This window comes from Paraburkholderia ginsengiterrae (genome assembly GCF_001645125.1).
Lineage (GTDB): Bacteria > Pseudomonadota > Gammaproteobacteria > Burkholderiales > Burkholderiaceae > Paraburkholderia > Paraburkholderia ginsengiterrae.
In genome coordinates this window covers 1-57,099 of sequence record NZ_LXKA01000011.1, presented here as the reverse complement: position 1 = coordinate 57,099, position 57,099 = coordinate 1, and the positions used below count along the sequence as shown (strand labels likewise).

General features: G+C 62.5%; 53 protein-coding genes (1 of these 53 only partly in view). 16 read left to right on the top strand and 37 right to left on the bottom strand.

The features are described from left to right. From A6V37_RS00355 to A6V37_RS00330, 6 genes are all read right to left on the bottom strand, one after another. Positions 1-646, bottom strand: the 5' portion of a protein-coding gene (locus tag A6V37_RS00355; protein ID WP_064271293.1) for an aldo/keto reductase. 395 nt of this gene lie to the left of the window's left edge; 646 of the gene's 1,041 nt are visible here — the first part of the coding sequence; it begins with the start codon at positions 644-646; its stop codon lies beyond the left edge, outside the window. 76 nt (positions 647-722) lie between these two features. Beyond that, complete coding sequence (locus tag A6V37_RS00350; protein WP_064271102.1) at positions 723-2,036, bottom strand: UxaA family hydrolase; 1,314 nt, start codon at positions 2,034-2,036, stop codon at positions 723-725. A gap of 42 nt (positions 2,037-2,078) precedes the next feature. Then, complete coding sequence (locus A6V37_RS00345) at positions 2,079-2,405, bottom strand: UxaA family hydrolase (RefSeq protein WP_064271103.1); 327 nt, start codon at positions 2,403-2,405, stop codon at positions 2,079-2,081. Between the two features lie 25 nt (positions 2,406-2,430). Then, entirely contained in the window at positions 2,431-3,486 is a 1,056-nt protein-coding gene (locus A6V37_RS00340) for an ABC transporter permease (RefSeq protein WP_064271104.1), read from the bottom strand. Continuing rightward, positions 3,476-4,996 carry a sugar ABC transporter ATP-binding protein gene (locus tag A6V37_RS00335; RefSeq protein WP_423213162.1) on the bottom strand — a complete coding sequence of 507 codons (1,521 nt, stop codon included), beginning with the start codon at positions 4,994-4,996 and terminating at the stop codon, positions 3,476-3,478. Before A6V37_RS00335 ends, A6V37_RS00340 begins: the two co-directional genes overlap by 11 nt. An 8-nt stretch (positions 4,997-5,004) precedes the next feature. Beyond that, positions 5,005-5,961: a sugar ABC transporter substrate-binding protein gene (locus A6V37_RS00330; protein WP_100249446.1), complete on the bottom strand. Its 957-nt coding sequence runs from the start codon at positions 5,959-5,961 to the stop codon at positions 5,005-5,007. A gap of 358 nt (positions 5,962-6,319) precedes the next feature. Between A6V37_RS00330 and A6V37_RS00325 the strand changes: the two genes are divergently transcribed. Both A6V37_RS00325 and A6V37_RS00320 read left to right on the top strand, forming a co-directional pair. Further along, entirely contained in the window at positions 6,320-7,108 is a 789-nt protein-coding gene (locus tag A6V37_RS00325) for an IclR family transcriptional regulator (protein ID WP_064271107.1), read from the top strand. Between the two features lie 125 nt (positions 7,109-7,233). Then, positions 7,234-7,779 carry a hypothetical protein gene (locus A6V37_RS00320; RefSeq protein ID WP_064271294.1) on the top strand — a complete coding sequence of 182 codons (546 nt, stop codon included), beginning with the start codon at positions 7,234-7,236 and terminating at the stop codon, positions 7,777-7,779. A gap of 6 nt (positions 7,780-7,785) precedes the next feature. Here A6V37_RS00320 and A6V37_RS00315 read toward each other — a convergent pair whose 3' ends face one another. Both A6V37_RS00315 and A6V37_RS00310 read right to left on the bottom strand, forming a co-directional pair. Next, a complete protein-coding gene (locus A6V37_RS00315; protein ID WP_064285645.1) occupies positions 7,786-10,191 on the bottom strand; it encodes a bifunctional acetate--CoA ligase family protein/GNAT family N-acetyltransferase in 2,406 nt (801 codons plus the stop codon). Then, on the bottom strand, positions 10,188-10,403 hold the full coding sequence (locus A6V37_RS00310) for a hypothetical protein (protein ID WP_064271109.1): 216 nt from the start codon (positions 10,401-10,403) through the stop codon (positions 10,188-10,190). The genes A6V37_RS00315 and A6V37_RS00310 overlap by 4 nt, the downstream gene beginning before the upstream one ends. 54 nt (positions 10,404-10,457) lie before the next feature. On the opposite strand from A6V37_RS00310, the gene A6V37_RS00305 reads away from it, so the two are divergent. After that, positions 10,458-11,348, top strand: coding sequence for a LysR family transcriptional regulator (locus tag A6V37_RS00305; RefSeq protein ID WP_064271110.1), 891 nt, complete (start codon positions 10,458-10,460; stop codon positions 11,346-11,348). 92 nt (positions 11,349-11,440) lie between these two features. Here the strand turns inward: A6V37_RS00305 and A6V37_RS00300 are convergent, their stop codons facing one another. The 9 genes from A6V37_RS00300 to A6V37_RS00260 form a co-directional block, all read right to left on the bottom strand. Then, complete coding sequence (locus A6V37_RS00300) at positions 11,441-13,042, bottom strand: peptide chain release factor 3 (RefSeq protein WP_064285643.1); 1,602 nt, start codon at positions 13,040-13,042, stop codon at positions 11,441-11,443. Between the two features lie 343 nt (positions 13,043-13,385). Beyond that, the gene (locus tag A6V37_RS00295; RefSeq protein ID WP_064285641.1) at positions 13,386-14,825 is read right to left on the bottom strand and encodes an NAD-dependent succinate-semialdehyde dehydrogenase; all 1,440 of its coding nucleotides are present in this window, start codon (positions 14,823-14,825) and stop codon (positions 13,386-13,388) included. After that, on the bottom strand, positions 14,822-15,859 hold the full coding sequence (locus tag A6V37_RS00290; protein ID WP_064271113.1) for an aldo/keto reductase: 1,038 nt from the start codon (positions 15,857-15,859) through the stop codon (positions 14,822-14,824). The genes A6V37_RS00295 and A6V37_RS00290 overlap by 4 nt, the downstream gene beginning before the upstream one ends. Positions 15,860-15,942: 83 nt before the next feature. Then, positions 15,943-16,467: a formaldehyde-activating enzyme gene (gene fae, locus A6V37_RS00285; RefSeq protein WP_064285639.1), complete on the bottom strand. Its 525-nt coding sequence runs from the start codon at positions 16,465-16,467 to the stop codon at positions 15,943-15,945. Between the two features lie 602 nt (positions 16,468-17,069). Next, positions 17,070-17,360 (bottom strand): H-NS histone family protein, encoded by a 291-nt coding sequence (locus tag A6V37_RS00280; RefSeq protein WP_064271295.1) that lies wholly within the window; start codon positions 17,358-17,360, stop codon positions 17,070-17,072. Positions 17,361-17,488: 128 nt separating this feature from the next. Further along, positions 17,489-18,688, bottom strand: coding sequence for a serine hydrolase domain-containing protein (locus A6V37_RS00275; protein WP_064271115.1), 1,200 nt, complete (start codon positions 18,686-18,688; stop codon positions 17,489-17,491). A gap of 94 nt (positions 18,689-18,782) precedes the next feature. Continuing rightward, a complete protein-coding gene (locus A6V37_RS00270) occupies positions 18,783-18,986 on the bottom strand; it encodes a hypothetical protein (protein WP_064271116.1) in 204 nt (67 codons plus the stop codon). Between the two features lie 506 nt (positions 18,987-19,492). Next, on the bottom strand, positions 19,493-19,753 hold the full coding sequence (locus tag A6V37_RS00265; protein ID WP_064271117.1) for a hypothetical protein: 261 nt from the start codon (positions 19,751-19,753) through the stop codon (positions 19,493-19,495). An 86-nt stretch (positions 19,754-19,839) separates the two neighbouring features. Then, complete coding sequence (locus A6V37_RS00260; protein ID WP_064271118.1) at positions 19,840-21,318, bottom strand: sigma-54 interaction domain-containing protein; 1,479 nt, start codon at positions 21,316-21,318, stop codon at positions 19,840-19,842. 312 nt (positions 21,319-21,630) lie between these two features. On the opposite strand from A6V37_RS00260, the gene A6V37_RS00255 reads away from it, so the two are divergent. Next, positions 21,631-23,031 carry a GntP family permease gene (locus A6V37_RS00255; protein WP_064285637.1) on the top strand — a complete coding sequence of 467 codons (1,401 nt, stop codon included), beginning with the start codon at positions 21,631-21,633 and terminating at the stop codon, positions 23,029-23,031. Positions 23,032-23,222: 191 nt separating this feature from the next. On the opposite strand, the gene A6V37_RS41970 is transcribed toward A6V37_RS00255, so the two are convergent. Then, positions 23,223-23,657: a DUF2442 domain-containing protein gene (locus tag A6V37_RS41970; protein ID WP_242665927.1), complete on the bottom strand. Its 435-nt coding sequence runs from the start codon at positions 23,655-23,657 to the stop codon at positions 23,223-23,225. A gap of 142 nt (positions 23,658-23,799) precedes the next feature. On the opposite strand from A6V37_RS41970, the gene A6V37_RS00245 reads away from it, so the two are divergent. From A6V37_RS00245 to A6V37_RS00230, 4 genes are all read left to right on the top strand, one after another. After that, on the top strand, positions 23,800-24,249 hold the full coding sequence (locus A6V37_RS00245; protein WP_064271121.1) for an RDD family protein: 450 nt from the start codon (positions 23,800-23,802) through the stop codon (positions 24,247-24,249). 192 nt (positions 24,250-24,441) lie between these two features. Beyond that, a complete protein-coding gene (locus A6V37_RS00240; protein ID WP_064271122.1) occupies positions 24,442-25,323 on the top strand; it encodes an SDR family oxidoreductase in 882 nt (293 codons plus the stop codon). Positions 25,324-25,460: 137 nt separating this feature from the next. Continuing rightward, on the top strand, positions 25,461-26,159 hold the full coding sequence (locus tag A6V37_RS00235) for an SDR family NAD(P)-dependent oxidoreductase (protein WP_207547674.1): 699 nt from the start codon (positions 25,461-25,463) through the stop codon (positions 26,157-26,159). Between the two features lie 360 nt (positions 26,160-26,519). Beyond that, positions 26,520-26,843, top strand: a complete 324-nt coding sequence (locus A6V37_RS00230; RefSeq protein ID WP_064271123.1) for an H-NS family nucleoid-associated regulatory protein — start codon at positions 26,520-26,522, stop codon at positions 26,841-26,843. 53 nt (positions 26,844-26,896) lie between these two features. Here A6V37_RS00230 and A6V37_RS00225 read toward each other — a convergent pair whose 3' ends face one another. From A6V37_RS00225 to A6V37_RS00175, 11 genes are all read right to left on the bottom strand, one after another. Beyond that, positions 26,897-27,355 (bottom strand): DUF2846 domain-containing protein, encoded by a 459-nt coding sequence (locus A6V37_RS00225; RefSeq protein ID WP_064271124.1) that lies wholly within the window; start codon positions 27,353-27,355, stop codon positions 26,897-26,899. Further along, the gene (locus tag A6V37_RS00220; protein WP_064271125.1) at positions 27,348-27,746 is read right to left on the bottom strand and encodes a hypothetical protein; all 399 of its coding nucleotides are present in this window, start codon (positions 27,744-27,746) and stop codon (positions 27,348-27,350) included. Before A6V37_RS00220 ends, A6V37_RS00225 begins: the two co-directional genes overlap by 8 nt. Before the next feature lie 604 nt (positions 27,747-28,350). After that, positions 28,351-28,623 carry a hypothetical protein gene (locus A6V37_RS00215; RefSeq protein ID WP_064271126.1) on the bottom strand — a complete coding sequence of 91 codons (273 nt, stop codon included), beginning with the start codon at positions 28,621-28,623 and terminating at the stop codon, positions 28,351-28,353. Between the two features lie 136 nt (positions 28,624-28,759). After that, positions 28,760-30,055, bottom strand: a complete 1,296-nt coding sequence (locus A6V37_RS00210; RefSeq protein WP_064271127.1) for a copper oxidase — start codon at positions 30,053-30,055, stop codon at positions 28,760-28,762. Position 30,056: 1 nt separating this feature from the next. Further along, the gene (locus tag A6V37_RS00205) at positions 30,057-31,490 is read right to left on the bottom strand and encodes a TolC family protein (protein ID WP_064271128.1); all 1,434 of its coding nucleotides are present in this window, start codon (positions 31,488-31,490) and stop codon (positions 30,057-30,059) included. Then, on the bottom strand, positions 31,487-31,789 hold the full coding sequence (locus A6V37_RS00200) for a hypothetical protein (protein ID WP_064271129.1): 303 nt from the start codon (positions 31,787-31,789) through the stop codon (positions 31,487-31,489). Before A6V37_RS00200 ends, A6V37_RS00205 begins: the two co-directional genes overlap by 4 nt. A gap of 562 nt (positions 31,790-32,351) precedes the next feature. Then, positions 32,352-32,534, bottom strand: a complete 183-nt coding sequence (locus A6V37_RS00190; protein ID WP_064271131.1) for a DUF1289 domain-containing protein — start codon at positions 32,532-32,534, stop codon at positions 32,352-32,354. Between the two features lie 2 nt (positions 32,535-32,536). Then, positions 32,537-33,817, bottom strand: a complete 1,281-nt coding sequence (gene dmeF, locus A6V37_RS00185; protein ID WP_064271132.1) for a CDF family Co(II)/Ni(II) efflux transporter DmeF — start codon at positions 33,815-33,817, stop codon at positions 32,537-32,539. An 8-nt stretch (positions 33,818-33,825) separates the two neighbouring features. Continuing rightward, a complete protein-coding gene (locus A6V37_RS00180; RefSeq protein ID WP_064271133.1) occupies positions 33,826-34,101 on the bottom strand; it encodes a metal/formaldehyde-sensitive transcriptional repressor in 276 nt (91 codons plus the stop codon). A 140-nt stretch (positions 34,102-34,241) separates the two neighbouring features. Continuing rightward, on the bottom strand, positions 34,242-34,457 hold the full coding sequence (locus A6V37_RS41960; RefSeq protein WP_075643385.1) for a GDCCVxC domain-containing (seleno)protein: 216 nt from the start codon (positions 34,455-34,457) through the stop codon (positions 34,242-34,244). Positions 34,458-34,487: 30 nt separating this feature from the next. Beyond that, positions 34,488-37,991, bottom strand: coding sequence for a response regulator (locus A6V37_RS00175; protein WP_064271134.1), 3,504 nt, complete (start codon positions 37,989-37,991; stop codon positions 34,488-34,490). A gap of 289 nt (positions 37,992-38,280) precedes the next feature. On the opposite strand from A6V37_RS00175, the gene A6V37_RS00170 reads away from it, so the two are divergent. The 6 genes from A6V37_RS00170 (at position 38,281) to A6V37_RS00145 (ending at position 45,630) form a co-directional block, all read left to right on the top strand. Next, on the top strand, positions 38,281-39,981 hold the full coding sequence (locus A6V37_RS00170) for a methyl-accepting chemotaxis protein (RefSeq protein WP_064271135.1): 1,701 nt from the start codon (positions 38,281-38,283) through the stop codon (positions 39,979-39,981). 439 nt (positions 39,982-40,420) lie between these two features. Then, positions 40,421-40,672 (top strand): hypothetical protein, encoded by a 252-nt coding sequence (locus A6V37_RS00165; protein WP_007178686.1) that lies wholly within the window; start codon positions 40,421-40,423, stop codon positions 40,670-40,672. 326 nt (positions 40,673-40,998) lie between these two features. Then, the gene (locus A6V37_RS00160) at positions 40,999-41,991 is read left to right on the top strand and encodes a DedA family protein/thiosulfate sulfurtransferase GlpE (protein ID WP_064271136.1); all 993 of its coding nucleotides are present in this window, start codon (positions 40,999-41,001) and stop codon (positions 41,989-41,991) included. 89 nt (positions 41,992-42,080) lie between these two features. Beyond that, the gene (locus A6V37_RS00155; protein ID WP_064285635.1) at positions 42,081-43,811 is read left to right on the top strand and encodes an FAD-dependent oxidoreductase; all 1,731 of its coding nucleotides are present in this window, start codon (positions 42,081-42,083) and stop codon (positions 43,809-43,811) included. A gap of 166 nt (positions 43,812-43,977) precedes the next feature. Continuing rightward, positions 43,978-44,256, top strand: a complete 279-nt coding sequence (locus A6V37_RS00150; RefSeq protein ID WP_064271138.1) for a hypothetical protein — start codon at positions 43,978-43,980, stop codon at positions 44,254-44,256. Between the two features lie 123 nt (positions 44,257-44,379). Then, positions 44,380-45,630, top strand: a complete 1,251-nt coding sequence (locus tag A6V37_RS00145) for a winged helix-turn-helix domain-containing protein (protein WP_064285634.1) — start codon at positions 44,380-44,382, stop codon at positions 45,628-45,630. An 8-nt stretch (positions 45,631-45,638) separates the two neighbouring features. Here the strand turns inward: A6V37_RS00145 and A6V37_RS00140 are convergent, their stop codons facing one another. The 3 genes from A6V37_RS00140 to A6V37_RS00130 form a co-directional block, all read right to left on the bottom strand. Continuing rightward, on the bottom strand, positions 45,639-46,238 hold the full coding sequence (locus A6V37_RS00140) for a LysE family translocator (RefSeq protein WP_064271140.1): 600 nt from the start codon (positions 46,236-46,238) through the stop codon (positions 45,639-45,641). Between the two features lie 112 nt (positions 46,239-46,350). Beyond that, positions 46,351-46,608, bottom strand: a complete 258-nt coding sequence (locus tag A6V37_RS00135; RefSeq protein ID WP_064271297.1) for a hypothetical protein — start codon at positions 46,606-46,608, stop codon at positions 46,351-46,353. Between the two features lie 261 nt (positions 46,609-46,869). After that, complete coding sequence (locus A6V37_RS00130) at positions 46,870-47,769, bottom strand: DMT family transporter (protein ID WP_064271141.1); 900 nt, start codon at positions 47,767-47,769, stop codon at positions 46,870-46,872. 139 nt (positions 47,770-47,908) lie between these two features. Between A6V37_RS00130 and A6V37_RS00125 the strand changes: the two genes are divergently transcribed. Next, complete coding sequence (locus tag A6V37_RS00125; RefSeq protein WP_242665928.1) at positions 47,909-48,844, top strand: helix-turn-helix domain-containing protein; 936 nt, start codon at positions 47,909-47,911, stop codon at positions 48,842-48,844. Between the two features lie 25 nt (positions 48,845-48,869). Here A6V37_RS00125 and A6V37_RS00120 read toward each other — a convergent pair whose 3' ends face one another. From A6V37_RS00120 to A6V37_RS00105, 4 genes are all read right to left on the bottom strand, one after another. Beyond that, on the bottom strand, positions 48,870-51,890 hold the full coding sequence (locus A6V37_RS00120) for an FAD-binding and (Fe-S)-binding domain-containing protein (protein ID WP_064285632.1): 3,021 nt from the start codon (positions 51,888-51,890) through the stop codon (positions 48,870-48,872). A 33-nt stretch (positions 51,891-51,923) separates the two neighbouring features. Then, entirely contained in the window at positions 51,924-52,673 is a 750-nt protein-coding gene (locus A6V37_RS00115; RefSeq protein WP_064271143.1) for a 2-keto-4-pentenoate hydratase, read from the bottom strand. A gap of 39 nt (positions 52,674-52,712) precedes the next feature. Further along, positions 52,713-53,999: an MFS transporter gene (locus A6V37_RS00110; RefSeq protein ID WP_064271144.1), complete on the bottom strand. Its 1,287-nt coding sequence runs from the start codon at positions 53,997-53,999 to the stop codon at positions 52,713-52,715. 167 nt (positions 54,000-54,166) lie between these two features. Next, positions 54,167-55,387, bottom strand: coding sequence for a pyridoxal-phosphate-dependent aminotransferase family protein (locus A6V37_RS00105; RefSeq protein ID WP_064271145.1), 1,221 nt, complete (start codon positions 55,385-55,387; stop codon positions 54,167-54,169). Between the two features lie 161 nt (positions 55,388-55,548). Here A6V37_RS00105 and A6V37_RS00100 point away from each other — a divergent pair, with 161 nt between their 5' ends. Continuing rightward, positions 55,549-56,274: a GntR family transcriptional regulator gene (locus A6V37_RS00100; protein WP_064271146.1), complete on the top strand. Its 726-nt coding sequence runs from the start codon at positions 55,549-55,551 to the stop codon at positions 56,272-56,274. A gap of 615 nt (positions 56,275-56,889) precedes the next feature. Here A6V37_RS00100 and A6V37_RS41170 read toward each other — a convergent pair. Beyond that, positions 56,890-57,099, bottom strand: a 210-nt coding sequence (locus A6V37_RS41170; protein ID WP_167361425.1) for a hypothetical protein, incomplete at its 5' end; no start/stop codon positions are given.

Sequence of the window (57,099 nt, the reverse complement as noted above, 5' to 3'; positions counted from 1 at the left end):
TATAACGTCCCGCGAGCAACGCGCAATCCAAATCGAACTCGGCCATTGCGTCGAGTATGACCGCGCCTTCGTTGACGCCGAGTCCGACGGCCTTGATCGCTCCCGATGAGCGCAGCGTGTCCAGCGCGCGAAAGCCGCCGCCTTCGGTCAATTGCCGCCAGTAATGGAGATGCTGGTCGCCGTGCGTGACACGGCCAATATCGTGCACCAGCAGAATGTCGATATCGACGATGCCCAGGCGCTGCTGACTGTCTTCGAATGAACGCAGAATGCCGTCGTGCGTGTAGTCGTAGATCGCCTGGAACGGCAGTGGGTTTTGCCAACCCTCCCTGTCGTCGAAAGGTGTGGTGCGCGGCACGAACCGGCGCCCTACCTTGGTGGACAAGACATAGTCGCTGCGCGGATAGCGGCGCAGGGCATTACCCAGACGATGCTCGGCCTTCGTATTGCCGTAATGCGGCGCGGTGTCGAAGTAGCGCACCCCGGCGTCCCACGCAGCGTCGATGGTGGCGTGCGCTTCTTCATCGGACAGATCGCGGTAGAGGCCGCCCAAAGGCGCCGTGCCGAGTCCCAGTCCGCTCACCTGCAAAGTGCTGCCGCCGATGCGGCGGCGCTGCCCGATCTTTGATCCGATCGTTGCCGTCATTGAACGCGTCCCATGCAATTTGTTGCTGTCGAATAGTGTTTTAGCACGCATGGGCGAGATTTGCCCAGCGTGCCGCTCAATGCGGCGCGATCGCGACAACCCGCTGCGGCGGCGTAGCGCTCGACGGCAAGCATGCTGGCCCAACCGGTTCGAAGGTCTTGTAGGTCAGGATGAACTCCTGGTGACCGAGAGTTTCCGATTTCGACGCCGCGCCGCACGACACCGCCACCGTTTGCTCGAACACTTCAAGACCCACTTCATCGAGCGTGCCACGGCCTTCGAGAATGCGGCCTGCGTCGACATCCATGTCGCCGGACAGATTGCGATAGGTGGCGGGATTTGCGCACACCTTGATCACCGGCGAGATCGCCGAGCCGACCACCGAACCGCGTCCCGTGGTGAATAGAATCACGTGCGCGCCGCACGCAATCAGTTCGCCGATTTCCGCGTTGTCGCTGATGTTGGGAAAGCCGAAGCGCGGCTCGCCGTCCGGCACCACGTCGAGCAGATAGAGACCGCCGGTTGGCGGTATGTCGCCTGGTTTGATGATGCCGACAATCGGCGATGCTCCGCTCTTGGCGTAGGCACCGAGCGATTTTTCTTCCTGCGTGGTAAGGCCGCCGTCCGCGTTGCCGACCGCAAAACTGCCGTGTCCGAGAATCGAGTAATAACGCGCCGCCTTGGCGACACAGGCGACGATTTCCTCGCCCAGATCCGGACGCGCCGCGCGGGTCTTCATATGGAACTCACAGCCCACCAGTTCGCCGGTTTCCTCGAAAATGCACGTCGCGCCTGCATCGATCAGGTGATCGAACGCGCGGCCCACCGCCGGGTTCGCCGTGATGCCGCTGGTGCCGTCCGAGCCGCCGCAAATCGTACCGATCACCAGTTCGCTCAGCGCCATCGGCACTTTTTGCTGCGCGGCGAGTTGCTTACGCACCCCGCGAATCCAGTCGACGCCGTATTGAATCGTGCTGCGCGTGCCGCCCTTTTCCTGGATCGTGAGGACTTCGACGGGACGGCCGCTCGCGCGCACCACGTCCGCCAGATAGTGCTTGTTCATGCTCTCGCAACCCAGCGACACGAACAGCACCGCGCCCACATTCGGATGCGTGGTGAGCCGTTCAAGCATCTTTTCGGCATAACTGTTCGGATAGCAGCCGGGAAAGCCGATCAGGTGCACGGGCGGCTCGCGTTCGGCGGAAGGATCGTCGAACGCATCGAGCGGATCGCGAAACTGCGTGACGATCTCGCGCGCCACGTGATGCGCGCACTCGACCAGATACGCCACCGCCACCACATTGCGGATGCCCTTGCGGCCGTCGCGCCGCAAATACCCTTGCAACATGGGCGGCCGCACAGCGGCAGATGCTACGGAAATGTCAGTCATGATCGTTCCAGCGCGGCGCAAGGCCACGTCGTAGTGCTCGCGTTAGTGATGGACAAACTCGTGACCCGCGTCATGCGTATACGTCGGCAGATAATCGCTTGCGAGGTTGTGCGTATGCAGATGCGCGCCGCGCGCCGCCGCTTCCGTCACATGACCGATCACCGCGCCGTAGCGCAACACCTTGTCGTCTTTCGCAAGTTCATGGCGCGCCACCTTGTGACCGAGTTCGATGGTTTTGGTCAGCGTCACGCGCTCGCCTTCGATCTCGATCAGCGTGCCCGCCTCAAGACGCGCCGCCGCGATCAGGCAATTGTCGGCGGGGCTGAGCAGGATCAGACGTGGGTCGGTTTGATTTGAGCGGCTGGTCAAGCGAGGTCTCCTGAGTTCGTACGCATCAGTTCTGGCCTTCGCCGCTAGCGAGGCGCGCCACCATCAACGAGCCCAGAATGATCGCGCCGTAGATCGCCTGAATCCAGAACGACGGCACCTGAGCAAGCGTCAGCAGGTTCTGCACGACGCCCAGCAGCAGCACGCCGGTGAGCGCGCCGAACATGGTGCCTTTGCCGCCGTCGAGCGAAATGCCGCCAATCACCGCCGCCGCGAACACGGTAAAGATCATGCCGTTGCCCTGATTGGCGTTGATCGCGCCGACATAGCCGGTCACGATCAAGCCGCCCAACGAGGCGAGCACACTGCCGAGCACGAATACGCCCCACGTAATGCGTTCCACGCGAATGCCCGCTGCGCGCGCCGCTTCAGGATTGCCGCCGATCGCGTACAGTGCGCGGCCCAATCGGTGATAGCGCAACATGAAGGCCGCGACCGCGAACGCCGCCGCCGCGAGCCACACCGACAGGGGCAAGCCGAACACGATCGTGGTGGCGAGCGAAAAGAACGACGGCGGCATATCGAACAGCGTGCCGCCCTGGGTCGCGCCGACCAGCATGCCACGCAACACGATCAGCATGGCGAGCGTGACAATGAACGCATTCAGCCGCAAGCGCACCACCAGAAAGCCGTTGACGAGACCGATCGCCGCGCCGACCACCACGATGACGAGCAAGCCGGCCACCGCCGGCCATTGCGTGCCGAAGCCCGCCGACGCCGCGGGCATCACCAGCATCGCGCCCACGGCGGGCGCAATGCCAACCGTCGACTCGAGCGACAAATCGAACTTGCCGGTCAGCACGATCAGCGACTCGGCGAGCACGACCAGCGCTAGCGCGGCCGACGCGCCCAGCACGCTGATGAGATTCGCGCGCGTCAGAAAGCTTGGGCTGACGAACGCGCCAATCACGATCAGCAACGCGAGCGCGGGCAGTAGCGCCAGTTCGCGCAAGCGCGCGAGTTCGAAGCGCGCGCGTTTGCCGCGTGACGCCTGTGCGGCCGATTGCGGCTGAGCTTGCCCTTGCGTGCTGCCGAATGCAGGGCTAGGCGCACTATTCTTCATGGAGACTGACTCCTTCAACGGATGCGATCAGGTCGTGGTCCTGCCAACCCGCGGGAAATTCGGCCGCAACACGGCCACGGAACATGACCAGCACGCGGTCACAGGTGCGCAGATCGTCGAGTTCGCCGGACACGACCAGCACGGCCTTGCCCTCTTCACGCACACGATCCACGACGGAGAGCAACGCTTCCTTCGATTTCACGTCGACGCCCGCGGTGGGGTCGATCAGCACGAGCACATTGGGGTTGGTGGCGAGCGCACGCGCCATCACCACCTTCTGCTGATTTCCGCCGGAGAGCCCGGACACGACATGCTCGGGACCTTGCGCGACGATGCCGAGCGCGTCGATCATCTTCTGGCCGAAGGCGTTTTTCTTCGCGGGCGCTGCGATGCCAAACTTGCCGAGCAGACGCGCGATCGTCATCGAGGCGTTTTCCGCGACCGATTGCGTGAGCACCAGCCCTTCGTGATGCCGGTCTTTCGGCACGCAACCGATGCCGTGCGCGAGCGCGGCCGGCACGTCGCCGGGCGGAAGCACGACGCCATCCACGCTGACCGTGCCGCGTTTGGCGGCACGCAAGCCGGCAATCGCCTCGGCCACGCTGGTGCGGCCGCTGCTGGTTGCGCCCGTCAATCCGACGACTTCGCCGCGCTTCACGGTGAACGACACGCCTTCGTAGTCGGCACCCGCCAGCTCCTTGATTTCCAGTGCCACCGCCGTGCCGGCGGGCAATGCATCGCGCGCTGCCGCATCGGCGACGGAGAGGCCGCCGCGCTCGCCCGTCATCGCTTCGATCAGGCGCTCGCGCGGCAAGGCGGAGACCGGTGCGCTGACGATATGCCGCGCATCGCGCAACACCGTCACGGCCTGACAAATCTCGTAGACCTCCTGAAGATGATGCGAGATGAAGAGAAAGGTCACGCCTTCGCGCTGCAACTCGCCGATGCGCCGGAACAGCCGCTTGATCTCGTCGCCGTCGAGTTGCGCGGTCGGTTCGTCGAGAATGATGAAACGCGCGCCGTACGACAGCGCACGCGCAATTTCCACCAGCTGCCGCGCTTCCACCGTCAGATCGCCGGCGCGGGCGTCTTCGCGCACGTCGATCTTCCAGTGATCGAGCAGACTGCGCGCGTCGCGCCGCATGGTTTGCCAATCGATCACGCCACCGCGCAGCGGCTGCCGGTTGATGAACAGATTCTCCGCCACGCTCAGATCGCGGATGATCGTTGAATGCTGATAGACGCAGGCCACGCGCTCGCGCCACGCGTCGCGATCCGCGATCGGCGGCGCGGCCGTGCCGTTGAAACGCACCTCGCCCGTGTCGGGCTTGCGCAGGCCAGTGAGGATCGACACCAGCGTCGATTTTCCCGCGCCGTTGCGCCCGACGAGCGCATGCGACTCGCCGGGCATCACGCGGATGCTCACGTCGTTCAGCGCGGCCGTCGAGCCATAGCGTTTGGTTACCTCAAACGCTTCGACCACCGGCGCGGAGGGCGTGAGTGCGCTCATTTGACCGCTCATTTGATCGTGTTGCCCCACAAGGCTTTGTCGTCGACGTTCGACTTCGTCACGAGCGGTGCGGGCAACTGGTCTTCGAGCACGCCCGGCGCGAGCTGGATGATGTTGCTGCCATGATCCGTCGGGCCCGGCTTGAAGGTCTGCCCTGCCAGCGCGGCCTTGATATAGAACAGGCCGTACTTCGCGTACGAATCGGCGGGCTGCGATATGGTCGCGTCGATGTCGCCGCGGCGGATCGCATCGAACTCCTGAGGAATGCCGTCATTGCTGACGATCACGACGTGCTTCGCATCGCCAGCGGGAAACAACATCTGCTTGCGCCGCAAGGTTTGCAGCGTCGGCGACAGATAAACGCCACCGGCCTGCATGTAAATCGCTTTTACGTCCGGATTCGCCGTCAGCAGACTGTCGAGCGCGGTGGCCGCCACGTCACCTTTCCAGCTCGCCGGAATTTCCAGCAGCGACAAGCCCGGATAACCCTTCAGACACGCGCGGAATGCTTCCGACCGGTCGCGCCCGTTGACCGAGGCCAGATCGCCCATGATCTGCACGACTTTGCCCGACTTCACGTGTTCGCCGATGTACTTGCACGCCTTCTCGCCATACGCGCGATTGTCGGCGCGCACCACCATCGCGACTTTGCCTTGCGTCGGCGCGACATCCACGGCTACCACGGGCACGTTCTTCGCCGCCGCGGCGTCGAGCGCGCGGCTGATCGCCGCCGAGTCCAGCGGACCAACCACGATGCCCTTCGAACCGAGGTTCAGCAGGTTGTTCATGTCCGTGATCTGCTGCGCGGGGTCACCGTTCGAATTGACCGGCGCAAGAATGTCGAGCCCCATCTCCTTCGCGTACTTAGGCAGGTAGTTGTTGTACGACTGCCAGAACGGCGACGTGAGCAGCGGCAGGCCGAGGCCGATCTTGCCGGTGTCGGCGGCTTGTGCCGCGCCGCCCATGCCGAGGCCAGCGAGACACGCGGCAACCGCCACGGTGGATAGCGAACTGCGGAACAAACGGCGAGCCGCATGCGGCCCTTTCGCGAACGACATGGTTGTCTCCAGATCTGCGTTGTGGGAACTGCGTGATCCGGCATCGGGATGCCGGCGCTTCGTTCTGCGCTTTCTTATCGAGTATTGGCGTGCGCTCATTCACCAATGAACGTATTATTCATATACGAACTTTATGAAGTCAAGGAATGTGCGCTGCATCAAACGTCCGTGTTTTCCCTGGACGGGCATCGTGATACACGAGATTTGCCACGCACTTACACTGACGCGCCAGATAATGAGAAAAACGCACGAGACCTCGCTCACCATGGACGCAGAAGACAAAGACGACGCAGACCGCTACCGCGCCCCCGCGCTGGATAAAGGCCTCGACATCCTCGAGCTGCTTGCCGAGCAAAAGGAAGGGCTGACGCGCGCCGAAATCACCAAGCTGCTGGGACGCAATGCGAGCGAGATGTATCGCATGCTTGAACGGCTGGTCGCGCGGCAGTACGTGGTGCGCTCGACGGGGGGAGACCGTTACTCGCTGAGCCTCAAGCTGTACGCGCTCGCTCATCGTCATCCGCCGATGAACCGTCTGATCTCCGAAGCGCTACCGCTCATGCAGCGCTTTGCGGATGCTGCTGAACAATCGTGTCATCTCGCGGTATACGACCGCGGCAATCTGCTGGTGATCGCCCAGGTGGATGGTCCAGGTACATGGGGCATGTCGGTGCGGCTCGGCTCGCGGGTCGGCCTGATCGACACGGGTTCGGGGCGCGTGATGCTCGCGTTTCAAAGCATGGAGCAGCGCGAACAGATGCTGGCCGAACACACCAAGGTGAAAGGCGAGGTCACCATCGATCGCGGCGCGCTCGAAGAAGCCTGCGAGCGGATTCGCTCGGCCGGTTTCTCGCAGAAGGACAGTCAGCAGACATTCGGCGTGACCGACGTGACCTTCCCAATCCAGGGGCCGTCCGGCCAGGCCATTGCGGCGCTCACCTGTCCGTACTTGCGGCGTATCGACGAATACGTCGCGCCGACGCTGGAAGCGGCCACTGTCCTATTGCGCGACACGGTGCAGGCGCTGTCGATGGTTCACGAGCACGCCGCCTAGCGCGGCACGGCACAGCGAGAGCGGCGGCCCGATGAAAATCGGCCGCTCGCGCACATGGTTTAGAATGGCGACCCTCTCAAAAATCACGCCGCATGGGTTCGCTCATGCGCGCCCATCGACAAGCAATGGCGAAACTTCTGACCGATTCCGAATTCCAGCGTTTTTCCGAACTCCAGCAGAAGCAGTCGAGCTTCACGATCACGTCCGAGGAAGCCGACGAATTGCGCGACATCGTTGCTCATGCGCAAAAGCGCCGCGACGACCGCGCGGCGGCGATGCAAAGCATCGAAAACTTCATCCAGCAATTCGACATCAGCCCGGACGAGCTGTTTTCGCCGGAGCAGATCGGCGAGGCTGCACGCACGTACGGCCTGATTCCGGCAGCCAAGAAAGAACGCGTGCTGCCGCCGTCGTTCACGTACAACGGCAAGCCCTACCAGTGGACGGCGCGCGCGCTGCCGGACGACATTCGCGTGCCGCTGTTCGACGCGTTCAAGGCAGGTGAGTCGGTGAAGTCGTTCATCGCCACGCCGAAGGATGCAATCCGTTGCGCGGCGACCATCGCGCGGCTGGAGCGAGAAACCGGCGCGGTGTATGGGGATGCGTGGCTCGAAGAACTGGCCGTGACGCGCGCGCAAGTCGACGAAGCCATCGCCAAGCTGGCGGCCTGAGGCCGCTTAGGCGCCCGTTGCCGCCGGTTCATCCAGCGCCATACGGAAGCCGACTATGCCGGGATCCTCGGTCCGTACCATCGTAAAACCGCTCGCCTTCGCGAGCGCGATCATCGGACCGTTCTCGCGCAGCGCCTCGCCCACCAGCCAATGAATGCCGCGCGCCCGCGCGTATTTGATAATCCGGTCCATCAGCAACTGGCCGAGGCGCCGGCCTTTCTGGTCCGAGCGCACCGCCACCGCGAACTCGGCCGTTTCGTTGCCGGGGTCGGCCACCGCCCGCACCACACCCAGCGTCCTCGTCAAACCCTCTTCGCTTTGCACGGTGACGATCAGCGCCATTTCGCGGTCGTAGTCGATCTGCGTCATGCGCGCGAGTTCCGAATGGTCGAAGTTGCCCACCGCGCCAAAAAACCGCAGACGTAAATCTTCCGGCGTCATGGCTTCGACGAAGTCATGATGCGCGGCCTCGTCTTCCGGACGAATCGGCCGCACGGTCACCTGCACGCCTTGCCACTCCAGCGTCTCTTCGAAGCGGCGCGGATAGGGCACGATCGCGAAGCGGCTGCGCGTGGCCGCCAGGCTCAACGTGGGCTCGACCAACATCACGTGATCGCGGTACACCCTCAGCGTCAGCGCGAGACCGACGAGCTCCTTGACGTCGCAGACAGCTTGCGAGAGCGCCGTCAGCGCGGTGAGAGCCGGCTCCGGATCAGCGAGCCGCGCATAACGCGAGCGCGTGACGAGATCCCGCGCCAACATCGGATTCAGCGGCGGCAGGCCGTAGACGCGCAGCGGCTCGGACACGCCATCCACCGGTGGCGCCGTGAAACTGAAAACCGGGCCGAAGTTGTCGTCGTCGTGAAGCTCGACCTTGATGTCGACGACCGGCTTGGTAACGTCATCCGCGCAGGGCGCCTTGGCCTCCCCCGGATTGACCGTTTGCGCTTCTACCGCCAGCCCGAAACGCGCGAGAAACCGCGTCGCCACTTCGCCGGTTAGTTGGTGCTCACCTGCGGCGAGCGCCGCGCGGGCCTGCGCCTGAGCGGCGTCGATCGCTTCCGGGACGCGCTCCGGCAAGCCTTCCGGCGTCTGCATCAGCAACTCGCGCCCCATCCGGTAATCGACCAGCCGCGCGAAGGCGCGTGCGAGGCGCTGCGGGGTCGTATGAACCGGAATGCCCTGGGCGTGCAGCGCATCGCGCGTGGCGGCATCCACCCCGCCGAAGAAGCACGCGAGCAAACCGCGATACGCGAAACGCTGGTTCGCGATCAGTGCCTGCGCGACCTCGCCGACCGGCGCTCCGTGTGTCGATGCGTGGACCACGAAGGCCGTGCCGGAGCTGCGATGGTTCGCCAGCAACTGAAGCGCGGTGCCGAAATGCTCGGGCCGGGCGTCGTCGCCGAGTTGCAGCGGGTTGCCGCCGACGGCGTGCGGCAGCGCCTGGCGCAGGGCGTCGCAGGCCTCCTTCGGCCATGGCGCGAGCATGCCGCCGGCTGCGGCGAAGGCGTCGCAGGCGAGCGTGGCAAGACCGCGGTCGCTGGTAATCAGGGTCGCTGTCGCGCCTGCCGCCACGCGGCCCACGCCGAGCGTTTCGATTTCGTCGAGCAGATCGTCGAGCGAATCGACGCGCACCATGCCCGCTCGCCGGAACGCGGCTGTATAAAGCGCGTCGGCGGGATCGGAGCGGCCGGAGCGCAGCGCCAGCACCGGCTTGTTGCGCGCCGCCGCGCGCGCCGCCGACATGAACTTGCGCGCCGCCCGCACGCTATCCAGTTCGAGCAGGATGGCGCGTGTGCCGGGGTCGCTCGCCAGATAGTCGAGCACGTCGCCCGCGTCCACGTCCGCCTCGCCGCCGAGTGCCACCGCGTGCGAAAAACCGAGCCCGCGGGCGTGCGCCCAGCCGAGCACGGCATTGGTCAGCGCGTTGGACTGCGACACCCACGCCACGCCGCCCGCCTTGACCGTGCACGACGGCGCGCCAAGATGCGCGCACAGCGCCGGCGACACCACGCCGAGACTGCCCGGCCCGACGATGCGCAGCAGATTCGGCCGGGCCGCCGACAGGGCGTGCCGCAGCGCGAGCCGGTCGTCGTCGCTACGCACCTCGCCGACGATAATCGCCGCGCGCGTGCCCAGCCCGCCAAGCTTGTGGATGATCCCCGGCCACGTAGACGGCGGGGTGCAGATCACCGCGACGGTGGGCGCTTGCGGCAAGTCGCCGGGGTCGCCGATCACCGCGTGGCCGCCGAGCGTGTCGTACTTCGGGTTGACCGGCCAGAGCGGGCCGTCGAAGCCCCCTTCCAGCACGCGCGCCCACACCATCGCGCCGGTGCTGCCGGGCCGCTCGGAGGCGCCGATCACGGCGACAGATTTGGGACGGAACAAGGCGTCGAGATTGCGAACGGTCACGGGCGCTCCGAAGACGGGGAAAGGCGCGCCGGCCTGGCCGCAAGGCGCGCGTCTTCGTCAGCATAGGCGAAGTCGGGCATTTGCGCGGCGTGCCATCGTGATGGCATGAAATGCCCCCGATTGTGCTCGCCACCAAAAGCGAAAAGCGCGCGGCGCGGATATTTGTTATCGAGATCAAGAAAAAAGACGAGCGTAAATGCGACAATCGTCATGTCGCTGCGCTAGCGGTCGGCCCCCGGATGACCAAAAGAAACTGAAGGTGATTTATGCGGCGATTGCCATCGCTGATCGCGTTGCGCTTTTTCGAAGAGACAGCCCGTCACATGAGCTTCAACCGCGCGGCCATTGCGCTGTGCGTGACCCAAGGCGCCGTGAGCCGGCAGATCAAACTGCTCGAAGAATCGCTCGGCGCAAAACTGTTCGAGCGCGATCACAAAGGCATCCGCCTGACGCCGGCGGGTCTGCAACTGCTGCCTTGCCTGTCCGAGGCCTTCGACACGATCGAGCGCGGCTTCCGCCAGATTACGGCGGCCAACGGCCGGCGGCGCCTCGTGCTCGCGATGCCGCCCACTTTTGCGACGCAATGGTTTTCGCCGCGGCTCGGTTCGCTCGCCGTGGAGTTGCCCGACGTCGAGCTATCCGTTCGGACCGACGCGAACGCCGACTGCCATTGCCAGATCCGCTTTGGCCGCGAGGCCTTGCCCGACGCGCATTCCGAATTGCTGCTGATGGAGCGCCACGTGCTCGTCGGCGTGCCGCGCCTGCTCGAACAACCGCTCGACGCGCTGCTCGAGCGGATGCCGGCGTTGCACGTGCTGTACAACGACGCGCGCCTTGAACTGTGGCCGAACTGGCTGGCGAAGGCAGGCTTGCCCGCGCGTTACGCGGACAATGGAATCGAGTTCTCGACGCTCGAACAGGCCATTCGCGCGGCGGTTAAGGGCGCGGGGCTGGCGGTCGTCGACCGGAACATGATCATCGAGGAATTGGCGGACGGCCGTCTCGCGCTGTTTTCCGACGTCGAAGTGAACGGGCCGTTCGGCTATTGGCTGGATATCCCAGAGCGTCATGTGGGGCTCGAACATGTGCAGGCGCTCGCCGGGTGGTTGCGGGAAGAGGTGTTGAAGCTGGCTTGCCCGGAGCAGGCTGATCAATAGCCGAGGCGCTTCTGAAACGAAAAGGCCCCGTTTGTCGCAAACGGGGCCTTTTTACTTTACCTTGCGGTTCCTCGCGCGAGCGCGCGCGAAGCCTACATCGACTTCCTGAACGGCGCGCCGGAGTGCTCGCGCAACTCGTTGAACACGATCTTCGGCCAGGCCTTCTGCGCGACTTCGATCTCGGACACGTGCGAGGCCAGATAGGTCGGTGCGTCCGACGCATCGAGGGCGATCCGTGCCGCGTACGAATCGGTGAAACGGCGCAATTCGGCTGCATCGTCGCAAGTCACCCAGCGTGACAGGCGATAGCGGGCCGGCGCCATCCGCACATCGACCTTGTACTCGGTCGACAGACGATGCGACACCACTTCGAACTGCAGTTGCCCGACCGCGCCGAGAATCATCAGCCCGCCCACTTCCGGGCGGAACACCTGAATCGCGCCTTCCTCGCCGAGCTGCTTGAGCGCTTCGCCGAGTTGTTTCGCGCGCATCGGATCGACCACTTCCACGGTCTGGAAAATTTCCGGCGCAAAGAACGGCAGGCCGACGAACTGCAACAGTTCTCCTTCGGTCAGCGTGTCGCCGAGACTCAGCGTGCCGTGATTCGGGATACCGATGATGTCGCCCGGATACGCCTCGCTCACGGTTTCACGACGCTGCGACAGGAACGTCACCACGTTGTTGGCGCGGAAGGTCTTGTTCGAACGCGTCACCTTGACGGCCATGCCGCGCTCGAAGCGCCCCGAACACACGCGAATGAACGCCACGCGGTCGCGGTGCGCCAGGTCCATGTTCGCCTGCACCTTGAACACGACACCGGTGAACTTCGGCTCGTCCGGCATCACCGGACGCTGCACCGTCATGCGCATGGACGGCGGCGGCGCCAGATCGACCAGCGCGTCGAGAATTTCCTTCACGCCGAAGTTGTTGATCGCCGAGCCGAACAGCACAGGCGACTGCTGGCCGGCCAGGAACTGTTCACGATCGAAATCGGGCGTGGCGCCGGTGATCAGATCGATTTCTTCCTTCGCCTTGACCCAGCTATGGCCGAAGCGGCGTTCGCCTTCCTCGTCGCCGAGAGCCTGCAGTGTTTCGACTTCGCCGCCGGCTTTGTCTTGCCCTGCGCGGAACAGGCGCACCTGGTCGCGCTGGACGTCGTAGACGCCTTGGAATTCCTTGCCCATGCCGATCGGCCAGGTGAACGGCACAGCGGCAACGCCCAGGTGCTGTTCGATTTCGTCGAGCAGTTCGAGCGGCTCGCGCACTTCACGGTCGAGCTTGTTGATGAAGGTGACGATCGGCGTTTTGCGGCTGCGGCAGACTTCGAGCAGCTTCAGCGTTTGCGCTTCGACACCATTGGCGCCGTCGATCACCATCACGTCGGCGTCGACCGCCGTCAGCACGCGGTAGGTATCTTCGGAGAAGTCTTCGTGGCCCGGCGTGTCGAGCAGGTTGATGACGGCGTCGCCGTACTCGAACTGCATCACCGAGCTCGCCACCGAAATGCCGCGCTGCTTTTCGATCTCCATCCAGTCGGACGTCGCGTAGCGATTGCTCTTGCGGCCCTTCACGGTGCCGGCGATCTGAATCGCGCCCGAGAACAGCAGCAGCTTTTCCGTGAGCGTGGTCTTACCCGCGTCCGGGTGGGAAATGACCGCGAAGGTGCGGCGGCGTTTGAGTTCGGAGACTGACATCGGGTCTGGCGGTCACGGATAGGGGTTCGGGCGGTTCCCGGCGGCTTGTGGCGGCCGGTGTGCCACGCCTTGCGCGGCGGCGTCGAGCTGCGGGAATTGGGCCGGAACCCGCATCACAGTGGCAACTCGGCCGCGTCGGAAACAGGTCACGAACAAGCGTTCGACAATACGGGAATCGCCAGCGCAGAACAGCGCAGGGAACGAATGATACACGTCTGGGGGCGGCCGAGGGTGGAAAGGGCCGCCTGCGAGTATCGGCGCGTGGTCGAGCCACGCGCCGATTGTTGTCGGTTTTTGCCGGTTTTGCCGCTCGTCGCCGCTGTGTGCCCGGTATCCGGCCGGTTTAGCGTCCGAGGCCGCCCATCATCATGTACTTCAGTTCGGTGTATTCATCGAGCCCGTACTTCGAGCCTTCGCGGCCGAGGCCGGATTGCTTGACGCCACCGAACGGCGCGACTTCCGTGGAGAGAATGCCCTCGTTGATGCCGACCATGCCGCTTTCCAGCGCTTCGCCCACACGCCATGCGCGGGCCAGATCCCGCGTGTAGAAATACGCCGACAAACCGAACGGTGTGTCGTTCGCCGCGGCAATCGCCTCCTCTTCGGTCTTGAAGCGGAAGCACGCTGCGACCGGACCGAACGTTTCTTCTCCGGCGATCAGCATCGAGGCGGAGGCATCCGTCAGAACAGTGGGTTCGTAAAAGGTGCCGCCGAGCGCATGCGGTTTGCCGCCAGTCAAAATCTTCGCGCCCTTTTGCAACGCGTCGGCAACGTGCGTTTCGACCTTCTTCAGCGCCGCCCGATTGATCAACGGACCTTGCTCGAACTCGCCCTGCAAACCGTTGCCAATACGCATCTTGCGCACCGCCTGCGTCAGCGCTGACGTGAACGCATCGTAAATGCCGTCCTGCACGTAGAAGCGATTCACGCACACACACGTCTGCCCGGTATTGCGGAATTTCGACGCCATCGCGCCTTGCACGGCGGCATCGATATCTGCGTCGTCGAATACGATAAAGGGCGCATTCCCGCCGAGTTCGAGCGAGAGCTTCTTCAGCGTATCCGCGGACTGCTTCGCGAGCAGCTTGCCGACCCGCGTCGAGCCGGTGAACGACAGCTTGCGCACCACCTCCGATTCCGTGAGCGCGCCGCCGATCGCGACCGCATCGCCGGAAACGACATTGAATACGCCGGCCGGGATACCTGCCTTCTCGGCCAGCACCGCCAGCGCGAACGCCGACAACGGCGTTTCTTCCGAGGGCTTGAGCACCATCGTGCAACCGGCCGCGAGCGCGGGACCGGCCTTGCGCGTGATCATGGCAAGCGGGAAATTCCACGGCGTGATCGCCGCGACCACGCCCACCGGTTCGCGCGTCACGATGATCTTCGCGTTCGGATTGGGGCTCGGGATCACGTCGCCGTAGGCACGCTTCGCTTCCTCAGCGAACCATTCGAGGAAGCTGGCCGCATAGCCGACTTCGCCGCGAGCTTCGGCAAGCGGCTTGCCCTGCTCGAGCGTCATCAGTGCGGCGAGCGCCTCGCGGTTCTCGAGCATCAGCTCGCCCCAGCGCCGAACACGGGCGCCGCGCTCTTTGGCGGTCAGCGAACGCCATGCCGGGAAAGTGCGCTCGGCCGCTGCGATGGCTTGCAGCGTTTCCGCCGCGCCGCCTTTCGCGACGTTGGCAATCACCTCACCCGTCGCGGGATTCAGAACGGCATACGTGCTAGCGCTTGCGCACCACTCTCCGCCGATGTAGTGGCCTGTGCGGAGAAATTCGTTCATGCCGCATTCTCCAGGGTTTCGACGAACGCGCCTTGCGCGAGCCGCGGTTCGCGCGCAATACGGTTGCCCGCGGTGTAGTCGTTGATCAGATCGCACGGCGTGTAGTTGCGTTCGAGCTCGAACAGTTCATCGGCGGAAAGCGTCGTGCCGAGTGCGGCAAGCGCGCTGTCGAACTGCGCCGGCGTGTCCGCGCCAACCAGCATGCTCGCCACGCCGCCGTGGTTCAGCACCCAGGCTTGCGCGATTTGCGCCGGCGACACACCACGCCGCGCGGCCACGCGCGCCACCGATGCGGCGATCTCACGCGAGGCCGTGTCACCGTACATTTGCGCGGTGAAAAAGTCCGTCTGATTGCGGGTCGATTGCGGATCGCTGGTCAGCAACCCACGTGCGAGTGGGCTGAACACGGAAACGCCCACGCCCTGATCCTGGCAATACGGAATCATTTCGCGCTCTTCCTCGCGATAGGCCAGGTTCAACTGCAACTGCATGTTGATCGGCTTGTGCCAGCCGTTGCGCTCGCAGACCTGCATGATCTTCGCGAACTGCCACGTGTACATGGTCGATACGCCGATGTAGCGGGCCTTGCCGGCGCGCACGATATCGTTGAGCGCACCCATGGTTTCTTCGACCGGCGTGTTCACGTCGAAGAAATGCAGCATATAGATGTCGACGTAATCCATGCCGAGGCGCGTGAGCGAGCCGTCGATGCCGTCCATGATGTGCTTGCGCGAATGGCCGCCGGCGTTCTGATACGCACCCATGTCATAGCCGACCTTGGTCGTCACGACGATTTCCTCGCGGCGCGCGATCCGCTTCAGAATGCGACCCACCACTTCTTCGCCCACGCCGGTCGAATAGAAATCGGCGAGGTCGATGAAATTGACGCCTGCTTCGAGCGCGTGACGGACGATCGGCTCGCTTTGCGCTTCGTCGAAAATCCACGGCTTCCATTGCGGCGTGCCCATGTTCATCGTGCCGAGGCACAGACGCGACACCTTCAGGCCAGATTGGCCAAGGCGGACATATTCCATAGTGCTTGTCTCCTTCCTGTTCTCTTCAGGCTGAGCGGGCGGTCAGCGGCGCGCGGGCGCCCGCCGGCACGCACTGCGCGCAATTAACGTTGTTTCGGGGTATAGAACGGATTCGACACTTCGCGCGCCGCGGCGAACACTTCATCGCGATGCGGCAGTCCTTTCATCGCCGCCAGAATCGCGTTTTTGCACGCGCGGTAGTTGTTTTCAAACACGGCGTCGAGGTCGTCCGTGGACGGATTGACCCAGTTCGCCGACACGACCACCCAATCGTTCTCCGCTTCCGGCGGCAACGTGCCGTTCTCCAGCGACTCGGCCACCGCCTTCGCGATGCCGGCTTGCGAAGCACCCCACGGTGCGTTGCCGTGGAAATCGCTGCCGATCTGCGCCTTGTTCACATACAGCGTCAGCGGTTTGGTCGGCACGCCCGGACGCGCGATCACGACGAACGGTGCGTGGCCCGCCGAAGGCGTCGCCAATGCCGTGGCGAAAGCCTGCCCTGCGGGGCCGTTGCGCGGGCCGACCAGTACGTTGATGTGCGCGAGGTTGACGCCCGGGCCTTCGAATCCTTCGCCAATAAAGAGTTGTTTGTCCGTCGATGCGCTCATGGTCCTTCCGTCGGGGTTGAGTGGATGACCGATTGTGACGTTCAGCCTCCGCGACCATGTATCGATGAGTTTTGATCTAGGGTATGAGAGGAACTCAACTCCGGGTTAGTCCGGAGCTCCGTCATTCGCGTCTGACGGCGGGCACAAAGGTGAGCGTTTTCGGGAGGCGCGCCGGAGCGCCTCGACGCGCGGCGAAAGGTGAGCACGCCGAAGATCGCTCACGCACCCGCGAAGCGGTACTCAGTGGAGCACAGGTTATAGCGGACGCAACTGGCGATGGCAGGAACGCGGGCGCCCGCGATCCTTCGCAGAGCCTGGGAACCGCCGCCAGCAAAGGGGAGCGCGGGTTTCGGAAGAATCAGTTCGAGCGCGGCAAGCAGGTCGGGCGAGCAGGTCGCAAGGTGCGTCGTGCGATAAAACCAGGCTCACCGAAGCAACGAGGCCGACGCGAGCAGCGCAGCCGAACTCGCAGCTTGCGCTCCAGGTTCAGACGAAAGGTGAGCGTTTTCAGGACCCACGGGACGGTGCGGGAAAAACCTCGCACAACATCACTTCAGACAGTCCGGCGCGCGGCCAGTCAACGCGCCATGCGCTTACGCGCATCAGCTCTCGATCAGAAAGCGCTCGCGATTCTTGCCGGCGAGCCAGGCGGGCGATCGGCCGCGGCCACTCCAGGTCTCGCCGGTTTTCGGGTTGCGATACTTGGGGACCGAAGCCGTCTTGCGGCTCACGGCACGCTTGCTCGTGAAACCCAGTTCTTCCGCGGTAATGTCGTATTCGGCCACTTTCTGCTTGATGTCGGCGATCGCCTGCGCAATTTCCTTCTCGCGGGCCGCCGCAACGTCCTTGTGTAGTTTTTCGAGTTGGGCAGTCAATTGCTTGTACGTGGCCATGACGGTCGCTCCGGTCGATTTGACGAACTGAAGTGCGGACACTATCAGATGCATAAAGCGCCGGATAGAGAGGTCCGCCCCTGCGCAGCGGTCCGAGGGCGTCGGCTTAGTTGGCGCGGCCGTCGCACTCAATCGTCGATTGCATCGTACACGCGGCGTTCGAAGTCGATCGCCATGGAAAACGGTTCGATGGAGCGCCGCTGAATCAGCATCAGGCCGATCAGATCTTCCACGGGATCGGCGAACCAGCTCGTGCCATACGCGCCCGGCCAGCCGAACGAACCCACCGAACGGTAGCCATGCGGCAACTGCTGCGCCGGATCGTCGACGACGGACACGCCGAGGCCGAACCCCTGCCCTGCCCACATGACCTGCCCGAAAGCCGGCACGCGGCGCTGGTCGCGCGTGAGGAAATTCGAGCGCATCAGATCGACCGAACGATGCGACAGCAAACGCGTCGTGCCGACCCGTCCGCGCCCGAGCAGCAGCCGCGCGAATTGCAGATAGTCCTGCGCCGTCGAAACAAGCCCGCCACCGCCGCTCTGGAACCGGTCGGGATTGGCCCAGCGGCTCGCCGCCGGGTGATCCTCGACCACCCGGCGGCGCGTGCCCGGGTCGATGCCATACGCCGTGGCGAGGCGCGCGAGTTGCGCGTCAGGCACCCAGAACGCGGTATCGCGCATGCCCAGCGGTTCGAAAATCCGGGTCCGGAAAAATTCGCCGAGCGGCATGCCGCTCACGCGCTCGATCAGTACGCCGAGAATGTCGGTCGCAATACCGTAATGCCAGCGCGAGCCGGGCTGGAACATCAGGGGCAACGGCGCGACACGCGCCAGCCACGCGTTGGCATCGGCACGGGCGTCGAGACCGTTGAAGGCGGCCGCGTAAGCCTCGGCCAGCGGCCCGGTCGCGGTGAAGTGATAGGCGAAGCCGGCGCGGTGCGTCAGCAGATCGAGCACGGTGAGCGGCGCGTTGGCCGGATGCGTGTCGTCGAGCGGACCGCCCGGGTCGCGCAGCACGCGTGGTGCCGCGAGTTCCGGCAACCAGGACGAAACCGGCGTGTCGAGCGCGAGCCTGTCCTCTTCAATCAGCATCAGGATCGCGGCGCTGGTCACCGGCTTGGTCATGGACGCGATGCGAAACAGCGTATCGCGCTCCATGGGCAGTTGCGCGGCGTCGTCACGCCAGCCGAGCGGCTCGAAATAGCCGGTCTCGCCGCGCCGCCACACCATCGAGACCACACCGGCCACTTCGCCGCGTTCCACATAGCCTTGCATGGCGTGGGTGAGCGCCGTCAGCCGCGACGCGCAAAGTCCTGCTGGTTGCATGGTGGTCCCGAGATGGACGTTATGTTCCCTTATTTTTGCAGAAAACGTTACCTGACCGAAGGCGACACTACGGCTTTCCGCCGTGGAGGGGGTTTTACGCCTTCAGCCGTTCCTCGAGCGCAAGCAGCACGGCATTGAGCCGTTTGACGCGGTTCGCCTGCGCCGGCACCAGTGCCGCGAGGGAAACCGAATCGAGACGGCTGCGCCAATATGACAACGGGATGCGGTCTTCAGCGGAAATATGTGAAATTACGTGTTCAAGGTGTTCAATATCTTTTTCGAGTTGGTGATGATTCATTGCGATCCCCGGAATACTCGTTGAACTATTTTCAGTAGCATGAAGCGTGCCGTAATGTCGCCGGGTTTTGCGAGAAGCGGAAAATCCTGCCTGACGGTTTTTCCCATCAACCCAAAACCGGCAAAAGCTTCTAGCCGCTTGAGCCTCGAACCCGTGAGAAAAGAGTACCGCCATTAAAACGCACGTTCCGTTAGGTGCCGCACTGACTCCACGCAACGGGAAAAATCGGGGGTGTTTTTAATATCGTGCGCGGCTCGGGAAATAATCAAAAACGCGGGACGTATATCCAATGCGCATGATAGATGTAGTGACAAACGGCGATTAGACGCAGATCTTTATGACAGTCATACGTCTATCGTGGCGCTCTGGAAGTGATAGCCGAATGAGCCGGCCGGAGACGGGAGAAATCCGCGCTGTGAAAGAGATATGCACCGCCGGTTGTCGCACCAGCTATAAGGGAACCATGCCAGGAACGGTCGCCGCGCCGGCATTGCGCCGGCGCGTTGCTATTTCGCGCGGCAGGCGTAGATCAGATTGAGCGTGCCGTTCTCGGTGGACTGGCGCACGACGTCGAATGCGCCATTGCAACTCGCGTTGGCCTGCTGCGAGCACGAATCGGAGCCCGCCGGACATTGAACCAGCGTGGTCGCGCGCCCGTCCGAAAGAAACAGGGGTGCGCTGCTGCTGCAACCGCTCAACGCGGCCGCGAAGCCAACCGCCAACGTTGCACAGGCCCCGCGCGCGAAGAAGGAAAGACTGCGTTTCATTTCAAACCCCGATCACGTCTTGTTTTTCGATGCCGCGATTGTGCCACGCGGCAATTGCGCTGCGTCATTGACATCGCCGGACGTTGTCACGCTTCGATGCCATACGCCGCGATCTTCTTGTAGAGCGTCGCGCGCCCCATGCCAATCTGGTTGGCGGTATCGATCACACGCCCGCCATTGGCGCGCAGTGCATCGATCAGGAAGCGCTTTTCGAACGCCGCCATCGCGTCGCTCCACAACGCCGGTTCAGGCGCATCGAGCGCCGCGCCCCGAGCGTGAGCTTGCGCGTGAGAAGCCACCTCGGATACGCCCGGCCGCTGGATGCCACCATGCACCGAGCCGATGAACGGAGCCAGCGCCCGCGCATCGATCCGCTCGCTGTCGGACAGCATCACGGCGCGCTCCAGCGTGTTGCGCAACTCGCGCACATTGCCCGGCCAGCCATACGAACACAGCAGCCGCAGCGCGTCGTCCTGCAATTCGAAATGACTGCCGCCGCGCACTTGCGTGGACAGATCTTCGAGCATGGCGTAGGCGAGCGCTTCGATATCGGACGTCCGCTCGCGCAGGGGTGGTGCATGGATCGTCAGCACGTTCAGCCGATAGAACAGATCGGCACGAAAGCGGCCCGCCGCCACCAGCGCGGGCAAATCGGCCGAAGTCGCCGCGATGATCCGCACGTCCGAGCGCACGATCCGGTTCGAGCCAAGCGGTTCGAACTCCTTGTCCTGAAGCACGCGCAGTAGCTTGCCTTGCAACGGCAGTGGCATATCGCCGATTTCGTCGAGAAACAGCGTGCCGCCGTTCGCGAGTTCGAACTTGCCGACGCGCCCTTTGCGATCCGCGCCGCTGTATGCGCCGGGCGCCGCGCCGAAGAATTCGACTTCGAGCAGGGTGTCGGGAATCGCCGCGACGTTGACGGCCACGAGCGGCTGATTGGCGCGCGCCGAGCCGCCGTGAATGGCATGCGCGAGCAGTTCCTTGCCGGTGCCGGTTTCGCCGAGCAGCAGCACCGGCGATTCGAGTTGCGCCGCGCGGCGCGCCTGGCGCTTCACTTCGAGACCGGCCGCGCTCGTGCCGACAAAGCTGCCGAACGTATATTTGGCGCGCCGCGCCTGGGCAAGCGACTGACGCGTCGCGATCAATTCTTCCTGGACGCGCGAATAGTGGGAAAAAAGCGGGGTCAACGCCTTCAACTCATCGAACAGCGCGAACCCGACGGCGCCGACCGTGATTCCCGCGTCGTCTTTCAACGGCAAACGCGTCACCACCAGCGGCTCGCGGTCCGTTTCCAGAATATCGAGCAGAATCGGCTTGCCGGTGTTCACGACCTCGCGCATCAGGCTATTGGGGATCACGGCTTCGCAATCGCGGCCGATCGCCTGCTCCGGGTCCGAAAACCCGAAACGCGCGGCATAACGCTTGTTGATCCAGACCACGCGCGCGTCGGCATCGACGATGAACGTGCCTTCGCTGAAATTTTCGAATGTGCGGAAAAGCGAGTCCATCGCGCGGCGCAGTACGTCGCCGTAGGTGGCGGGAAGTCCCGCCCAGTCGTTCATCATGCTGTCGCTGTCTCCGGCTATCGTTCTAATCATGCTTGTCTCATTTCGTAGACAAGCTTATCTCACCAGCAAGACTGACGGTAAGCATACTGCATAAGGGTTTGTCCTCGTTTCGGCCTGTGTTCAGACAATTTGCGTCCCGTTTTGGAGACGTTTGGGTACAATCGGCCGCAGCGCGTTTCGCACTTCGGCCTGTTAAATCAGGCAATTGGCCGTTGCCGCGTGCGTGGCACAAAACCTGCGTTTGCCGCCGCCGTGCCGTCGCGCTCTTCAGACGGCGACCATGTAGAACAACCAAGCTATGGAGACTTAATGTCCTTCGTCATCGTCCTCGCCGCGCTGGCGTTTCTGATGTTTGCCGCGTATCGCGGCTACAGCGTGATTCTGTTTGCGCCAATCGCCGCGCTCGGCGCCGTTCTGCTGACCGACCCTGCCGCGGTCGCGCCGGTTTTTTCCGGCATCTTCATGGAGAAGATGGTCGGTTTCGTTAAGCTCTACTTCCCGGTGTTCCTGTTGGGCGCCGTGTTCGGCAAGGTGATCGAACTGTCCGGTTTCTCGGAGTCGATCGTGGCCGCCGCGATCCGCTACATTGGCCGCTCGCGCGCCAACGCGGTGATCGTGGCAGTGTGCGCGCTGCTCACCTACGGCGGCGTGTCGCTGTTCGTCGTGGTGTTCGCGGTGTATCCGTTCGCCGCCGAGCTGTATCGCCAAAGCAATATTCCGAAGCGCCTGATGCCTGGCGCGATCGCCCTCGGTGCGTTCTCGTTCACCATGGATTCGCTGCCGGGCACGCCGCAGATCCAGAACATCATCCCGACCACGTTCTTCAAGACCACTTCGTGGGCCGCGCCCACGCTCGGCGTGCTTGGCTCGCTGTTCATCATCGTGGTCGGCCTCTCGTATCTGGAGTGGCGCCGCCGTGCGGCGATGGCAAAAGGCGAAGGCTACGGCACGGATCTCGTCAACGAGCCGGAGCGCGTCGAATCGAAGCAACTGCCTCATCCGCTGCTGGCGGTTGCGCCGCTCGTGCTGGTGGGTGTCGCGAACTTCCTGCTGACCCGCTGGATTCCGAACTGGTACGGCGCGACCTACACCGTGACGCCGGAAATCCTGCCGGGCGTTCATGCGCCGGTCACGACCACGATCAAGGCCGTGGTCGCTATCTGGGCGGTGGAAGGCGCGTTGCTGCTCGGCATCGTCATGGTCGTCGTCACGGCGTTCAACCGCGTGCGCGAGCGCTTTGCTGCCGGCACCAAGGCCGCGGTGGCAGGCGCGTTGCTGGCATCGCTGAACACCGCGTCGGAATACGGCTTCGGTGGTGTGATCGCAGCGTTGCCCGGCTTTCTGGTCGTTAGCAGCGCACTGAAGAGCATTCCCAATCCGCTCGTCAACGCAGCCGTTTCGGTAAGTTCGCTCGCAGGTATTACGGGCTCGGCGTCAGGCGGCATGAGCATCGCGCTCGCGGCCATGTCGGACGTGTTTATCAAAGGCGCGGAGGCCGCGCATATTCCGATGGAAGTCCTGCACCGGGTCGTCGCCATGGCGAGCGGCGGTATGGACACGCTGCCGCACAACGGCGCGGTGATCACGCTGCTCGCCGTGACGGGATTGACGCACCGGCAGTCGTACCGCGATATTTTCGCAGTGACGGTCATCAAGACGATGGCCGTGTTCTTTGTGATCGCGGTTTATTACGCTACTGGCCTGGTTTGATTGGGTTGGCGTAATAGCGCTGAAACGAAACGGCGACCGTAAATTTCATAAGCTGATTTTTACGGTCGCCGAATCGGAGTAGCGCACTTGAATCGGGGATACCAGCCGTCAGTCGTTTTAAGCAATTAAAAGAACAATAGCCCCACCCCTCGTGACAAGGCGCCAGCCAAGGTCATATACCCAACGAGTGGCTAGTGCCGCGTGCGGTCCGGCAGGGACTGAAGCAACGCGGAGATGCTCATCTCTTCATCCAGATCCGGCCAGTACAACTGCTGGCGGTCCAAAGAGATTGCAAAGTGTCCGCGCTCCGTTTCAGTGGCCGCCTGCAAGACGGGAAACCATCCAAGCGGGAATTCGACGGACTCGCCGTCGGACAGGTCGAGAAACAGGTGCCCACTGTCGAAATGCACACTTACCGCGCCGCTGTCCATGACCGTCTCCTGAGTGAGAAGCAACTTAAAAGATAGGCTCACGCACGGCGCGATACAAGAAAGAATGCTGGAGAGCAGGGCTGCTTCCGCGTTGGAGTTGAAGTGACGCGCCTCTTCAGTTTCAACACGATGCCGGTCAATGGTTGCGTGGTTCGACCCCGGAAATTGCCGCAAGCGACTCAGCGGGGAAGCCAAGCGCGGGACCTTGCTCAACGAGACGGTCGAGCGTGGCGATCGTGGGCACGACAAAGCCTGAGCCGACACCTATCGTGTAAAGTCCCTCGGCCGAGGTGACGAAATTCGCTGACGGCCAAATCGCTGACCTCATCTGCCTCCAATGCTCTACGCGACCTACTCTCAGCGCGCCCGCGCCCTCTTCATCGACTCGATATGGTGGACAGTCATCGTCCTGTTCATCCCGCTTGGGCCGTCGACCGATGACATCCTGGCTGCGCCGGAGGCTTACGGCTCCTCCATTGTTCTCTGGCTTGTGGTCGGCCAGTGCATTCCGATCCTGGTCACCGGCGTAATGTGGGCAGTGTGGGGAACATCACCCGGAAAGCGCGCGGTTCGCATTCGAATCGTAGACGCAGACTCAGGGCAATCGATGACCGTGAAACAGGCCATGCTGCGGACAGTCGGATATTTGCTCACCTTCGGGATATTGGGAGCGGGATTTCTGTGGGTCCTGTTTAATCCGAAAAAGCAGGCTCTGCACGACCGCCTGGCCAACACGGTAGTCATTGATGTCGGGTCCAGGACACCCGGCGCCGCGTCGACTTCATGAACACGCTGTCGTATTGCCCGCGTTCGCTCGCCCACAACCTTCGATGCGGCCAGACGCGGAAACGCCGCGCACCTGATCGATCACGTAGCTCCAAACATCCATCGGATGCATTGGATGAGGTCCGCGCAGTGCCTCCTGAGCACCGACGACTGCAGGAGCGTATGCTGCTGTAAATCTCATCAGGAGACGACCATGAGCCTCGCTGGCAAGACGTTATTCATGTCCGGTGGCAGTCGCGGCATCGGACTCGCGATTGCACTGAGAGCCGCACGCGACGGTGCGAATGTCGTGATTGCCGCCAAGACCGCCGACCCGGATCCGCGTCTCGAGGGTACGATTCACACGGCGGCTGCGGCAATTGAAGCTGCCGGCGGCAAGGCGCTCCCGCTAGTTGTGGATATCCGCGACGAAGAACGCGTGAAAGCCGCGGTTGCCGAGGCCGTTGCGTTGTTCGGTGGCATCGATATCCTTGTGAACAATGCGAGCGCCATTCGACTGACTGGCACGCTAGACACGCCCGTCAAACGGTACGACCTGATGCATGGGGTCAATGGCCGAGGGACGTTCGTATGTGCACAGGCCTGCCTGCCTCATCTTCTGAATTCATCGAACCCGCATATCCTCACGCTGTCACCGCCGTTGGTGAGCGACGCGAAGTGGTTTAGCGATTTTCCCGCGTACAGCATTGCAAAATACACGATGAGCCTGTTCACTCTGGCGCTTGCCGGCGAGTTCAAGGACCGCGGTGTCGCAGTCAATTCGCTATGGCCTCGAACAACTATTGCGACTGCTGCTGTGCGAAATGAGATTGGCGGTAACGACATGATTGCCGCGTGTCGCACGCCTGAGATTGTGGCCGACGCGGCCCACTACATCCTGACTCGCCCGGCCAAAGAGTGTTCGGGAAACTTCTTCCTCGACGACGAAGTCCTGCTCGCAGCCGGTGTGCGCGACTTCGCACAATACGACGTGCAGGCTGGAGCCGCATTGCAAGCCGATTTATTTGTCGAGGCGTTGCCGGGCATGTTACCGGCGGACAATATGACGAAGCGTGCTTCCCGCAACCCCGCTTAAGCGAGCGGATAGCAGTCTTTGCCCAACACCAACGTGGTTTGCGAGGGCCGCCTGCGTTCTGCAAGACATACGGCGCGCACGGCAACAAACGCCCGGCTTGCGCCGATGCACCAGTCCCTGCTGAGTCTGGAGGAATCATGAGTCGAACTGAGACCGCGTTGATTGTAGGTGCGGGTAAGGGGCTGAGTGCTTCCCTCGCGAGGCTGTTCACGGCAGAGGGTATGCAGGTCGCGCTTGCGGCCCGGGATACCGGCAAGCTGAAGGACCTCGTCGACGAGACGGGCGCGATCGCTTTTAGTTGCGATGCCGGCCGGCCGCACGATGTCGAGGCGCTCTTTGACGGCGTAGAGGATTCACTCGGCACGCCTGACCTCGTTGTGTACAACGCGAGTGGCCGCTATCGCGCGGCGGTGGAAGACATTGACGCAGAGAAACTCGAGGAGGCGATTAAAGTGACCGCCGTCGGCGGATTTCTCGTCGCTCAGGCCGCAGCCGTTCGCATGCTCGCGCGCGGCGACGGCACCATTCTTCTGACCGGCGCGACAGCAAGTGTGAAAGGACTACCCGGTTCGACGCCGTTCGCGATGGGCAAATTCGCGTTGCGAGGGATGGCGCAATCTATGGCCCGAGAACTCGCCCCAAGGAATATTCACGTTGCCCATTTTGTCATCGACGGTGGTATCGGCAGTACTTGGGCGCAACCGGACGATGGCAGCACTGACGACAAGTGGTTGGACCCCGACGCTATAGCACGGGAGTATCTCCACATTCACCGACAGCACCGTAGCGCCTGGACATGGGAGGTCGAGTTGCGGCCTTGGGTCGAAAAATTTTAACGAGCGTGCCGACCGTGCGACCAATGCCCGGCAATCCCGGCCAAGGGTGGGCTATGGATAATCACGCAGCATTTCATGCTTAAGTCTGAAATATTAGCTGTGAGACTTTTCAAGCAATTAAATAAAAAATTTAACCACGTATCGCAACAAAGTACCAATCAACGTCATTTTTCAGATAAAAATTCTCCGCCGTCTGAACCGGACGGGCCAGCCCGTTTTTGCCACGCTGGCTGCAACACTGTTTTCAGGAATCGCACATCGACGGCAGCGCTCCTCAACACGATACTTCACACGTCGGAATCAACTTGTGGCAAAGCGAATCGGCGAGCCGAAGGCTGGAACTTCGAAGGGGACACCAACATGGATGAGCAAAAACGCCAAAGCATGATCACCTACCTGCGCCGCAAGATGGCGAAGGTTGGCATCAAGGTGGGCGACGTCGCGGCGGCTATTGCCGAAGAACGGGCGCGCCAGAAGTCGGCACGATATCGCAGCGCCTTCGGCGATACCTGGGATGGCAAGGGCGATATGCCTCAGTGGCTGAAACAAGCTACGAGCGCTGGGCAGTCATTGGCGCATTTTGCGGTTGAAAAGCCGTCGACGTCAGCAAGCCGTGCGCGTCCAGCTATTGACTGGAGCCGGGACCCGTTCGCCGGCACCCGGCTGGCGACAGTTCGGGCGTAATAAGCGCCAGCGTCCTGGTTGCAGGCCAAAGACGCGGCGCACGGTTCCTCAGGTTATTTCGACGCGGCAGTCGTCGGCGTGCCCGTGTAGTGCAATCCGTCGAGATCCTTCGTAGCGTCTTCTGCGGACTCAAGCGACGGGATGATGCGGCCCACGAGCAGCCCGAACCCAACGCTGGTTTTCACGTATTTTGTTTCGCCCGCGTCGAGCTTGAACGAGACCGTTTTTTCGGTCTCGGTGGCGGTCGATACCACGTACTGACCGGCCGGCTCGTCAACATAGAAGAATCCTCCCGCTTGCGATTTTCCGACCGTCTGGCCATTCACGTTGATGCTCGGCTGGAGAGCGGCACCGAACATGGAGCCGGAGCGATAGAAATAGATTCGGCCTTGCTCCTGTTTTAGCGTCGGAATTGACGAGGCAACATCCTTGTACTGCGGCCCGCTGGCGCAACCGGACGCGACAAGCGCTACAAATGCACTGGCTACCAGCGCTCGGAACAGATTAGTCATTTATTTTCTCGACGGTTATGGGTTGAGATGGTTCCAGAACGGAAAAGTGAGATTCACCGGGCAGAAAAAAGCCCACCAGCCTGTTCTCTTTGACGACCAGGTAGGCCTCGTGAACCTGACGTCCTTCGATGGTGAAAACCGTGTCTACCGGTTGCAGAACGAGCCCCTGCGGCACTTCGCCGGCAGGCCGCCAGACTGAGCCCGCCTTCACTTGCCGCGAGTATCCCGTGGCGAGTTGGACGGCAACTGGCGTCACAACCCGCACGCGCTCATGGGGGCCCGCCGCAGTGAGGGGCACTATCTGGGCACTTTGAACGGGTATTGCCGGCGCGCACGCAGAAAGCAACAGCGCGGCAAACGCTGAGGCTGCGAGAGCCTGAATTCTGAACAAGATGATGTTTTCTCCGCATCGTTTCCGACAACGTTTTATCGGCACACCCTGCGGGAAACTTGAGAAAACAACGAGACCTGAATTTCAAATGAACAGGCGATTATTCAATATGAATCGCCACATCAGTAATCTACATCGCAAATCCGTGGATCATTTCCGCGTTGAGAATAGTTTCCATATCGACACCGGTAATGTGCGCTGAGGTCGGCGCGAGGGACGGTTTATATAAGTTCGGGAATCCCATCACCCCAGACCACAGCAGTACGCAATTCGCCGTTTACCGACAGCCGCATGATCAACAAGCGTTTCGTCAATGCTGACCCGCATTCAGCAGCATCCAGATCTGCCGAGTCGGCGGCCCGGCAAGAATTCGCGCAAAGACCCCGCGGCACCGAACGCACGTGTAGTGCTCTTCTGCCCGCACATCCTTCACTGCACCCGCACTATTGAGCACAAGGTCGTGATGAGGTGGTTCAGTTGCCGGTTTGCCGGCAAGATCAGCGCATGGCGCGCAGGGTTGAATCCAAAGGTCCATTCGTCAGTTGTCGGCAGTTACCAGAGCTCACGCCATCAAAATCGAACAACAAATCGATCGCTTTCGTAGTTAGTCCCCAAACGGGTTACCGGTGTCTTTCACTTCGGTATTGAGGTTGTATTCCGCACGCATGGCCTTGAGCACGCCCTCGATGTCGCGCTCGAAGCCGATCGCGTTGCCGAAGTGAGTCATGTTCCAGTTGCAGCCCGTTTTGTCAGGCTCCTGCAATTGCGGCCGCGGCACACGAATCTTCACGCCATCCTCGACGACTTCCTGCAGTCGATGGATTCGCCGGTTGACCTCCTGCTGTAGCTGCGAAGCATTGAGCGTCTTGCGTATCATCCAAGTCTCCTTCCGGTTGCTCAAGTCAGTCTAGCGCAAGTCAGGCGTTCCACGACCTGACGCTAAAATTCATCACTTAACTCCTGCGTTGAAACTCAAAGTCGGGCAGGACTGCACTGCCCGGCGAGACAGAAAATCAGCTGTCCGGCAACTCTCCGGCGTATTCGTAGGCAACCGTTCCCTTGGGATGTTTGAACCAGCCGGGGTCGCGATAGTCATTGCGTCCCAGTCCCTCACGCACCTTCACGACGGTGAACATGCCACCCATTTCAAGCTGGCCGAATGGGCCAGTCCCGGTCATCATCGGCAGCGTGTTGTCGGGCAGCGGCATCTCCATCTCGCCCATCGCGCCGCCGGTGCTGCCCATTGCCATGTAGTCCGGCACGAGTTTGTTGATGCGCCTTGCGAGGTCCTGCTGGGGCACGCCGATAAAGTTAGGTACGGAGTGCCCCATCGCATTCATTGTATGGTGGGACTTGTGGCAGTGAAACGCCCAGTCTCCCGGCCGATTTGCCGTGAATTCGATGGCACGCATCTGGCCGACCGCGACGTCGGCGGTCACCTCAGGCCAGCGTGCGCTCGGCGGAATCCATCCGCCGTCCGTGCCCACGACCTCGAAGTGATAACCGTGCAGATGGATCGGATGATTGGTCATCGTCAGGTTGCCGAACCGGATGCGCACGCGGTCTCCGGCGCGCACTGGCAACGGGTCGATGCCCGGAAAGACCCGCGAATTCCACGTCCACATGTTGAAGTCGGTCATCTCGTTGACGCGCGGCGTGAAGCTGCCCGGGTCGATGTCGTACGCGGACATGATGAACACGAAATCGCGGTCGACCTGCATAACACCGGGATCTTTTGGATGAACGATGAAAGTCCCCATCATCCCCATCGCCATCTGGACCATCTCGTCGGAATGCGGGTGATACATGAAGGTGCCGTGCTTCTCGAGCTCGAATTCGTACACGAACGTTTTGCCCGGGGGAATGTGCGGCTGCGTGAGGCCGCCCACCCCATCCATGCCCGATGGCAGCAGCATTCCGTGCCAGTGAACGGTGGTGTGCTCCGGCAGCTTGTTAGTCACGAAGATGCGGACCTTGTCGCCTTCCACTGCCTCGATAGTTGGGCCAGGCGCCTGTCCGTTATAGCCCCACAGGTTCGCATTCATGCCCGGCGCCAATTCGCGCACGACAGGCTCGGCAATCAGGTGGAACTCCTTCCAGCCGTTCTTCATGCGCCACGGCAGCGACCATCCGTTCAGCGTGGCAACGGGCGTGTACGGGCGGCCGTTGGGAGGCGTGAGCGGCGATTGCGTGGTGGCCTTGGCCATCGTAGGCGCCTCAGGCAACGACGCGGCACCGGCCTTGCTCACCAATGCTGCTCCAAGCAATGCGGCCCCCGAGCCGCCAAGAAAATTTCGACGTGAGACCATGTCATTGACCTTCGGAATCTATGGGCGACGCCGGTTGCGTCGGGTGAACTGACGGCGCCGAGGCCATCGCAAGCGGTGGAAGACGGCCACCGACGGCTTGCTGCAGATCGGTCTCCGCGAGCCAGTAGTCTTTCAACGCGTCGATATAGCTGTTCACTGCGCCGACCTGGTCGCGCGAATCCGCCAGCAGTTCGAACACGCTTGCAAGCATGCCGTTGTAGCGAAGCAGGAGTTCGTCCGAAATGGTTTTACGGATTGGCAGGACTTCGTCGCGGTAGTGCTTTGCGATGTCGTAGTCGGTCACGTAGGCCGAATACGACTCACGAACTTCTGACCGGGCGTTAATCGCCGACTCGGCAACGCGGTTGACCGACTGCATGTAAATCGCCTCGGCACGCGCAACCTTCGCACCGCCCCAATCGAAAACAGGAACCTCGACGCTGATTTCGTAGCCCTGCTCATGGCCATCGGAAGTCGTGAAGTTGTTCTGATACCCGACGTCCAGCGCGTTGATGAAACGCGTCGCCTTGCTGAGACCTAACGAACTCGCGACACTCTGCGTCTGCAGCTTCGCGGCCTGGATATCCAGCCGGTTCTGCATCGCAAAGCTCTCGAGGTCATTGAGCTCGGGTCGGTTCCTGGGCAGATCTGGCAGGCGTTCGGGGAGCGTGTACTGCGTCGCGGCACCCCACAGGCCCATCATGCGAGTCAGCTTTTCGCGCGCGGCAACGGACTGCTGCCGCATTCTTGCGAGTTGCGCCACCGCGTCCGCGTAAAACGCCTGCTCGCGAGCGTAGTCGAGCTTGCTGAAGTTGCCGGCCTGCTGCATGCGCAACGCCAGTTCGGCACCCGCCTCCGCCGAATCCTTCACCTGCGCGGCATATGTCGCAGCCTGCTCGGCGGCGACAGCCTTGATATAGGCACGTCGTGCGTCAGCGGCCACCTTGAGCATCGCGTCTGCCGCCAGCAGCCTCGTTTGCTCGAAACGGCCACTCTCGATGCGAGTCGCCAGAGGCAGCGTCAGGACGCCCAATAGTCCAACCGTGAAGGTGCGGCTGATGCTCAGGTCGTTGCTCCCATGCGTCCGGCTAAAACTGAAACCTGGGTTGGGTAGCCGTCCCGCTTGCACGAGGTCCGCCTCGGAGATGCCGAGTTCGCCGTACGAGGCCTGCAGGCCGCGATTGTTCAGCAAGGCGATTTGCACGGCGTCGTCCATACCAAGCGGTTTGGACAGCAGTTCGTGCGTGCGCCTGGTCACCGCGTCCTGGTCCTCGTCGGTCTTCACCTGCACGGCATCTTTCCCAAGCCGCTCGGAGGCGATGGAAGAAACCGTATTGAAGCCACCGTCCTTCGAAAAGGTCGTGCAGCCTGCAAGGAACACCATCATGCCGGCGAACGCAAGAATGCGGCTACTTGATAAGAAATGCCGCCTCATATCGCCGGCTCCTCGTGGCTGGAGCCGTGTTCGTTCTTACTGGCGTCGGCGCTGCCGTCCAGCATGTTGCCGTGGCTCATCCCGTTCATGCCCGACGAACTTGCCACGGAACGGTTGAGCTCCTGCCAGGTGGGTCCTTGCTGATCCCGGTATGGCTGGTAGTCCGCGAACGCGGACGGCACGCTGACGGCCGGAACCGATGCGGCGGCATCGGCCGGGTCGGGATTTTGAGTGGTGGCGTGCACGAGCGCCGGCAACAAGGCCGCCGCGCTCGATAGCGCCGCGATAAACATACGCATGGGTTTTTCTCGTCGTCAGTCGCCTGGATGGCCGACACGCGGTCATTCAGGGCGAAATTGCGCATCGCAGCCTGAGGCCGCGAATAAGGACTAGACGAGAATGGCTCTGGGAGGTCGTTCGATGCCGCTAGTCAGAAACGACGCGACGCTGATCGAGGGAGGGAATGGAACTGCAAAGTGAGCCGTGTCGGCCGGAGCTGCCACCGCGGGGACGGCAGGTAACGCTACGCCGGAGCAACAGGATGCGCAGGTCGCGCAGGCGTGCACATGCTGTGCACCTCCGTTCTGATGGCTGTGACGCGTACCGTCGGCCATCGCCATACCGTGCATGTCATGACCGTTAGTCGGCTCAGCCTCATGTGCGTATTGCGCGGACGTCATTTCGCCCACGAAATGCGAAGACTCGCATTTCATGGAGATGGCCGCGAACGACTGAACCGGAAGGCTCATGATCAGCAGCACGATGACGAAAAGTTTGCGCCAGTACGACATGGTTGCGAAGTCTAGCACGCAATTTAAGACGGTTGGAAGGTCAGGAATGTGTCATTGCGCACCTGCGCTCTTACAGAGATTCGCGCTGCAGCTTGGCCTGCCGCCGCGCCCGGTCGTTAATGATCTGGTGGCGCCGGTGGTCGGTCATCTTCTTCCACGCCCGAATTTCATCGAGGGTACGAAAGCACCCGACGCACAGTTTGGTCTTGCCGTCGAAGGCGCACACATCGATGCACGGCGACTTGACTGTCATGGTCAGGCCGCCGCGCGTGAAGGTTGCACTTCGACGGTGACATGCGAGAGTCCTTTAAAGCGTTCGAGCGCTGCGTGATAGAAACGCGAATCGCGCTGAGGCTCACCGGTTGCCACTGACACCACGGCGCTCATGTGCCCCGGGCCCACGCGCCATACGTGCAGGTCGACGACCTTGTCGCCGCGGTCCTCGATTGCATGACGCACGTTGTCCGCCATACGCCGGTCGGAATTCATGTCGAGCAAGATTGCGCCCGTGTCTCGCATCAGGCCGTACGACCAGTTGGCTATCACCAGCGCGCCGATGACACCCGCGAGCGGGTCCATCCAGAGCCAGCCGAACGCGCGTGCCAGCAAGAGACCGATGATCGCTAGCACGGACACCGCGGCATCGGCCATGACGTGGATATAGGCCGACCGGATGTTGTGGTCGCGCGTCGCCGCAGCATGCGCGTCGTCGTGGTCGTGCTCGTGTTCTTCAAACTCGATTTGATGTTCGCCATCAGGCAGACGGACAATCGCCTTGAACGCGTGCGGCTCAGGAATGTCTTCCTTCGATTCCAGGTAGCCGCCCCGATCAGCCAGCGCGAAGACCTGTCGTGTCCCATCGGGCCGTACTGTTGTCACGGACACCGCTGAAGCGTCCAGTCGCGGAGTTTTCGTTGCCGGTGTAATCCGGAAAACGGGCGGCACGCCATCTTCGAAGATGGACACGGCAAACACGCCTGACGGCGTTGAAATCTCCTGCATTTCGCTTTCGTGAGCGTGGTCATCGTGGCCGTGACTATGACCATGGTTATGACCGTGGCTATGACCGTGGTCACCGCCGCTCAACAGCCACACGCTTGCCAGGTTGACCAGCAGGCCAACCACCGCGATAGGAATCGCTTCGCCGAAGTGAATGGGGACCGGCGACAGAAAACGCGAAACCGCCTCGTAGCCGATCAACACCGCAATCATCGCGAGCACGATGGCACTCGTGAAGCCCGCGAGGTCGCCGAGCTTGCCGGTACCGAACACGAAGCGGGAGTCGGTGGCGTGTCTGCGTGCGTAGGTATAAGCGAGCGCTGCAATCAACATGGCGCCGGCGTGCGTCGACATGTGCAGGCCATCGGCAACGAGCGCCAACGAGCCGAACATGCTGCCACCGACAATTTCAATCAGCATCATCGCGCTGCATAGCGCAATTACCGCCCACGTCCTGCGCTCGTTCTGTTCATGACCGGCACCCAGAAAGATGTGGTCATGACCCGCGCCGAATGCAGCGTCTTTGAAATCACTCATTTTTGACTCTACTTGAAATAGCTGTGAACGACCTCGATGAGCTGGTCGGTGGCACTGCCGCCGTGCTCTTCGCCGTCATGCGCATCGACGAGATGGTTCCTGATGTGGTCCTCCAGCACCACGGCAAGCAGGCCGTTCATCGCTCCGCGGCAGCTCGTGATCCGTTGAAGGACATCCGAGCAGCCGTGTTCTTCCTCGAGCGCCCGCTCGATGGCTTCAACCTGGCCCTTGATACGGCGAACCCTGTTGAGAAGCTTTTGTTTTTCCTGAACCGTGTGACTCATCGCGCTCTCCATATACCCCCACCGGGTATATAACAACGCAGAGTGTATCATAGGGGGTAGGGGTATTTAACGACCGCGCAGAGTTTTCCTCGCTCGCGGATTTCGCAGACGTCGTCTCGATGTTTTATGTAGAAGCCAGATCAGTCCGGGCAGCATGAGCCGGACTGCTGCATCGGAGGGCACCGGTTGGTGCCGTATGAGCAGTAGACGCAACAATCTCCGGGTTTCGGCTTAAGCAGGCTTTCGCATTGTTCGCATGCGTAGAACCAGACACACGCGTCGGTGGGCATGGTCTCGCTCTTCTTATGTCCGCACACCGGACAGGTAATCGTCGACTCCAGAACGATCGCGTTCATCGCGTTATCCGTTTGATGTTCGGCGGCGACTCAATGCGCCGACTGTTCATCGAGCCCGTAGTGATCGGATAAAGCCTCATGCAGCGAGACAGCACGTTCGTCCATTTCGGTTGTCCAGTGTTCGTTGTCCCTGCATAAGCGTTGCAACTGCCGGCATTCGTTGACGAACTGCGGCTCCTGCATCACGACGAACGCACCGCTCGCGCTATGGGCCCAGCCGGCCAGCGCCTGTTTGTCCTCCGCATCGACGATCGCCAGCAATCTCGGCAAGTCTTTCTGCAGATGCTCCTTGAGCATTGCGGTGTAGCGCGCCTTATCGTCCTCGTGGAGTGGGGTCGTTGCAGTGCCAACGGAAGCAACGGGAGCGGAGGACGCGGCTGCTTGCGCTGACGCCAACTTGCCCGGCTCCGCCCGCGTCAGCGTGGGCACCACCGCAAGCAACGCCGCCTGCAATTCGCCCAGCGACGCGGGCTTGGTGACGGACCCGCTAAAGCCGAGCTCACGCCAGCCGTGCGCCTCATCATTTTCGGACGCGGCGCTGAAGGCCAGCACCGGCACTTCTGCCCGCTCCTCGCGCAGTGCAGCCAGCAGTTCGTAGCCGTTCATTTCCGGCATGTGGATGTCGGTCAGCACTACCTCGAAGCGCGCCTGATTGAACGACGTCAGCGCTTGCTTGCCGTCGTGCGTGATCGTAGGCACGCACCCCAATTCGGTAAGCTGCTCGTCGATCAGGCTCTGGATCAGCGGGTTGTCTTCCGCGACAAGGACCGTGAGGCCAAGCAACTCAGGATAGAGCACCGCAGGTTGCGCCACGGTGGGCGCCGGAGCGGGCGCCGTACCTTCCGCGACCAACTCGATGGCCGCCATCACCGCGGTCCGGTTGAATTCACTGACTTCAAGCACGCCTTCGCCGCGCGCCTCCGCTTGAAGCGGGCCGGCGCGCGTGATCCAGACGGTGCCGACCGGTTGTGAATCGCGCAGCGTCGCTATCGCGTCGAGATCGAACTCGCCGGAGACAATCAACACGTCGGGACGGTTCGCGCGCAGCGACGCCTGCGCGGCCGCCAGCGAGTCAACCAGGTGTCCCGCCCAGCCGGCACGCTGAAGCCACTGGTCCATCAATTCGGCGGCTTCGCGTTGGTAGGACAACACAAGCACGTTACCGCGTTGCCCGGGGGGCGCGGTGGGCGTGGACACATCGGCGGATGGTTTTGCGAGCGGAATCGATACGTTGAATGCGCTGCCCACGCCGGGCACGCTCTCCGCGAAAATCTTTCCACCCATGAGCTCGCACAGGCGCGCGCAGATCACCAGCCCGAGACCCGTGCTGCTTGCACCGCGCGACGTGCCCAGCTCGCCTTGCGCGAACGGTTTGAAAAGTCGTGCCAGCGTCTCCTCGCTCATGCCGGCGCCTGAGTCCGACACGCGGCAGGTCAATATCGCACGGCCGGGTGAATCTTCAATTACTTCGGCATGCAAAGTGATCTTGCCGCTCGACGTGAATTTGAACGCATTGCTCAGCAGGTTATTGACGATCTGCGCAATGCGAATGCGATCGCCAATCAAGGTCTGGTCGAGGGTCGGCGAAATGAGTGCATAGAAGCGGATCGCGCGATCGCCTCGCATAGGCGCATAAGTCAGGGCGATATTCTCGAAATCGTCGATGAGACGCATCGGCTGGTTGACGAGCATCATCGCGCCGGCGTCGATCTTCGAAAAGTCGAGCACGTCGTTCACGACGCGGCGCAGCGTGTCGGACGCCGCACTCAAGGCCGAGAGGCGCTGCAAATGCATCTCGAGACCGGGCGTGCGTGCGAACAGTTCGAGATTGCCGAGCAGTGCGTTCAGCGGCGTACGGATTTCGTGGCTCATCGCGGCGAAGAAATTCGTTCGCGCACGCATCATGGCGTCGGAAGCCTGCTGCGCGCGCCGCAACTCCTGTTCGAGCAGGGTCTGCGCGGTGACGTCGAGAATCGCGCAGAACAGCACGTTCTCACCCGCGTATCGCGCGGGCGCGTAGGTCAATTGCAAAAACCGCGCGGGCGGGCCGCCCTCATCTGACACCGGTGAGGTGGGCTGCATGGTCTGCTGCACTTGCAACGGCTCTGCGGCCACCACGAAAGCGGCGATCCGTGCAAACGCAGTGGCCGAAGGTCGGTCCGGCGTCTGCGCGAGAAATTCGCTCACGACATGTGGCGGCAGCCGCTTGCTGCCAGGCTCGATACGCAGCAACTCGGCGGCCAGCGCATTGGCGGTCAGAATGGAATAGTCGCTTTGGCGAACGATGCACAGACCGACCGGCGTCGCGCTGACCAGAATGTGATTGAGGGTTTCACTTTCCAGTGCGCGCGAGGCCTCTTCGAACGTCTTGCGCAGTAGCTGCAGCCCGAAATAGCGCGCCATCAGTGCAATTGCCAGCAGTATCAAAGCCGTGAAGCCGGCGATCACCGCGAGTTGCCAGCCAAGCGCGACGGCCAGCGCAGCCCACGGTGTAAAGCCGACGATGTAGCCGAAGTCAGGCTTCATCGGTTCGTGAAAGGTCGAACCTGCCAGCCCATAGTGGAATAGATGCGATGGCGTGGTGGCCACCGCCTGCTGCAGCATCTTGCCCGTCAAGGCGCTGATCGGCTTCGATGACACGACGATGCGCCGATCCGCGGACATCAGCAGTATCACGCCCTGCGTGTCGGGTGGCGCGATGCGCGCCGCGAGCCCATCGAGCGGAATGTCGACGCTGATCAGCGTGGTGGGCGTGTTGCCCTCGAAGTAGGCGCTCACCGCCGAAATCATTTGAACATGGTCCACCGGGTCGAGATACGGCCCCAGCCAGATGCGCTCGCCTTTGGCCGGCAGCTTTTTGCCGGTTTGCGCCTCGATCTGGCGTTCGAGTGTCGCGCGTAACGCCCTCACCCTCTCCAGTCGCTCCGGCGACGTGGGGGATGGACCAGGCCCCGCGGCTTTGTCCGCGACCGGTTGCGTGAGCGAAGGCAAGAAGACGGCATAGCCTTCCTGCAACCCGATCAGCGTCGCCCGTTGCTGCAATTCGAACGCCTGCTGGGTCGCGAGTGTCGACTGCGCCGCTTCGTAGAGACGCCCAAGTTTCTCGCCCAGCCGAGGCCCCCACGCGGCGCGCGTGGCTTGGTCGACCAGAATGTCGAAGTCGCCGTCCGCCTTGTCCGTCTTGCCGCGCGCGGCGCCGCTCTGGCGAATCGCCTGTTGTACGGCGTCTGGCGCCTGACTCACCTGGGGAGCGCGGTCGAAATAGTCGAGCGTGAACTGGACGCGGCGCAGGAACGACTCCTCGCGATGCAGGAGCAGGGAAATCTCGGCGGCATTCTGCGAGTCGAGGGTGCGGCGATAGTCGAGTAGCTTGAGCCCGTCGGCAATCACCAGGATCACCGCGACGATCAGCACGATCAGCATCAATACACCGATCGTCGCCAGATAAACCCGCCGCTGACGCTTCGCGTTATGCGCGAGGGAAGCGAACGCCTGCGCCAGTGATTCTTGAGTACTGTCGAGGATCTTCTGCATCGGCTCGTGTGGTGGGCAGATTTGCGCAGGCAGGCCGCTGCGCAATCGAGGAACGAGCTGCGCCTGCAACCCGCGTCTGAAACCCTTGTACGGCCGCAGTGTAGCCCTTTTGAAGGCATCGCGCGACGCACCCGGAACCGATTGAATAACCCTGCTTTAACGGCCCAGCGCTGCATAAACCTGAGTGGTTTACTGGGAAACCCTCAAGCGTAAGGGGTTATTTGCCGTTATGCCTTGCAACCCCGTCAGCACCGCGCCCATCGGCGCGTTAGCATCAGCAAGGAAAGCCATGCGCAATAACCAGCCTGTCACTGGGCAAGAGCACGAATTCCCCTCGTCACACATGCTAGTGTCCGCGACCGACCTGACCGGTCGCATCGAGTATTGCAATCCGGCCTTCATCGCCGTCTCGGGCTTCACGCGCGACGAACTGATCGGCCAGCCGCACAACCTGATCCGCCATCCGGACATGCCGCGCGAAGCCTTCGCCGACATGTGGGCGACGATCCGCGACGGCCGTCCGTGGACCGCGCTCGTCAAGAACCGGCGCAAGAATGGCGACCACTACTGGGTCCAGGCCAACGTCACGCCGGTGGTCGAGAAAGGCGCCGTGGTCGGCTATCTGAGCGTGCGCGTGAAACCGGAGCGCGACGCGGTGCGCGCCGCCGAGGCGCTGTATGCGCGCATGCGCTCGGGTAACTCGCGCGGCGCGCGATTGCGCCGCGGAGTGGTGGTGCGTACCGGTGCGCTCGGGCGCCTGCAGGCCCTCATGCGTCTGCCGGTCGCCACGCGCGCGGCAACCGGCTACGCGATCACGCCGCTGGCGTTGCTGCTGACCGGCCTCGCGGCATGGAACGGCGCGCCGCCCATGCCGTTCTGGATCGCGTTCGGAGTCGCCGCGGCGGTCAGCGTCGTGTCCTGGCTCGTGCTGGCGCGGCAGCTTGGCGCGCCGATCCGCGACATGTCGCGCGCCGCCATCCGGCTCGCCGCGGGCGATCTCACCGCCGATCTGGAAGTTGCCCGCCACGACGACCTGGGCGACGTGCTTCAGGCCTTGAACCAGCTGAAGGCAAATCTCGCGGCGATCGTCTACGACGTGCGCGCGCAAATCACCGGCATGCTCGACAACGCGCGCGAGATTTCCAGCGGCAATGTCGATCTCGCGCGGCGCACCGAGCTGCAGGCGGCATCGCTCGAGGAAACCGCTGCCACCATGGAAGAGCTGACTACCACTGTGCAAGCCAACGCCGACGCCACCGTGCGCGCGCTCGATCTGGCTCGTGACGCGCAGGCGGCGGCCGCGGTGGGCGGCAAGATCGCGGGCCAGGTGGAGCAGACCATGGCCGGCATCACGGCGGCTTCGCGGCGCATCGCGGACATTACCGGGGTGATCGACGGCATCGCCTTCCAGACCAACATCCTGGCGCTGAACGCCGCGGTCGAAGCCGCCCGCGCGGGCGAAGCGGGGCGCTCGTTCGCGGTCGTCGCGGGCGAAGTGCGGACGCTGGCGCAACGCTGCGCGGCGTCCTCGAAAGAAATCAAATCGCTGGTCGAAGCGAGTGCGACCGAAGTCGCGGCAGGCTCCGAACTGGTCGCCCGCACCTCCTCGCAGATGCGTGTCATCGACGAAGCGGTGGGCAGGGTGTCGTCGATCATCGTCGAAGTGGCGAATGCCAGCAGCGAGCAGGCGGAAGGGATTCGCCAGGTCAACCAGGCGGTCTCCCACCTGGACGGCGCCACGCAGCAGAACGCGGCGCTCGTCGAGCAGGCGGCGGCCACCGCGCAACGCCTCGCGGAACAGGCCGACGTGCTGGATGAGGCGGTGCGCCTGTTCACCCTCGCCGAGGCTGCCGCCGCGCCACGCGCCGCCGCTGCGAAGCGTCGGCGGCCTGCAACGGATCTGGCGCAAGCGGCGTCACGGCACCTCAGGCATCGCGCTGCCCCAGCCGCCGCCCATGACCACGAGCGGGAAGAAGCGACATTGATCTGATAGATCGGCGTTACTCCCACCTCGACAGCCGGGTATTGACGCATCACGATGGAAACCGTCAGCGCCCAGTTGGTTGCGGGGCAGGCTGACCCGAGTAACAACGGCGTTTAGCAGCCCGTCCCCTTTCAAGGACGGGCTATTTTTTTGTACGCCATGTGCGCCGGTTTGCATTTGCCTAACCGGTGCGCGCGTCAGGAAAATGACAGTCGCGCAGAAGTGGCGCACCTCCACAGGGCACGAAAAATGCGGCCGCCGAGCCGGGGAGTCGCGTTACACTGGCTGTCCGTGCCCGGTGTCTGAGCACGCGCGGGCGCACAGCGCCATACGGCGCGCGGGCAGGTGGACTGGCAAACGCGCGAGGCGTGACTATGGCGCGACAGACGGCACGCAATCCTGCCCGTACAATGGTTTAGTCAACAACGGAACGAGGACAACTTCGATGCGCACTACCGGGTCTTCCGGGTCAATGGCCCTGCTCACCGAATACGACGACGCAACGGCGCGCGAACTTCGCTCGCTGCGCCTCGAATCGACAGAAGACGGCAAAGGCATTCTTTTGATCGAAGTCGATGAGCGCAAGCCAGGCATACATCGCGAAGTGCGCTACGAAATTACGCCGGCCGAGCTGATTGCGGCAATTCGCGCGCATGGCGCCGAATTGCCGGGTGAACAGCATAATCATCGCCAATAAAATAAGCCGCGCGGCACTGACGCCCACGTGCCGCGCCCACAGCGCCAGCCGTTAATTGCCGGGTGGTCGAGCGTTCGCCGGACACGCATCGGGCATTATTACCACTCCGGAACGCCGCGCCGCTTTCATACTTTTTCTCGTTGTTCCAATCGCGCTTCCCATGCGCGTGTTAAATCACTCCATGTGCTCGCGGTAGCGCTTTCAACATTCGGATATCGGACATCTTTTCACGTCGGTTGCACGTCTTGAAAATGCGTCCATAATCTTCACATTCTGGTTTGCTTTCCTACCTGCGCCGCTCCCGAAAGGGCTGCGGATGTAAGCCGATGCTACATGATCTCGTCGAGCAATATGGGCCGGCGCTCGTCTTCGTGAACGTGCTCGCCGCCTCCATCGGACTGCCGGTCCCGGCAATGCCGTCGCTCGTGCTGTTCGGGGCGATGGCCGCCATGCATCCCGGCTCCGTGGGCACGCAGTTGGCACCCGTTCTCATCCTGTCAATCTTTGCCACGCTGATCGGCGACAGCGCGTGGTACCTCGCCGGCCGTATGTACGGCGGCAATACCCTGAAAACGATTTGCCGCCTGTCGCTTTCGCGTGACACCTGCGTCAAGAAGACCGAACGCTTCTTCGGCCGCTGGGGCGTGCGCGTGCTGGCTGTGGCCAAGTTCGTTCCGGGTTTGTCGATCGTGTCGATTCCGATGGCCGGCGCCATGGGCACGCGCTACCGCACGTTTCTTACCTACGACAGCATTGGCGCCGCGTTGTGGTCCGGCACCGGTCTGATCATCGGCGCGCTGTTCGCGCGGCAGATCGACATGCTGTTTGCGCTCGCCGGCCGGCTCGGCCGCACTGCGGCGCTCGTGGCCGTCGCGCTCTTGGCGCTGTACGCCGCCTATCGCTGGGTACGTCGGCGCCAGCTCATTTCGAAGCTCGCGTCCGCGCGGATCGAAGTCGACGAACTGGCCGAGCTCGTGAAGGCGGGCAAGACGCCGGTCATGTTCGATATCCGTTCGCAGGAGAAGCGCAAGCTCGATCCGTTCGTGATTCCGGGCTCGCAATTCGCCGACGAGCGGCAACTCGACGAGATCATCGCAACCTATCCGCACGATCAGAAGTTAGTCATCTACTGTTCCTGCCCGAATGAAATCTCCGCGGCATGGATGGCTAAACAGTTGAACGAAGCCGGCTTCGCGGACGTGCTGCCGCTGCGCGGCGGCATGGAAGCCTGGCGTGACTCGGGCAAGTCCGTGGACGCGCTGCCCGATGCGCCCCCACCGGAAGTGGCGGTCGACGAGGTCGCGCCAAAGGCCGTGTAGCGCGGCAGCGCACCTGCATCCGCGCCTTTGCGCGCCGCGCCGCTTCGCCTCCCGGTCAGTCAAACCATGAACACCGAAGGAGCGGTTTAATGCTTTCGTCTCAAGAAGTTCCGACTCAAGAAGCTGAAGGACAACCGCAAGCAGTCGTCGCTGACGCGCCGTTTTCGAATCTCTCGACGCGCATGCACCAGATGTTCCCCCAACTCACGTCCGCGGAGATCGATCGCCTGCGCAAGTTCGGCGAGCCCGGCCATTGGGCAACCGGTGAACTGTTGTTCGAGACGGGCCGCACCGGTCCCGGCATGTTCGTCGTGCTTGAAGGACGCGTGAAGATTTACCAGCGCGACGGTATTGGGCGCGAAGTCGTGATTGCGGAGCATGGCGCAGGGCATTTTCTGGCCGAAGTCGGTCAATTGTCCGGCCGCCACGCGCTGGTGAACGGCATGGCGCTTAGTCCGGTGGATGCGTTGCTGATCACGCCGGAGCGGCTGCGCGCGCTGATCATCGCCGAGGCCGAGCTGGGCGAGCGCATCATGCGCGCGCTGATCCTGCGGCGCGTGTCGCTCATCGAAAAGGGTGCGGGCGGGCCGATCCTGATCGGCAGCAGCAACGATGCGCGGCTTGTCATGCTGCAAGGCTTCCTGTCGCGCAACGGCCATCCTCATTCCGTCATTGACGAACGCGACGAGGACGCATTGCGTCTGATCGAGCAATTCGCCGCGGGGAAAGAAGACCTTCCTCTGGTGATTTGCCCGGACGGTTCGGTGCTGCGTCATCCCAGCATGCCGGAACTTGCGACCTGCCTCGGCTTGCTGCCCGACCTCGACGACTCGCACGTGTACGACGTGGCGATTGTCGGGGCCGGCCCTGCCGGCCTGGCTACCGCCGTGTACGCAGCCTCCGAAGGCCTCTCGGTAATCGTGCTCGACAGCCGCGCTCCGGGCGGCCAGGCGGGCGCTAGTTCGCGGATCGAAAACTATCTCGGCTTTCCGACCGGTATTTCAGGTCAGGCGCTGGCCGGCCGTGCGTTCGTGCAGGCGCAAAAGTTCGGCGCGCACGTCGCGATCCCGGTCAACGTGCAGGCGCTGCATTGCGCGGAATCGCCGCATCGGCTGGAACTCAAGTGCGGCGGGCATATCAGCGCGCGCGCCATTGTGATCGCAAGCGGCGCCGTCTACCGGCGCCCCGCGCTCGAAGGGCTCGACCGCTACGAGGGCCGCGGCGTGTACTACTGGGCGTCGCCGGTCGAAGCCAAACTGTGCAAGCGCCAGGAAGTCGTGCTCGTGGGCGGCGGCAATTCGGCCGGCCAGGCGATCGTCTATCTGGCGACCCACGCGGCCAAGGTCCACGTGCTGATCCGGCGCAGCGGTTTCGAAGCCACCATGTCGAAATACCTGATCGACCGCATCCGCTCGCTGCCGAATGTGTTCGTGCACCCGAATTCGGAGATCGGCCGGCTGGATGCCGACGAAAGCGGACTCGCATCGGTCGCCCTGAAAAAGCCTTTGCCCGACGGGACCGATCATTTCGACACGCGCCATTTGTTCCTTTTCACCGGCGCGGATCCGAACACCGACTGGCTGCGCACCTGCGGCGTGAAGCTCGACGAGAAAGGCTTCGTGCTGACCGGCACGAGCGCCGATGGCACGTCCGTTTGCGATCTCGCCACCACAGTGGAAGGGGTGTACGCAATCGGTGACGCGCGCGCCGGATCGACGAAGCGGGTTGCGGCCGCCGTCGGAGAAGGCGCGGCAGTGGTCGCGCAGATCCATCAACTGCTCGCGGTTTCGGCGGGTGAAGCGGTGGCGCTGGGCGCCTGATGGGTTCGAGCGTCTCGATCAGCCTGCCGGTCCGGGAACGGACCGGCGGGTAACCTGCTGTTACACACGCCTTCAACTGGTTGCACCTGCCTTGTTTTCTGTTTCGTAATATTGATGTCAGCCATTCGACAGCGAACGGCTGACTCTTTCGAAACAGGAGACAAGCATGACCCTCCGCACGATCGTTTTCGCCGCCATCGGCCTAGCCGCCGCTTGCGCATCGACGGCCGCCTCGGCCCGGGTGGATGTGGGCGTGTTCATCAACACGCCTGGCCCGGTGTACGCCGCGCCGCCGGTCTACGTGCCGCCCCCTGTCGTGTATGCGCCCCAACCGGTCTATGGCTACGGTTATGGCTACCGGGACGACTATTATCGCGAGCGCCGCTGGCATCACGACCATGGCCGCCATCGCGGTTGGGATAAGCATCGCGGGCGTGAGTGGTAAGCGGGTTTCCCGGTGCTTTCGGGCTACAGTAGCGGCTGACGTTCGAGCCGGGCCTTGTGTCCGGTTTCAGCGCCGTCACTCATCGCAGTCCCTCATTGAAGCGAATTACTGACCGACGCCCGCGTGAAGACTCTGCCGCTCTCCGCCGCCCGCACCCTGCATCTGGCGGCGCAAGGTTTGCTGACGCCACCGCGCCGCAAGGCCGTCAAAACCGACGTGCTCGACGCGATCCGCCGCATGGCGCAATTGCAGATCGATACGATCCACGTCGTGGCGCGCAGTCCGTATCTCGTCCTGTTCAGCCGGCTCGGCGCCTATCCGCAGGCATGGCTCGACGAGCATCTCGCCGAAGGGAAGCTGTTCGAGTACTGGTCGCATGAGGCCTGTTTCGTGCCGATCGAAGACTACGGCTTGCTGCGCCACCGCATGCTCGACCCGAGTGAGATGGGCTGGAAATATGCCGCCGAGTGGCACAAGAAGCATCGCAAGGACATCGACACGCTGCTCGCGCATCTTCGCGCGACGGGTCCGGTGCGCTCGGCAGACTTCACCCGGGACGCGGGCAAAGGCAACGGCTGGTGGGACTGGAAGCCGGAGAAGCGCCACCTGGAAGTGCTGTTCGCAATCGGCCAGTTGATGGTGGCCGAGCGGCGCAATTTTCACCGCGTCTACGACCTGACCGAGCGCGTGCTGCCGGATTGGGACGACGCACGCGATCTGCCGCCGGCGCACACGGTGACCGAAACCGTACTGCGCCGCACGTGCCGTGCGCTCGGTGTTGCGCGCGCCGATTGGGTCGCTGATTACTACCGGCTGCCGCGCCGTCCGTATCGTGACGAACTGCATGCGCTCGCCGATCGGGGCGAACTGATTCCCGTGCGCGTGGAGGGGTGGAAGCAGGACACCTATGTCCATCAAGACTTCGCCGCGATACTCGACGACGCCGCGAGCGGCAAGCTCGTCTCGACGGTCACTGCGGTGCTATCGCCATTCGATCCGGTGGTGTGGGACCGCAAGCGCGCCGCCGCGCTATTCGATTTCGACTATGCCATTGAGTGCTATACACCCGCGGCCAAACGCAAATACGGCTACTTCGTGCTGCCACTGCTAAGCCGTGGACGTCTGGTTGGCCGCGTGGATGCGAAAGCGCATCGGACCCAAGGCGTATTCGAATTGAAGTCGCTGCACATCGAACCGGGCGTGCGCCTGAGCGCGCGTCTTGCCGGCGATCTGCGCCGCGCGTTGCAGCGCTGCGCGGACTGGCACGGTACGCCGCAACTGGAAATCACCACCGCGCCGCCAGAATGGCTCGACGCATTAAGCGCCGCGGAGGCCCGGAGTGAAGTCCCCTCGGGGGACAGCGCCGCCGCATAAAGCTTCGCTCAATGGAGCACGTTCCACGCGAGCGACAGGGAGAACGCGCCCAGCACGATCGAGGCGCCGCGCTGCATCGTCACCGGACTGAGCCAGGCGAGCTTGCCGCTGCCGAGCGCCGCGCCGAACGCAATCCACGCGAGCGCAATCGGCACCAGCAGACACGCGAATATCAGCATCGCGAAGACGTAGGCCGGCAGGGACGCGAAAGCGGCCGCCGGAAAGATCGTACCGGCGAACAGCAAGCCCTTCGGATTGAGCAACGTCGCCACGAACAACGTACGCATGCCGCTTGCGCGCTGCGTCGAGTCGGGCAACGCAACCGCCGCGCGCCACATAGCGACGGCAAGATAGGCGATGTACACGCCGGCCGCTACGCGCAGCGTGGAAGGCAACCAGGGTAGCGCTTGCGCCGCTTGCACGAGAAAGCGACCCCACACGGAGATCGAGACGAGATAGCCGCCTAGTTCCGCTGCGATCAACGGCAAAGACCGCCGCATGCCCTGCCGTAAGCCCGCCGACGCCAGCAGCGTATTGGTGGGCCCCGGCGTAATCAGCACAACGACAATGCCGGCGGCCAGCAACGCGATTGCAGACGCTGAGAACATAAAAAAGGCGCCATGTTGGGAACAGTGCGCCTTTTTACCATAGACAGAAGCGCCGCCGAAATGTGGCGGCGCAATGCGAACCGTGCCGCCCGCGGGCGACACGCCACCGGCTTCAGCGATCCAGCTTGGCGCGCAATTCGCGGGCGGCTTCGAGCAGCCCTTCATAACCCGAACGCGCATGCTCCGGCAGATCGGGATCGCCAACAAACGCGCCGAGCGTTTCGATCAGGCTGTACAGAATGCCCTTCGCGGCACCGGACGCAATGCTGCCTGAAGTGACCTGCTGATCGACGTGACTGAGCGCGGCGTCGAGGTGCTCCAGATCGGGCCGGTCGCCTTCGGGCGGGTTTGGCGAAACGTCTTTCGTCATGATGAAACTGCGCTCCTGTTGATGATTCGGTAAATACGCCATCCTTTCACGTTGTTATATACCGATCATGGGTTGCCGTCTATTCGTGGCAATGTCGCACCGGGTGTGCGCACCCTCATCGACAGGTTCGTTGGGATATTTAAGAGCGCGCCTTGAATGATTAGCAGGACTATCGCACCTCGAGTCCCGAAAAATCTCACCGTAAGCGTTTCCGATCGTTTTTAGGCTCCCGAAAACGCTCACCTTAACGAGCGGGGCCGCTCAGGAGGTCCTCACCCGCCGCACAAAAATCCGCCGCGTAAGATCAAGCGCCACCAGATTGCCGGCCACCACCAGCAGCAAGCCAACCACCGCCAGCGCTGACCACTGATAGCCCTCGAATACCGTCGACGCCGCCAGCGCCACGATTGGAAACAGCACCGTGCAATAAGCCGCCCGCTCCGGCCCGATGCGTCCGACCAGCATCAGGTACGCGGTGAATCCGATCACCGAACCAAATATCGCAAGATAGGCGAGCGCGCCGAGATAACGCACAGACGGTTCGACCGTGAAGGAAAAGCCGGCCAGCGCGCTGCCCACCGTCAGAACGCCGGCGCCGATCATCATCGCCCAGCTATTCGTGGCGAACGGGTGCAAACCCATCGACTGCATCCGGCTCGACAGCAGATTGCCGGCCGAAAAGCACAGCGTTCCCAGAAACGCGATGCCAAGGCCCAGCCATGCCCCGTGATCGCCGAGATGTCCGGCCATCTGCTGGACAAACAGGCACACAATGCCGACCAGCCCCAACAACGCACCAGCGATCGCCGTGGGTTGCAGCGGCCGGCCCATGAACAGGCGCCCGTTGATCGAGTTGAGCAGCGGCGCGGTGGAAAACACCACCGCCACGAGGCCGCTCGGCACGACCTGTTCGGCGTAGTAGAAGCACAGAAAATTGACGCAGAAGAGCGCCAGCCCTTGCGCGACAAGGAATCGCCACGCGGCGCGCGGCGGCCAGATCGGGCGGCGCATGATGCGCAGCAGCGCGAACAGCACCAGCGCCGCGATCCAGAAGCGCCAGGCAATAGACACCGGCGGCGGAACCGCCCCAAGTTGCCATTTGATGGCGATCCAAGTGGTGCCCCAGATCAGAACGGTGACGGCATAAAGAGCCAGATTCATGGTCAAGCCTGCAACAGCGAATACGGGAGTTCATTATTCAGCAGCGTGGCCGGCCGCACTTGTCCAGGATTGCGCACTTTTTCGGGGCCGCAAGCCGACACCTGCGGCTCGCCGTATACTGGCGCTATCCAACCGTTAGATGAATGTTGCCCGTTTCGTGAACGCCAACCCGCCCGTCCCCGTGACTCCCGCGACCGATACGCCGTTCGGCCTTCAGTCGGTGTGTCATACGCTGAGCAGCGCCAATGCAAACCTGGACCGGTTCGCATGGCTCGGCGACCGGCTGGCCATCGCCGTCTGGACGCGCGACACGGAAGAAGCGGAAACCGTCTATGACCGGCCCGGCCATCACACGCTGTCGTGCTATCTGGACGGCGGCTATCGCACGGAACGCCAGAAAATACCGGGGCGTTACGGCGCGCCGTCACGGCTCTGCGCGCTGCCTGGCGATCATGAATCACGCTGGTGGGTGCGCGGCCACATGCATTTCATGCATCTGTATTTCCTGCCTGAGCACTTCACGCAGCGCGCCGTTCAGGAGCTCGATCGCGAACCGCGCGAACTGACGCTCGCCGACCGCACGTATTTCGAAGACCCGCGCATCGCCAGCCTGTGCCAATCGCTTGTCAACGAAGACTGGCGGGACCCCGACGGCCTGTTGCGCACCAATGAGGCCGCGCATCAGGTTCTGAGCCTGCTGCTGCGTGGGCAGGGCGTGCGCCGCGCGGATGCGTTGCTCAAAGGCGGGTTGTCGGTCGCCACGCGCCGGCGCCTGCGCGACTACATCGAGAGTCATCTTTCGCAAACGCTCACGCTCGGCGAGCTTGCCGGTGTAGCGGCATTGTCGGAATTTCATCTCGCGCGCATGTTCCGGACGTCGTTCGGGCTGCCGCCCGCTGCCTGGATCGCGCAGCAGCGGCTCGAACGCGCCCGCACGCTGTTGCGCACCACCACGCTGCCGCTCGCGCAAGTGGCCGAACAGTGCGGCTATGCGAACGCTAGCCATTTCAGCCACCGTTTCCGTGAAAGCGTCGGCGTCGCGCCGACCGCGTATCGGCAGGCCGTCGCCGCCTGATCGCGCGTCGGCGCGCTTCTTTGTACTACTGCAGCGCCATCGCCAGCACGCGCGCCACGTGAATCGCATCGACACCAGCGCCGTCGTGGATCTGATGCCGGCAACTCGTACCGTCCGCCACCATTAGCGTGTTGCCGTCCATCTTGCGCACCGCCGGCAACAGCGACAGTTCCGCCATAGCCTGCGACGTCGCGTAGTGCTCGGCTTCGTAGCCGAAGCTGCCCGCCATGCCGCAGCACGACGACTCCACCGTCGACACCTTCAGGTCGGGAATCCACTTCAGCACGGTTTGCACGGGCGTGAACGCGTCGAAGGCCTTCTGGTGGCAATGGCCGTGCACGAGGGCTTCCTGTTTGGCCAACGGCTTCAACGCAAGCTGCAGGCGTCCGGCCTTCTGCTCGTTCACGAGAAACTCTTCAAATAGAAACGCCTGTTTCGAGAGACGCTGCGCTTCATCGCCGAAGCCGTAGTGCAGGAACTCATCGCGCAATGACAGCAGGCACGACGGCTCCAAGCCAACAATCGGCACACCGCGCTCCACGAACGGCTTGAACAGATCGAGCATGCGCCGCGCTTCCTGCTTCGCTTCATCGACCAGACCGGCAGCGAGGAAAGTACGGCCGCAACATACGGGCCGTTCGCCCTGACGCGTATTGAAGTGCACCCTGTAGCCGGCGGCCTCCAGCACTTGCTGTGCGGCATGGGCATTCTCCGGTTCCATGCTGTTGTTGAACGTGTCGACGAACAACAAGACCTCTTTCAGAGCGGCACTCGGCTTCGCTTTGCCCGGCACGGCATGGGCCAGAAACGATTTCCTGAAACGCGGCAGGCTCCGCTCGGGTGCAAAACCCACGGACCGCTTGAACCACGCCGACAACACAGGCACATTGTCCGCCAGCGCCATCAACCCCGGCATTCGGCTCGCCGTCGCGGCGTAGCGCGGCATGAAGGCCACCAGCTTGTCGCGCAGCCGCAGTCCATGATGTTTGACACGCGCCGCCCGCGCCTCGATCTTGAACTTCGCCATATCGACGCCGGTCGGACAGTCGCGCTTGCAGCCCTTGCATGACACGCACAGATCGAGCGTGTCCTTGACTTCGTCGCTTGCAAGCCCCGCTTCACCCAGCTGACCGGAAATCGCCAGGCGCAACGTGTTCGCGCGTCCGCGTGTGACATGCTGTTCATCCTTCGTCACGCGATAGCTCGGGCACATGGTGCCCGCGTCGAACTTGCGGCAGTGGCCGTTGTTGTTGCACATCTCGACGGCTTTCGCGAGACCGCCGGACAGGTCGTTGCCGGTGCCCGGCGAGGTCTCCTGTCCCGTCAGCGGATCGCGCTCGACATTCCACGCCGACCAGTCGAGCGCTGTATCCATACGACGTTCCTGGTAGCCAGGCGCGAAGCGGAAATTGCGCGCGTCGTCCATCTTCGGCGGGCGCACGATCTTGTCGGGATTGAAGCGGTTCTCCGGGTCGAACAGCGCCTTGATCTCGGTGAACGCCTGATTCAGACGCGGACCGTATTGCCACGCCACCCATTCGCCACGGCACAGTCCATCGCCGTGCTCGCCTGAATACGCGCCCTTGTATTCGCGCACGAGGGCTGCCGCTTCGTCCGCGATTGCGCGCATTTTCGCCGCGCCGTCGCGCCGCATGTCCAGAATCGGCCGCACATGCAGCGTGCCGACACTCGCGTGCGCGTACCACGTGCCTTCCGTGCCGTACCGATGAAACACTTCAGTCAGGCGGCTGGTGTATTCGGCCAGATGTTCAAGCGGCACCGCGCAATCTTCAATGAAGGACACCGGCTTGCCGTCGCCCTTCATGCTCATCATGATATTGAGCCCGGCCTTGCGGACTTCCCACAGCGCCTTCTGTTCACTCGCGTCGGGCATCTCGACGAGCGAATCGGGCAAGCCGAGGTCCGCCATCAGTTCCGTAAGTTGCCTGAGCGAGGAGAGTTGCGCTTCGCGATCCTCACCCGCGAACTCCACCAGCAGAATGGCTTGCGGTTTGCCGACCAGCGCTTTGGCAATCACCGGACGGAACGCGGGATTGCTCATCGCGAGATCGATCATCGTGCGATCGACCAGTTCCACCGCCACCGGCTTTAGCTTGACGATATGCTGCGTCAGATCCATCGACTGCCAGAAGGTCGGAAAGTTGACCACACCAAGCGTTTTATGGACAGGCAGCGGCGCGAGCTTAAGCGTCAGCTGGCGGCTGAATGCTAGCGTGCCCTCCGAGCCGACCAGCAGATGCGCGAGGTTCGCGATACCGTCGTCGGTATAGGCACGCGGGTTCTGACAATCGAACAGGTCGATGTTGTAGCCCGCCACGCGGCGCAAGACCTTTGGCACACGCTCCGCGATTTCTTCGCGCTCGCGTTGCGCGATCCGCTTTACGCCCTCGAGAATCTGCTGCAAGCGACCGCCTTGCGGCGCATCCCGAAGCGAGGCGAAACGTGCTTCGCTGCCGTCAGCGAGAATCGCGTCGATCGCTTCGACGTTATGCACCATGTTGCCGTATTCGATCGAGCGCGAGCCACACGAGTTATTGCCGGCCATGCCGCCGATCGTGCATTGCGCGGCCGTCGACACGTCCACCGGAAACCACAGGCCGTGCGGTTTAAGCCAGGCGTTCAGGTGGTCCAGCACGACGCCCGGCTCGACCGTTACCGTGCGTGCGCCTGCGTCAAAGTCAACAATGTTGTTCAGCCACTTGCTCGTGTCGATCACGAGTGCTTCGCCGACCGTCTGGCCACACTGGCTCGTTCCCGCACCGCGAGCGAGCAGCGGCACGTGCTCGCTACGCGCGATGTCCAGCGCAATGCGCAGATCGTCCTGATCGCGCGGCACCACCACGCCGATCGGCGTGATCTGATAAATCGACGCGTCGGTCGCATAACGGCCGCGGCTCGCCGCGTCGAACAGCACGTCGCCGCGCAACGACTTGCGCAGATGCTGCGCAAGCGGGCTCGTCAGGCGCGATGAGGAAGGAACCAGATGAATCGGTTTGACGAGTAAAGCGGAGGTGGAGTTCGTCATAACGTCGGCCTATAGCGGAATCTGTCAAACCGGTTAGTACAGCGTGAGACTGACTGGCGCGAGCCCTTCAATGCGGCCGGTCGCCGTACCCGCCGTCTTAGGAAAAAACATTCCGGTGTACGAACCAGTTGTGATGACCATCTCCGGTGTCACAGTGATACCGCGCGAGGTGGCATGATTGACCAGCCACGTCAGCAGGCGCCGCGGATCGCCGGCCGGATTCGCGGGCGTAGTTTGAACTACGTCGTGTCCGTCGAAGCTGAATTGCAGCGACGGCGATACGAACGGAAAGTCCTCGCGGTACGGTGCAAATTCGCCGACGATCAGCGCGCCGTTGTTCTGCAAATCCGCGAGTTGGGCCAGTTTGTCGACGGTGGGCCACGCGGCGTAGCGGCTCGCTACGATTTCGATCGTCGCGCCGATCGAAACGATACCCGCCAGCACTTCCGTTTCGCTATAAGGCGCGGTGGACACACCGAAGCGGCGGCCGAAGCGAAACGCGATTTCCAGTTCGAGCCCCAACGGTGCAAAGATTTCGCGCGGCAGGCGCGCGCCGTCGGCATGCAAGTCGATGTCGGGCAATGGCGCGCCCTGGATCGGACCACTATCGGACTTCGCACCGATTTTCCAGCCGCCGATTCGCGCGCCGCATGCCGCGAGGATTTCGTGCTGAATTGCGTACGCCGCGTCGGCATCGGCCGGTAGGTGATCCTGAGGCACCGTGTCGAGCGTCACGTGATCGCGGCGCGCATCGGCGAGAAGGCGGCTCAATTCTGTCGTCATGTCGTCAAAGGCAAGGAGAGATAGGACAGTGCAGCGCGCTTACGCGCCGATGCGGGTAGGAACGTGTGCGTTATCGGCCGCGTTGAGCGCGAATTTGCTTTCCGGCTGCATGCGAAACGCAAGCACCACGCCGATCGCCATCAACAACATGCTGCCGACGAACGGCAATTCCCAACTGCCGAAGTAGTCGATCAGAAATCCGCCGACCACCGGCGAGATGATCGCGGCCAGCGCCGAGCCCGTGTTCATCATGCCGCTCGCGGTACCCGAGTATTCCGGCGCGATATCCATCGGAATCGCCCACATCGGACCAATCGTCATTTCGGCAAAGAAGAAGCCGGCCGCGAGGCACGCCATGGACAGATACAGACTGTGCGTGAACATCAGCGGAATGAGCGAGAGCAGGCAGAACAGCATGCAAACCGACACCATCCAGCTGCGTGCGCGCTTCAGACTGCCGGTGCGCTTGAAGATCCAGTCGGTCACGATGCCGCCGAGCGTATCGCCGAGTACGCCGGCAAAGAACACGACCGAAGCGAAGATCGCCGACTTCTGCAATTGCAGGTGATAGCTGTGCAGAAAGTATTGGGGAATCCAGCTCAGGAACAGCCACAGCGTCCAGCCGTAGCAGAAGTACACGATCGTGACCGGCCACATGCGGCGAAACAGTTTGCCCCACGGCACGCCGGCGGTTTTCGGCTTCGGCGCGGGCAGCATGGCGAGTTCGTCGCTCGTGATACGAGGATGATCTTTCGGATGTTCGGTAAAAGTGAATGCCCACACGGCAACCCACACCAGGCTGAACACGCCGCAAATGTAGAACGATTCGCGCCAGCCCCACGTGGCCATGACCAGCACGATCAGACCGGGCGCCACCGCGTTGCCGATACGCGACGCCGCATGCGTGATGCCCTGCGCGAAGCCGCGTTGCTCCTTCGCGACCCAACGCGCCATGGCGGAAGTGGCGGCGGGAAACGTCGCGCCCTCGCCGAAACCGAGCAGCACGCGCGCGGCCAGCAACGAGATCAGGCCACCGGCCAAACCCGTCAGCAAGGTCGCGACGCCCCAGATGGCGCCGCAAAAAATCAGCGTGCGTTTCGCGCCGAAGCGATCGCTCACCCAGCCGCCGATGATTTGAAAAATCAGATACGGGTAGGCGAAGGCCGAGAACACGAGGCCGACTTCCGTATGCGAGAGATGGAATTCCTTGCCGAAACCCGCCGCCGCCGTGCTGACGTTGACGCGGTCCAGATAGGTGATGAAGTACATGATGCATAGCATCACTAAAACGATACTGGTCGCACTGGTCACACGAAACCGCTTCATCGTCTCTCTCCATTGCATGTGTCGGCGACACGCGTGATAGCGCGCGCTGCACCGTTGTCCGGCGGCGCCTTGCGCTGCCGGACCATCGCGTGTTGTTCGGGGCCGCGTTCTATGCACGGCTTCGTCGAGGAAGTGCTCCCGGCCTTCCCCTTTTTTGCGCGGCGTGCTCAGGCTGCGGCTTTCAGGCCCGCGGCATGGGTCGGCTTGCTCAGCCATTCCATAGCGGCGGGCATGCCGCTGTCCTTGAGCGGCACGCCTGCCAGCCGCAGACCCATTTCGCAGCCGGCCAGCGTGGCCAGCAGCATCAGGTCGTTGCAGTCGCCCAGATGGCCAATGCGGAACATGCGTCCTTTCATCTTGCCGAGACCCGTGCCAAGCGACATGTCGAAGCGTTCGTAGATGACTTTGCGCACCACGTCGGCATCGACACCTTCCGGCATCTTCACGCCGGTGAGCACCGGGCTGTACACCGACGGATCGACGCACTGAATCTCCAGACCCCACGCGCGCACGGCACGGCGGGTCGCTTCGGCGAGACGCTCGTGACGGGCAAACACGTTGTCGAGCCCTTCGCCCAGAATCATTTCGAGCGCTTCATGCAGGCCATACAACAGGTTCGTGTTCGGCGTGTACGGCCAGTAACCGGTCTTGTTCATCTCGACGATTTCCCTCCAGTCCCAGAAGCTGCGCGGCAACTTTGCCTGCTTGCTGGCAGCCATGGCTTTCGGCGAAATCGCGTTGAAGCTGATGCCCGGCGGCAGCATCAAACCCTTTTGCGAACCCGACACGGTGACGTCCACGCCCCATTCGTCGTGACGGTAGTCGGCGCACGCGAGACCCGAGATCGTGTCGACCAGCAGCAGCGCCGGGTGACCCGCGGCGTCGATGGCGCGACGCACGGCCGCGATATCGGAAGTGACGCCTGTGGACGTTTCGTTATGCACCACGCACACGGCCTTGATCGCGTATTGCGTGTCGGCGCGCAAACGTTCTTCGATCATGTGCGGCTGCACGCCGCGCCGCCAGCCTTCAATACCCGGCAGACCGAGAAACTCCGGCTTCAGCCCGAGGTTTTCCGCCATCTTTTTCCACAGCGTCGCGAAGTGGCCGGTCTCGAACATCAGCACGTGGTCGCCGGGGCTCAGCGTGTTGGACAGCGCCGCTTCCCATGCGCCTGTGCCCGAAGCCGGATAAATCACCACCGGCTGCTGCGTCTTGAAAATTTTCTTGATGCCGTCGAGCACCTTCAGACCGAGTTCGCCGAACTCCGGGCCGCGGTGGTCAATGGTCGGGTAGCTCATCGCCCGGAGGATGCGATCGGGCACGGGGCTCGGACCAGGAATCTGCAAAAAGTGACGGCCAGCGGGGTGAAAGTCTAATTTGAGCATTGGGCTCCTCCGATTGAATTTTGCATGCAAAAAACTATATCAGACCAGGCGACGCGATCCCAAGGCAAAATTTGCCCGTCCTCACCAGTGTTTACCCTCGCTATTAACTAATCTTTGAGCTTCCTATAAAATCCGGCCTAATGGGATGGTGGGGTTTTTGTATGCAAAATTCTGATTACGAAGCAAGTATCGGTGCTTCGCCGCTGATGCCGAAGGTCGAGCGCCAGCGCTTGCACGACACGGTGGTGGAGCACATTCGCCGCTTTATCGTCGAAGGCGTGCTGGAGCCGGGCAAGAAACTGAACGAGCGCGAACTGTGCGAAACGCTCGGCATTTCGCGCACGCCGCTGCGCGAGGCGCTAAAGGTGCTGGCCGCCGAAGGGCTGATCGAGATTTCGCCGAATCGCGGCGCGTCGGTGTCGAAGATGTCGGAGGCGGAGTTGCGCGAGACCTTCGAACTGATGAGCGGCCTCGAGGCTTTTTCCGGCGAGCTGGCGGCGGAGCGCATGACAGCTGCCGAACTCGCTGAGATCAAGGCGCTGCATTACGCGATGCTCGCGTGCCGCACGCAAAACGACCTGGCCGGGTACTACAGCCGCAATCAGGCGATTCACGACAAGATCAACGAGGCGGCCCGGAATTCAGCACTGCGGCAGACTTATATCGCGGTGAACCGGCGGCTGCAGGCGCTTCGGTTCCGGTCGAATTTTCAGATCCCTAAGTGGGACAGGGCGATTCACGATCACGACGAGATGCTGAAGGCGCTCGAGGCGCGTGATGGGAAGAAACTGAGCGCGATTCTTCGGCAGCATCTGCTCGAGAAGCGCGATGCGGTTTTGCAGGTGCAGTCGCAGGAGGAGGCGGCGGGGTCGCCGTTGAAGACTTGAGGTCGCGGTGAGCGTTGGTTGCCTTTGGTGTCGGCATGGGTTGCAGGCCGGCGCCGGAGGCAAAAACTTGTCCACCTAAAATGTTGGCAAGCTTGTGGACAACGTTCTCACATCCCAGCCAAGTGGTTGATGTGATGGGAGTATTGGCTTGCGGTTCATGCGTGAGCAGAGGGGGAGTTTTCGTGGTGGGCTACGTGCGCAACGCGTTATGCCAATGCACGATCTGATGCTCTGGATCCCGAACTTCCAGTTATCCCCAGATTTTGTCGATAAGGCTGGGGACAACTTTCGCTCCGCGCCACCGAACACCTTGCCACATGGCTTTGCGAGCCATGTGCGGGGAAAACTAGCACTCCCCTGACGCGATCCAGCAGCCGTTGCTACAAGTCACTTGTTGGCTGGTCAGTGTCCGCAGGTTCTCCAGCCGTTCCATCCTGCCGACATCATCAAGGTTGAGCGGCAGTAGTTGGCGAGGATGCAGGATAAGCGCCGCAGGTTTGCAGCCATGTAGCTTCGTGTACTTCTCGATGCCGTCCACAATCCTCAACCCGGTAACAGCGGGGCTTTCTGGTCGTTTTCATGGAAATCACACCCTGTGATTCGCTTTCGTAAATATCATATCCTTTGATTTTTCCTGCGCCGCAGGTATTCCGCCTTCATCGCCCGTTGATAGGCCTCCATGCGCTGCCACGCATCGACAAACCGCACGTGCGGGCGATCACGGCGCGAACTGATTCGCCACGGTCTGCCCTGCATTTCGTACCAGCGCCACACAGCGGCTTCGCAGATTTGCTGTTCAGTGTCGGGGCAGGTTCCGTCAATCAC

Excerpts from the sequence above, each read along its gene's own strand:
- A6V37_RS00270 (WP_064271116.1), bottom strand. The coding sequence starts at position 18,986 with ATGAATCATCACCAACTCGAAAAAGATATTGAACACCTTGAACACGTA.
- A6V37_RS00175 (WP_064271134.1), bottom strand. The coding sequence starts at position 37,991 with ATGCAGAAGATCCTCGACAGTACTCAAGAATCACTGGCGCAGGCGTTC.
- A6V37_RS00155 (WP_064285635.1), top strand. The coding sequence starts at position 42,081 with ATGCTTTCGTCTCAAGAAGTTCCGACTCAAGAAGCTGAAGGACAACCG.
- A6V37_RS00235 (WP_207547674.1), top strand. The coding sequence starts at position 25,461 with ATGAGTCGAACTGAGACCGCGTTGATTGTAGGTGCGGGTAAGGGGCTG.
- A6V37_RS00165 (WP_007178686.1), top strand. The coding sequence starts at position 40,421 with ATGCGCACTACCGGGTCTTCCGGGTCAATGGCCCTGCTCACCGAATAC.
- A6V37_RS00135 (WP_064271297.1), bottom strand. The coding sequence starts at position 46,608 with ATGACGAAAGACGTTTCGCCAAACCCGCCCGAAGGCGACCGGCCCGAT.
- fae (WP_064285639.1), bottom strand. The coding sequence starts at position 16,467 with ATGAGCGCATCGACGGACAAACAACTCTTTATTGGCGAAGGATTCGAA.
- A6V37_RS00200 (WP_064271129.1), bottom strand. The coding sequence starts at position 31,789 with ATGCGTATGTTTATCGCGGCGCTATCGAGCGCGGCGGCCTTGTTGCCG.
- A6V37_RS00110 (WP_064271144.1), bottom strand. The coding sequence starts at position 53,999 with ATGAAGCGGTTTCGTGTGACCAGTGCGACCAGTATCGTTTTAGTGATG.
- A6V37_RS00130 (WP_064271141.1), bottom strand. The coding sequence starts at position 47,769 with ATGAATCTGGCTCTTTATGCCGTCACCGTTCTGATCTGGGGCACCACT.
- A6V37_RS00170 (WP_064271135.1), top strand. The coding sequence starts at position 38,281 with ATGCGCAATAACCAGCCTGTCACTGGGCAAGAGCACGAATTCCCCTCG.
- A6V37_RS00340 (WP_064271104.1), bottom strand. The coding sequence starts at position 3,486 with ATGAAGAATAGTGCGCCTAGCCCTGCATTCGGCAGCACGCAAGGGCAA.
- A6V37_RS00160 (WP_064271136.1), top strand. The coding sequence starts at position 40,999 with ATGCTACATGATCTCGTCGAGCAATATGGGCCGGCGCTCGTCTTCGTG.
- A6V37_RS00210 (WP_064271127.1), bottom strand. The coding sequence starts at position 30,055 with ATGGTCTCACGTCGAAATTTTCTTGGCGGCTCGGGGGCCGCATTGCTT.
- A6V37_RS41960 (WP_075643385.1), bottom strand. The coding sequence starts at position 34,457 with ATGAACGCGATCGTTCTGGAGTCGACGATTACCTGTCCGGTGTGCGGA.
- A6V37_RS00240 (WP_064271122.1), top strand. The coding sequence starts at position 24,442 with ATGAGCCTCGCTGGCAAGACGTTATTCATGTCCGGTGGCAGTCGCGGC.
- A6V37_RS00295 (WP_064285641.1), bottom strand. The coding sequence starts at position 14,825 with ATGAACGAATTTCTCCGCACAGGCCACTACATCGGCGGAGAGTGGTGC.
- A6V37_RS00150 (WP_064271138.1), top strand. The coding sequence starts at position 43,978 with ATGACCCTCCGCACGATCGTTTTCGCCGCCATCGGCCTAGCCGCCGCT.
- A6V37_RS00255 (WP_064285637.1), top strand. The coding sequence starts at position 21,631 with ATGTCCTTCGTCATCGTCCTCGCCGCGCTGGCGTTTCTGATGTTTGCC.
- A6V37_RS00230 (WP_064271123.1), top strand. The coding sequence starts at position 26,520 with ATGGATGAGCAAAAACGCCAAAGCATGATCACCTACCTGCGCCGCAAG.
- A6V37_RS00275 (WP_064271115.1), bottom strand. The coding sequence starts at position 18,688 with ATGCAACCAGCAGGACTTTGCGCGTCGCGGCTGACGGCGCTCACCCAC.
- A6V37_RS00330 (WP_100249446.1), bottom strand. The coding sequence starts at position 5,961 with ATGGGCGGCGCGGCACAAGCCGCCGACACCGGCAAGATCGGCCTCGGC.
- A6V37_RS00105 (WP_064271145.1), bottom strand. The coding sequence starts at position 55,387 with ATGCTCAAATTAGACTTTCACCCCGCTGGCCGTCACTTTTTGCAGATT.
- A6V37_RS00120 (WP_064285632.1), bottom strand. The coding sequence starts at position 51,890 with ATGACGAACTCCACCTCCGCTTTACTCGTCAAACCGATTCATCTGGTT.
- A6V37_RS00310 (WP_064271109.1), bottom strand. The coding sequence starts at position 10,403 with ATGACGATTGTCGCATTTACGCTCGTCTTTTTTCTTGATCTCGATAAC.
- A6V37_RS00205 (WP_064271128.1), bottom strand. The coding sequence starts at position 31,490 with ATGAGGCGGCATTTCTTATCAAGTAGCCGCATTCTTGCGTTCGCCGGC.
- A6V37_RS00125 (WP_242665928.1), top strand. The coding sequence starts at position 47,909 with ATGAATGTTGCCCGTTTCGTGAACGCCAACCCGCCCGTCCCCGTGACT.
- A6V37_RS00260 (WP_064271118.1), bottom strand. The coding sequence starts at position 21,318 with ATGATGAACGACTGGGCGGGACTTCCCGCCACCTACGGCGACGTACTG.
- A6V37_RS00215 (WP_064271126.1), bottom strand. The coding sequence starts at position 28,623 with ATGATACGCAAGACGCTCAATGCTTCGCAGCTACAGCAGGAGGTCAAC.
- A6V37_RS00305 (WP_064271110.1), top strand. The coding sequence starts at position 10,458 with ATGCGGCGATTGCCATCGCTGATCGCGTTGCGCTTTTTCGAAGAGACA.
- A6V37_RS00245 (WP_064271121.1), top strand. The coding sequence starts at position 23,800 with ATGCTCTACGCGACCTACTCTCAGCGCGCCCGCGCCCTCTTCATCGAC.
- A6V37_RS00350 (WP_064271102.1), bottom strand. The coding sequence starts at position 2,036 with ATGACTGACATTTCCGTAGCATCTGCCGCTGTGCGGCCGCCCATGTTG.
- A6V37_RS00300 (WP_064285643.1), bottom strand. The coding sequence starts at position 13,042 with ATGTCAGTCTCCGAACTCAAACGCCGCCGCACCTTCGCGGTCATTTCC.
- A6V37_RS00115 (WP_064271143.1), bottom strand. The coding sequence starts at position 52,673 with ATGACGACAGAATTGAGCCGCCTTCTCGCCGATGCGCGCCGCGATCAC.
- A6V37_RS00190 (WP_064271131.1), bottom strand. The coding sequence starts at position 32,534 with ATGACAGTCAAGTCGCCGTGCATCGATGTGTGCGCCTTCGACGGCAAG.
- A6V37_RS00140 (WP_064271140.1), bottom strand. The coding sequence starts at position 46,238 with ATGTTCTCAGCGTCTGCAATCGCGTTGCTGGCCGCCGGCATTGTCGTT.
- A6V37_RS00225 (WP_064271124.1), bottom strand. The coding sequence starts at position 27,355 with ATGACTAATCTGTTCCGAGCGCTGGTAGCCAGTGCATTTGTAGCGCTT.
- A6V37_RS00290 (WP_064271113.1), bottom strand. The coding sequence starts at position 15,859 with ATGGAATATGTCCGCCTTGGCCAATCTGGCCTGAAGGTGTCGCGTCTG.
- dmeF (WP_064271132.1), bottom strand. The coding sequence starts at position 33,817 with ATGAGTGATTTCAAAGACGCTGCATTCGGCGCGGGTCATGACCACATC.
- A6V37_RS00335 (WP_423213162.1), bottom strand. The coding sequence starts at position 4,996 with ATGAGCGCACTCACGCCCTCCGCGCCGGTGGTCGAAGCGTTTGAGGTA.
- A6V37_RS00280 (WP_064271295.1), bottom strand. The coding sequence starts at position 17,360 with ATGGCCACGTACAAGCAATTGACTGCCCAACTCGAAAAACTACACAAG.
- A6V37_RS00320 (WP_064271294.1), top strand. The coding sequence starts at position 7,234 with ATGGCGAAACTTCTGACCGATTCCGAATTCCAGCGTTTTTCCGAACTC.
- A6V37_RS00325 (WP_064271107.1), top strand. The coding sequence starts at position 6,320 with ATGGACGCAGAAGACAAAGACGACGCAGACCGCTACCGCGCCCCCGCG.
- A6V37_RS00100 (WP_064271146.1), top strand. The coding sequence starts at position 55,549 with ATGCAAAATTCTGATTACGAAGCAAGTATCGGTGCTTCGCCGCTGATG.
- A6V37_RS00180 (WP_064271133.1), bottom strand. The coding sequence starts at position 34,101 with ATGAGTCACACGGTTCAGGAAAAACAAAAGCTTCTCAACAGGGTTCGC.
- A6V37_RS00265 (WP_064271117.1), bottom strand. The coding sequence starts at position 19,753 with ATGAAACGCAGTCTTTCCTTCTTCGCGCGCGGGGCCTGTGCAACGTTG.